Origin of the sequence: Spirulina subsalsa PCC 9445, from assembly GCF_000314005.1 — a bacterium.
Taxonomy (GTDB): Bacteria; Cyanobacteriota; Cyanobacteriia; order Cyanobacteriales; family Spirulinaceae; genus Spirulina_A; species Spirulina_A subsalsa.
Window position 1 is genome coordinate 2556641 of sequence record NZ_JH980292.1, and the last position, 57671, is coordinate 2614311.

Below are 57671 nucleotides of genomic sequence, written 5' to 3' on the forward strand. Positions count from 1 at the left end.
CTGCCCCCGTCCCCACCCTCATCCTCCCCAGCAACTTGCCTCCCCTCCCCGGTCGCAAACTCAAAGTCACCCTACCCAACGATGTCTTATTTAACGACAATAACCAGCTTTCCCCCGAGGGTAGCTTATTATTAGACAGCATTATCAACGACCTTAGCCCCCATTCTCGCTCCACCATCCGCATCGCTGCCCATACCGACTCCCAAACCTCCCTAGCAGACAGTCGGGAACTCTCCTTTCAACTGGCCAACACCGTCCGGCAATATTTAGCCAGTGAATTACGCGGCCGTTACCGTTGGGTTGCCATTGGTTACGGTCAAACTCGCCCCCTCGTGTTGGGTAATACAGAAGTCAATCGTCAGCGCAATCGTCGGATTGAAATTGCCGTTGATTGAGATCCCGAAAAACTCGACCCAAAGTTCATCAAAACCACTCGGGGATATGTTAGGGTCTGCTGTTCACTTCGTGACGCTCCGCGTTCGCGTTCGCGTTCGCGAAGCGTTGCGTAGCAAAGCGTTGCGTAGCAAAGCGTCACGTAGCAATATATCCATCGAATCACTGTTAGTAGGGCTTTTAGCCGTTTATACCAAATTAAATAGACTTGAGGGCAAAAACCTGAATTTCCCCTGCTCCCCTGCCCCCCTGTTCCCCGTTCCCCGTTCCCCGTTCCCTTGACTTCTAACAGCGAGAAACTACAAGGTTTTAGGGATAAATCATCAAAAAGGCTTGCGCTTTTCCCATTCCCCTTCCTGTTCCCTAGCCCCACGAGTAGAGTTATTCAGCAAGCCCTATGTTAGTTCAAGTTTTTGGCGTTCGTGAAACGTTGCGTAGCAATCGCCGCTTCTTGTATCACCTTGAATAATTCTTGGGGATGATGTGCCAAACCATCGGGCATATATTGGGCGAGGATATCCGTTGAATTAAACCCCCAAGTTACCGCAATAACAGGAACTTGACACCGACGGGCGGCTTGAATATCTCGGGTTTCATCCCCCACATAAAGCATCACTGAGGGAGCTAATCCATGACAGCGCAAAAACTGCTGAATTAATTTATGTTTCCCGAAAATCGTTGTTCCAGACGAGATAAAACTAAACAAATCTCTCCAGTGATGGGCGGCTAAAAACTTGATCACATTCTCCTCCGAATTAGAAGTGACAATGCCCAACTCATAGCCCTCCTGCTTTAACTGCTTCAGCGCTTCATCCATGCCCGAGAAGGGAGCAATCTGACTAATTTCCTTATTTAACTCTCGTTTCGCTTTGCGCAAAAGAAAGGGAATTTTAAATGGGGAAATCCTAGATTGACGGACAATTTCCTCAGAACTAAGGTGTCTCAGTTGTTGCGCCTCCTCCTCATTCACGGGGTCATAGCCAAATTCCTCAGCTAAACGGTTGAGAATCTTAATAAAAGTGGGGCGAGTATCAGCAAGGGTTCCATCAAAATCAAACACAATAAAACTTGACATCTTCATGACGGGGCTTGTACCCAAATTTTTGGTCATGATGTTTCCCCTGGGGGCGGGTGGTTGATAATTAGCATGAGCATTGCGTCTCCACATGGCGGGTTTAATCCGTCGTAAGGCAGAAGCACGAAACCGTTGATCCCATTCTCCCTCAGATAGGGTCGCAAGATCTGCCAGTTTAGGGGCAAGGTTGGGGGGATAGGGTTGAAAGTCCTCTAAGTCGGTTTCTTGGGCAAAGCGTTCATTCCACGGACAAACATCTTGGCAAATGTCACACCCAGCCACCCAACCGGAAAGATGAGCCGATATCTCTTCAGGTAAGGTTTCAGCGCGGTTCTCAATGGTATGGTAGGCAATACAGGCATTCGCATCCACCACAAAAGGCTGTTTAATCGCTTGGGTAGGACAAGCTTCTAGGCAACGGGTACAGGTGCCACAATGTTGGCTATGGGGTTGATCCGGTTCAAGTTCTACGTTGGTTAAGACTTCCCCCAAAAAAACCCAACTGCCAAATTCCCGCGTAATCACATTACTATTTTTTGCAATCCACCCCAATCCGGCCTGTTGCGCCCAAACTTTATCTTGGATGGGGCCGGTATCGGCATAAAATCTCGCTTCTATGCCCTCTCCTTGGGCTTCTAACCATTGACTGAGGGCTTTTAACCGTTTGTGTACCACTTTATGGTAGTCCCGCCCCCAACCGTAGCGGGAGATTTTTCCTACTTGGGGATCTGTTGAGTGTGCATGGGGGGTGTAGTAATTCAGGGCGACACAAATCACGGAACGAACACTGGGTAGGAGGGCGCGCACATCGAGGCGTTTGGGATTGGCCATCCAGGCCATATCCCCTTGATACCCTAACGCTAACCACGCTTTGAGGGGATCGGTCGCGTTCTCTGGCAACACGGGACAAGCAATGCCGACTTTGTGGAATCCGAGCGCGATCGCCTTGGCTTTGACTGTCTTCGCTTTGAGGTGAATATTATCGAGGGTCACGAGTTTTGCCTGTGATAGTGATCACAAACCTCCTAATATACACATCAAGGTAGATTTATGCAAACTTTAGTGACTTTTATTTGCATAACTTTACAAAACTTTGCATAATAGGAAACAAGGGAGCCAAAAGCGACCTTCATTCACACAAAGACAAACATTTGAGAGACTTTATGACTTACACCACAACTTCTCCCATCAACACTATTAATGCAGAGCAGTTGGTTAATCCAGTCTCCGCAACCACGGCTCAACTGAAACGCCTTAGCGTTGATGATCAACTGGCTTTACTCTGGCTGGCTTATACCGAGTTAGGTCGTTCTATCACCCCGGCGGCTCCTGGTGCGGCTCGTCTCCAGTTTGCAGAAGGGCTTCTGAATCAATTTCGTCGAATGTCCTGGGATGAGCAGTTACAAGCGATGCGGGATTTAGTGAATCAAGTTAATACTCCCATCTCCCGGGCTTATGGGATTTTGAGTGTCAACACCAAGCTGGCTTTCTGGTACACTCTCGCGGAAATGATGGAAGAGGGAACTGTGATTCCCGTTCCGAGTGGCTACACCATGAGCGATAGTGTGTTAAAGGTGTTTGATGCCCTGCAACGTCTAGAGTTTGGTCAACAAATTACTGTATTGCGGAATGCGGTAGTGGAGATGGGAGTTGATCCTCTCGCCTAGACTCTAAGAATAAAGGGGGCGCAAACTGCGCCCCCTTACAATGTCGTTCGTAGTCAAAAATTTAAACACTTAAAATAAATGGTTTTTTCCCGGCCTTCTTTTGATACTCTGACCATTCAAGGCATTGATAACGCTGTTATTGGTCGCTATTTCACAGCCCTGAATGCTGGAGATTTTGCGGCAACGGCTCAACTCTTTGCACCAGAAGGGGAGTTATATCCACCCTTTGAAGAGGCGATCGCAAGTCCGAGTTCCATCCAGCGTTACTTAGAACAGGAAGCCCAAGGGTTGCGCTGTGAACCCCAAGAGGGGGAAACCCTCACACGAGAAAACGGCATGACCTTAGTACAAGTGAAGGGTCGGGTTCATACCCCTATCTTTAGCGTCAATGTAGCTTGGCAATTCCTGGTGAACCCCAACTCCGAAATTCTCCAAGTCCAGATCAAACTCTTGGCTTCTTTAGAAGAACTGCTAACTTTGCGCCGTTAGTTGAATGACTCCACCTCCTCGGAGGGTGGGGTTTCTCCAACCTCGCCCTTCTTGAGTTTGGAGCTTTACACTTGGGCGGGTTGAGCAAACGCCTGAGCTAACCAACTGCGACCTAATTCTATATCCTTGGGCGCACATTGCCAGTCGGGATGACTGGTCATTAACAAACTTTCGAGACTTTCTCGGTCGAATAAGTGCCACACCACAGCACCAGACACTTCCGAGGCGATCGCATAACAATTCGTGCTAACACAATGAACGATCACAGACTGGGCGACCCGCTCAATCTGCATTTGTTCTTGAGGCTGTAACCGCCGAAACCGCCGAATCAAAGCTTTCCAGGTTTCTAAATCGGTCACTAACAAACCCGGAATCATCACCGTGAGATCCGATTCACCATTGACCCAAATCCAGTAATTCCGAGAAGGATCCACACCCATTAACCAGGGGAGTTCATCATCAAGGCGATAGCGGGGGCTAAGAACAAAAGGCTCTGTCATGGTTATGCAGAATGTTTCATTAATGAGCAACCAACGGCAGGGGGCTTACAAGCTGTGAGATGAAAGCCCGCGTCCCGTACTGCTTTCACATGGTAATAATCTGTATTCTGGATGGGCAAAAACTTTACAAAAGTTACCATTGCAGACTAAATTCACTAATTTTCGCAACATGACTTTACAATTTATTGAAAAATTGGGTCTAAAACCCCGTCGCTTTAGCGCGGGGGGGATTCACCCCCCCAGAGGGGCAATCCAGAAGCCACAGGCAATGACCAGACTCACCACTAGCCCCCACCAACTATAAGCATTAATCCCTTGCCATGCCTTATCTTTTTCCGTCGTCGGTTGACCATATCCGCGTAAAATCATGGCTTGATAGACCCGTTGGGACTGTTCATAACTGCGCACCAATAACGTCCCCACTAAGGCCGCCAACCGTTCTAAATTACGTTTGCTGAGGCGATCGCCCCGAAACCCCCGTAACTTCATGGCTCGTTGCATCGTGACCGCCATCTCCGCTAACTCTTCCAAATAACGATAGGTTAACAGTGCCATATCCACCAATAATTTGGGCAATCCGAGGGAGCGCATGGCTTTTAAACTACCAACAAAAGGAGCCGTCCCAAACAGAACTAAACTCACTGTAACAATGCAGATAAAGCGAGTCACAATTAACAGTACCGTTAAGCAGCCTTCCCAACGCACAGCCACCCCGCCCCATTGGAAAATCACCGTTTCCCCCTGCACCAAAGGCAAAAACACCACCACGGCAGCGATAAATAACCCCGGATAGCGTAAATGACCCAACAAAAACGAGAGCGGCAAGCGAGACAAGGCATATAATCCCGCCGTTACGCCAATCATAAAGGGTAACAGTTGCAACCGTTCCACCCCGGCAAAGGTGAAAATTAAGCTCAACAAACCCAATAACTTGGGGGGATGTTGCCAACGGTGAACCGGGGATTTTAGATGAGCATAACGGTCAATGCCTAGAATGGCGACCCCCTCTCGTTGCCTTGGGGCAATAGTTCCGGTTTGACGCGACTCAGGAAGGACACCACCATCACCGCAATGGTTCCCTCAATCACGGATTGAAGGCCATAGCCCATCATGGAGATTAAGATGGCCTGACGTTCTAAATCTGCGTCTAAATCGGCGGGAATATTGGTAATGACCATTGTCACAAACAGAAACGCCGACAAGAGTAAAGCACTGGCTGAGGTGAAAAATGTCCAAACTGAGGCACCGAGGGGATATTTCTTCACCCACCCCTGGCCCCACTGGTAACAATGATGAGCATAGAGGGCGGGAATTCCCATCAATAGGGCATTCACCCCCAAGGTGGAGATTCCCCCATGACCAAATAAAACCGCTTGGAAAAATAGACCGATCAAAATGGCGGGAAAGGCATAATAGCCCAAAATAATCCCCATTAAACCATTGAGGATCAAGTGAATACTACTGGGGGGAACGGGAAAATGAATCAGAGAAGCCACAAAAAAGGCCGCCGTTAATAAAGAGGCCTTGGGTATATTCTGGGTGGGATCTGGGTCTTGTTTAATCTGCCGTAGTGCGTACCAAGTCGCCCCTCCGGTGATGGCATACCCCCCAATGACGATCGCGGGGGGTAACAAACTATCGGGAATGTGCATGATCAGCGTTTCTCCTCGTAAAGAATAGGGCTGTTCCCACAAACCCCCAAATCCCTAAACCTGCCATAACGGCTTTTTGCATCGGAGTATATCCCCCACTGCTTCCTGGGGCTTGACGAACGGCCGGAGTTTCTCCCTCTGGAGTTTGCCCCGCTTCTGAAGTGCTGTCACCCACCGGAATACTGACAATATTACCATGTCCGGCCTGACGAACCATGACCTCCCAATTGCCCGGAATGCTGGGATCTGGGGTAAACACAAATTCTCCTTGCTCATCGGTTGTCCCTCGTAACCAAGGGGTTTGGGGATCATTGGGGGCATAAATGGTGACTTGAGCATTTTTCATCATCTCCCCGTTGTCATAGGAGGCGGTTAGGGTGATGGCCTCTGTGCTGTGATAGTCTAAACGACTCCCATGAGCGAAGACTGGGGAAATCATACTCCCAGTGGTTAACAAGAACAGGGGAATCAGATGCTTAAATGTGAGATGTTTTGGGGTCATGACTGGTCTAGGAGTCTTCCAGAAGTCGTTACTACGCTATCACGCTTTCTCTATTGGCAAAAACCCCCGGGGAGGGATAATCCGGGGAGAGTTGGATCGGTGAGCCTTCTTGCGAGTTAAACGGTAAACTGAGGGGATGGTAGGATTACTCAGAGCATTAGGATTTATGCGTTGGATTATCGGAATTATTACGGTGTTCTCTGTGGTGTTGTGCTGGGGGAATGGGGATCTGGCTTGGGCGCAAGGGATGGGGCTTTCCTTGGAACAGGGGGAGGCGATCGCACAAAAAGCCATTAGTGCGGCGGAAACGGGCAATTTTTCCCAAGCGGAACAGTATTGGAGTGATTTAATCGAGGCTTTCCCGGAGAATCCAGCCCTGTGGAGTAATCGGGGGAATATGCGGGTCAGTCAAAATGAATTACCAGAAGCTATTGCCGACTATAATCAAGCGATTAAACTGGCTCCCGATGCCCCAGATCCTTACTTAAACCGGGGTGTGGCGTATGAACGCCAGAAAAAATGGTCAAAGGCGATCGCAGACTATGAAAAAGTCCTCAATCTCACCCCAGAAGATCCCCTCGCCTACAATAATCTCGGCAACGCTAAAGCGGGTCAAGGAAACTGGCAAGCCGCCCTTGAGGACTACAAAAAAGCCACCGAATTAGCCCCAGACTTCGCCTTTGCCTTCGCGAACTACGCCCTCACCCTCTACCAAGCCGATCAACAGCCCGAAGCCCTCAGAATGATGCGCAACATCGTCCGTAAATACCCCATGTTCCCCGATATGCGCGCCGCCCTCACCGCCGCCCTCTGGGAAGAAGGACAACAGGGAGAAGCCGAAAGTAACTGGGTGGCCACCGTCGGCATGGATCAACGATATCAAGATATTGAATGGGTCAAAACCGTCCGTCGTTGGCCCCCCAAAATGGTCGCCGCCCTCGAAAAATTCCTCAATCTCGATTAATCTCTAGAAGAACCAAAATTCTGTTAGCTTGGGCGCAAGTTCTCCTTGCCCCTTTGTTTTCCCCTAACTTATTGTGAGGCTGTCGGATGAAACTCTCTCGTTCCCTCTTAGCCCTTTGTTCCCTCCTGGTGGGACTACAGGGCGCTGTGTCCCCTGTACAGGCTAATGCCACCCTCGCCCAACGCAGTCGTCTCCTGCCCCCTCCCCCCCCGGAACACTCCACTAGCCTAGACTTTTCCCTCCTAGGCAATGGTCTATTAAACCTGATTCGCGGCCGGGTATATCACACCGAGTCAATCATTGCGCTGCGGGCTTACTGTGGCAACCACAACGTTCAACTGAACTATCGCTTAAACTCCATTACCCAATACCCTGACCGTTTCCGCACCGAAATCACCTTTTTACAACCCAATGGTGATCCCGTTTTTCAAGTTCAACTGATCAACAATGGGGAAACCGTCTGGTTTCATCGCTCGGATCGTAACCGCTACACGGAACGCACAACCAGCAATTTCCTAGAGAATGCCCCCCACCTCTATATCATGTTGGGCTTTCTCAACTTTTTCTATATGAGGACTCCGGCCCCCATCAAAGCCCAAATTGATCAGGGAATGCGCCCCATTGACACTATTCTGGCGGCCTTTTTAAGTGGTTCACCCGAGGATCAAACCATTGCCAACGTTACGTTAGGCAACCAACGGATTCATCGCCTTTATGAGTTCAAAAACCCCCCCAGCTTAATCGCCCGCTTTTTTGTCGATCCCTATCAAAACCGCATCACCCAAACGGATTTCACCGTGCGGGATGGCGGACAGGAACTCAACTTAGTGGAAACAGTCCAGCACCGGGTAGAACATCCCTTGTTCCCGCCCTCCCATTTTAACTTTGTCCCACCCCCGGAAGCGAGGGAGGTGGATCGGCTAAATATTGAACCCTTTAGGGCGTTGGAGAACTGTTTTGAACCCTTTGCCGAATAATTTCCGGGGTGAGTTCCCCGACGTTATTAAACACCGCCTGGGCTCCGGCCGCCCTGAGTTTGGCACTGTAGGCTTCCTCTTGTTCTGGGTTGGTTTGTACATGGGGGGGTAAAATACCAATGCCAATCCAAGGGGTTTGGGGATCTTCTGCTTTGGCCTGGGTAATGGTGTATAAGTCGCCTACGGTATCGCCCACATATAGAACAGGGACATTATTTTCCAAGCCATGACGCTGGGTTAACTGTTGACGGGCTAAAAACAGGCCGGTAGGATCGGGTTTACCGGGTGCATCTTCCATCGCCACTAATACCGGATCGACCAATCTCAGACGGTGTTTTAGCACATATTCCGCCGATCCCCGGGTTGCCCCGCTAAAGAAGCCCCAAGGGATATCATGGGCGGTGAGATCGTCAAAATAGACTTTATCGACTAAGAGGGGTTCTTGGGTAATATAGCCGTTCCAATGGTTGGGATCGGTGCCGCGATACCGACGTTGGAAAAACTCGACAATTTCTTCATAGTTGAGGGCGATGTCCTCGCGGGATTGTCCTTGGGCGATAAAGTAACGGTAAATTAACTCTTGGGAGGCTTCCCAGTCATTGTTCCAAATCCCCTCCCCTTTGAGTTGGTCAATATCGTCTAAGCTAGGGCGATATTGGTTTTGGGTAAAGTGGGCAACAGTATCCATAATCGCCCGACGGTAAGATCCCCCCACATTGCGGATTACCCCGTCAATATCAAATACAATGATCATTGTAGTCTCCTATTCAGACGTTTAATTTCCCCGTCTCCTCCCCTTGGACGAGGATAATAAGCACTCGATTCACTCATTGGATTTTACAGCGCCCTTGATGAACTTTTTTTCGGCATATTTCCCCTACTGGCTCGGATTTACGTTAACGGAATGGATGGAACTCTGGCAAGGGTTCGGTTCGGTTGTTGGGATTGGTGCGATCGCCTATCTCCTGATGTGTTTTGTGGTGTGGAAGTGGCAAAACCGTTTCATCTTCTTCCCCTCCTCCCAAATGACCAACACCCCAGATCAATGGGGGATGGATTATGAGGTGATCTCAATTCCCATTCCCCAACGCCCCCAACAGTTTCTGTATGCTTGGTGGATGCCTGCGGTTGGCACTCCCCGAGGGGTGGTTTTACAGTTACATGGTAATGGTTTTAATGTGGGGGCGAATTTAGATCAATCCCATGTTTTCCATCAACTGGGGTATTCTGTCTTACTGTTTGATTATCGCGGCTATGGACAAAGTGCGGGGCCTTTTCCTACAGAAAAACAGGTTTATGAGGATGCAGAAATTGCCCTAGATTATTTGCTCAAAGAACGAGGCTGTAGGGCTTCTGAGGTGATAGTTTATGGTCATTCTCTCGGAGGTGCGATCGCCATCGAACTCGCCACCCACCACCCCGACTTAGCCGCCCTGATCATCCAGTGTTCCTTTACTTCTATCACCGAGATGATTGATTATGATGGCATCTACAAGATTTTCCCTGTTCAGTTACTCCTCAACCATCATTTCGACTCCCTCGGCAAACTCTCCCAACTCAATCTTCCCATATTCTTCATCCACAGCGCCCAAGACAAGCGCATTCCCCCCCAAATGAGTCAAACCCTCTTTAATGCCGCCAAAAACCCGCAAAAAGCCCTCTATATTGTCCCCGATGCCGGACATAACAACGCCGCCAGTGCTGGGGGCGAATCCTATCGGCGACAAGTCGAGCAGTTCCTTAATCAACTCTGCCCTTGAACTGCCCCACCCTGCCCTTGGCGAGGATGGGGCTTCGGGATTCAACAGAACAGTTAACAACGGACTACCGTTGAGCCACCGTTTCCTGTTCCCTTGCTAAGAACTTCTCTAACTCCGTCAACGCATCCGCATCTACTTTCGTCTGCATCGGACAGAACTTCGGCCCACACATCGAACAAAACTCCGCCGTCTTGTAAATATCCGCCGGAAGCGTCTCATCATGATATTCCCGCGCCCGGTCTGGGTCTAACGATAATTCAAACTGACGATTCCAGTCGAAATTATAACGCGCCGCCGAAAGCTGATCATCCCGCTCCCGCGCACCCGGACGATGGCGAGCAATATCCGCCGCATGAGCCGCGATTTTATAGGCAATCAAACCATTGCGCACATCCTCCGCATCCGGTAGCCCTAAATGCTCCTTCGGCGTGACATAACACAACATCGCCGTCCCATACCAGCCCGCCATTGCGGCCCCAATCGCCGACGTAATATGATCATAACCCGGTGCAATATCCGTCACCAACGGACCCAGAACATAGAAAGGTGCCTCAGAACACTCCTCCATCTGTTTTTTCACATTAAACTCAATCTGATCCATCGGCACATGACCGGGCCCTTCCACCATCACCTGAACATCCTGTTCCCAGGCCCGGCGAGTCAATTGACCCAGCGTCTTCAATTCCGCTAACTGGGCTTCATCTGACGCATCATGAACACAACCCGGACGGAGAGAATCTCCTAAACTAAAAGAAACATCATGTTTTTTAAAAATCTCAATGATGTCATCAAAATGAGTATAGAGAGGATTCTGCTTGTGGTGATGCAGCATCCAACGGGCAATAATCCCACCCCCCCGGGACACAATCCCGGTAATCCGGTTTTTCACCAACGGCAGATATTCAATTAAAATCCCCGCGTGAATTGTCATGTAATCTACGCCCTGTTGAGCGTGTTTGTCGATAATGTGCAGAAAATCATCCGGGGTAAGGTTTTCAATCTTCCCATGCACACTTTCAAGCGCCTGGTAAATCGGCACTGTACCAATCGGCACCGGAGAAGCATTAATAATCGCCCGACGAATGGTATCTAAATCCCCCCCTCCGGTGGATAAATCCATCACTGTATCGGCCCCATACTTCACCGCGAGATTGAGTTTCGCCACTTCTTCCTCTAAATTAGAAGAGTTAGGAGAAGCCCCAATATTGGCGTTCACTTTACACTGAGAAGCAATGCCAATGCACATCGGTTCTAGATTGGTGTGGTTAATATTCGCCGGAATAATCATCCGACCTCTCGCCACTTCTTCCCGAATTAAATCTACAGGCAGGTTTTCTCGTTGGGCGACATAGTGCATTTCTTCGGTCACAACCTCTTGACGGGCATAGTGCATCTGTGTCACGTTACCCTGACCGTGCCGTTTAGCAACCCATTCTTTACGCATATATTTGAATATCCTTTCAGAGAGAGCTTCCCTACGCTGGTGCTAACCAGTCTCAGGTTCTAAGGGTATTTCTCAGCTTGTCGCAGTCCAAGCACCCCTAGCTTTAAGTCCCTATGCTACCATTTTTAGGTTCTGTCTCATCAACCTCGGTTTAAACTTAACACTTCTTCACTTAAACATTCACAATGAATGAGAGGATTATTGTGAACTACCCCACCCTGCCTAGGCGCGAGGATGGAGCTTCCTGATTCAATGGGAAGTGCTTTCTATACCGAAATATAGCGAGTCTTATCTTCCCTCCCCAGGCAGAAGTCCTAGTTCCTAAGACCCAAATTTTCTCTTGCAACACAGCCCTTTTTAGCTTGGTTTTCGCTTTGGGAGTTAGTGGTCAAGATATATTTATCTTAGCATGGATTCGCTGTCGCCCAGTATATTGCTGGGTTGCTATCCATCCGGTCCCTGCAAGCGAGGAAGGAGAATTCCGCAACATTTTTGTTAAAAATATCAAGCCTTTTTAGCTTTTTTTAGGAGGTTCTATGAATAGATTTAAAGCGTTTTGGGGGTTCTGGTTTATTTTAATAGGGATAGGTTTAGGCCTTAACACTCTGTCCCGGAGCGGATGGGCAGAAGAACCAATCAATCAGGAGATCAATGAAGAGGAACTATTAGAAACGCCTCTTGCTATTCCGGAAATTTCTTTGCCGGGTACGAGTTGGCGTTTAATTTTATGGGGAACGTCAAACCAACTTAAACAACCTTTAAGTCGCACAGAAATTACAGCAAACTTTACACAAAATAAAATTACAGGATCAGGGAGTTGTAATCAGTATAATACCAGTTATCGGGAGGACAATAATCGTTTAACGGTGAGTCCTCCGGCTTCCACTCGTAAGGCTTGTTCTCTCGATATTATTCAGCAAGAAGCGGCTTATTTGAGAGCATTAGAACGGGCGGAAAGTTATGCGATTACGTCCCAACAGGAGTTAAGGATTTCCTTTAAGACCGATGAAGGGCTAGGCGTAATGATTTTTGCCCCCCAAGCTATTCCCGCCTTATAGAAAATGGTCACAGCTATGATTCTCAAGCGTCATCCCCGAGTCCAAAAACTGCCGTTACAGGTGGTGTTAGTCGTTCCCTTTGTGTTGCAATTGCTGGCAACGGTGGGGTTGGTGGGGTATTTGTCCTATAGTAGTGGACAGCGTGCGATCGCCGATTTAGCCGATCAACTCATGCAGCAAGCGGGTCATCGTGTTTTAGAGTATTTAGAAACCTATTTAGCCACCCCGCCCCTGATTAATCGTCTCAATGCTGATGCTGTAGTTTTGGGTGAGATAGATCCCCAAAACTCAACCCAACTCCATCCTTTTCTCTTCCGACGCTTACAGCAGTTTCCCCAAGTCGCTAGTGTTCTCTTCGGTCGTCCCAATGGTACCCTAGACGGCTTTCATCGGGATATTACCGCAGGGGGAGCATTACAAAAAGTAGTTGCTGATCTCGAAAACCCTCAAGAAATCCGGGTCTATCCCCTCAATGAGATGGGTCAATCGGTGGGTTTACCCCAAACTGTAACACCTTTTAGGCTTGATGAGCGACCTTGGTATAAAGCGGCGGTAGAAAGTGATCAGATGGGGTGGAGTGATATCTTCCAACTTGGTCAATATCCCTCCTTGGGCATCGGCGCCTATCTTCCCCTGAAGGATTCCGCCACGGGAGAACTGTTGGGGGTGTTTTCCGTTAGTCTCAGTTTGTTGGAGATGAACGGCTTTTTACAACGTTTACCCCTGAGTCCATCGAGTGTAATTGTGATCACTGATGCTCAAGGGTTGTTAGTGGCTAGTTCTACCTCAGAATCTCCCTTTCAATTGGTGAATCCGGGTAAACCTCCCCAACTTAAACGGATTACTCCCCCAGAGAGTCCCCATCCGATTATTGCTCAGTTTTCTGGGACTCTAGATTCCTCTTGTACTCTAGATCGGACTTGTGTGGTGAAGATGGTGGGCGATCGCCATTTTGTCCTACAACGTCGTTATCAAAACCCCCAACATCCCGATTTAAACTGGACGATCAGCATTATTATCCCAGAACGGGATTTTATGGCAGAAATTAGCGAAAATCGTCGTCAAACGGTGGTTTTATGCAGTATTGCTCTATTAATCTCCCTATTATTTGCTGTCATTACTACGCGCTGGATTATTCAACCGTTACAAGAATTAGATGAACAAGTCCAAAAATGGAGCCACGGAGAACTCCCCCCCCTTTCCTCCCCGGAAGGATTTGGGGTGATTCGCACCCTGACCCAATCCTTTGGCAAACTGGGGTTACAATTGGCGGAAACCCTCACGGCACTCCAAACCAGTGAGCAAAAATTCTCCATCTTGTTGGATAGTGTTCCCTTGGGGGTCAGTGTCTTTGATGGTCAAGGCCAACTGATTTTAATTAATCAAACCGGAGAGCAAATTTTAGGCCAAGGTAAAGCCGATGTTCCCTTAGATCAACTGTCCCAACAGTATCGGCTCTATCGCGCCGGAACCGATGAATGGTACCCCGCCCAAAAAATCCCCGTCTACCTCGCCCTGCAAGGGAAAACCGTTCATGTGGAAGATATGGAACTTGAGCGTGATGGGCAACGAGTAGCGTTAGATATTCTCACGGTGCCGGTGCAAGATCCCAAGACGGGAGAGGTGTTATATGTGATTAATGCGTTCCAAGATATTACCGACCGCAAACAAGCGGATCAATTGCTGCATAACTACAACCAAACCTTGAGCCAAGCGGTACAAGAACGCACCCACCAACTCACCACCAGTGAACAACGATATCGCCTGTTAACGGAAAATCTGGCGGATTTGATTTCCTTACATGGCCCGGATCGGCGGTTTCATTATCTGTCTCCTATCTTCTACTGTATGACGGGCTATCATCCTGCTGACTATCTCGGAGGAGATCCTAAAGATTTAATTCACCCTCAAGATTTACCTGCTGCCACTGAGGCCTGGAAACGGGTGCAAAAGACCAATCGCAGTGTCACCTTTACCGGACGAGTCCAACACCGCAACGGTCATTATGTCTGGGTGGAGTCCAAACTGCAACCTCTACGCGATCGCACCACCGGACAACTCGAAGAAATTATCATCATTTCTCGGGATGTGAGCGATCGCATTCTAGCGGATCAAAAACTGCGAGAAAGTGAAGCCCGCTTTCGCAGTGCCTTTGAAGATGCAGGCATTGGTATGGCTATCACCCGCTTAGATGGTCAGGTGTTGCGAGCGAATCCCCCCCTCTGTCAAATCCTCGGCTACAGTGAAAGGGAACTCTTACAAATGAACTTTGCTGACTATTCTCACCCCGAGGATTTAGCCCAAGAGTACCCCCTACTAGAGCAACTTGAACGAGGCAAAATCCAAACCTATCAACTCGAAAAACGCTATTTTTGCCGTCAAGGTCGTGTGATTTGGGTCTTGGTTTCTGTTTCCTTAGTCCGCAACGATCAACAAGTTCCCCTCTACCATTTAGTCCAAATTCAAAACATTAACGCTCTCAAAACCGCCCAACTGGAACTGACCCGGGCAAAAGAGGCCGCCGAAGCCGCTAACCAAGCGAAAAGTACCTTCCTCGCCAGTATGAGCCATGAACTGCGCACCCCCTTAAACGCCATTTTGGGGTATCCCCAATTGCTCATCAATAGCCCTCATTTATCCCCCCAAGAACGGGAATTTATTCAAATTATTGAGCGCAGTGGGAACTATCTGCTGAGTTTAATTAATCAAGTTTTAGAACTGTCCAAAATTGAAGCCGGAAGTAGCACCCTCAACCTCCAAGCTTGTGATGTCAAAGCTCTCTTAGACGATATTAAGCAAATGCTCAAAATTCAGGCGGAGGCTAAAGGTCTGTTATTACAATTTCACCTAGCCCCGAATCTTCCCGCCTGTGTTAAAACCGATGAAGTCAAATTACGTCAAGTCTTAATTAATCTTTTAGGCAATGCCCTAAAATTTACCCAACAAGGTCAAGTTACCCTCTCGGTGACTGTTACCCATACCACACCCCCCCGCCTCAATTTTGCCGTTACGGATACTGGGCTTGGTATTGCTCCCGACACTCAACAGAAGCTCTTTCAAGCCTTTGTTCAAGGTGATCAAACCCCCGGATTCCAAGAAGGCACTGGCTTAGGGTTAGCGATTAGTCAAAAATTTGTCAAACTCCTTGGGGGTACAATTACCGTCGAAAGTGAACCGGGAAAAGGGAGTTGTTTCCAGTTTGAGATTAACGCCGAATCCTTGACTTGTCCAACTCTGCCCCCGGAATCCTTGTCTCCCCTCACCTCTTTAGCCCCCACAGAAACCACCTATCGGATTCTAGTGGTGGATGATAACCGGGTGAATCGTCAATTATTAGTCGCCATGCTCAAACCCTTGGGATTAGAGGTACAAGAGGCCGAAGATGGTTATGAGGCGATCGCCCTCTGGCAAAGTTGGCAGCCCCATCTGGTGTTTATGGACTTACAAATGCCTAAACTCGATGGCTATGGTGCGATCGCCCAAATGCAAACCCTCCCCCATTCCCCCACCGCCAAAATTATCGCCGTCACAGCCAGTGCCTTTGAAGAAGACAAAACTATGGCACTCCAAGCGGGTTTTCACGCCTTCATCCGCAAACCCTTCCAAAAACAGCAAATCATCAATATGTTGCAACATCAACTCAATCTAGAGTTTCTCCCCCCCACACCCCCCACACCCCCCCCTCCTCCTTTACTCACCCCGATCCTCCTCGCCCAAGTCCCCCGAGATTGGGTTTTAGACCTCAAAGAAGCCCTTTACTCGGGTGATATCAACCTCATGAAGCATCTCACCAACACCCTCCAAGAAGACTATCCCGACACCGCCCAAGCTATCCATCACCTCATCGACGACTTTCAGTTTCAACAACTCCTCGACACCATAGACATCACCCTAGATCCCCCTTAAGACCCTCCTTTTTGTTCCCCAATTTCCCAAAAGTTCATAAAAATTCATAAATTGCTCAATGAAACAAAATAACATTACGTTCTTTAAAACTCTAGAAAAAAACTAATACTTAAGATAAAATATAGAAAGACTAAAATAATGATGAATCCACAGATCACTTGAAAACTTTGGATTTAACTCATTCCTACTCATGGATAGGAGTATCGGGAACATGGATGCTAATGAATTGCTGCATCGTTACATCAAAGGGGAACGCGATTTTCGCGGCACGGAATTAATTGCTGCTAACTTAATCGGAGCGAACTTAACTCACTCGAATTTTTCTAACTCTTTACTTAAAGAAGCTTCTCTTGCTCGCGCCCATTTAGAACGTTGTTTTTTGTTAGAAGCTAATCTCAACGGAGCATTTTTATTCGGCGCAAATTTGAGTTTTGCCAAACTCAAAGCCGGACAACTCATCGAAGCAGACTTAACCAAAGCAGACCTACGCGGGGCTAACCTTGCCAACACCGATTTACAAGGCGCAAAACTCAGTGGCGCTATTCTCAGTTGGGTGACACTCTATCGCGCTAATATGCCCGGTGTTAACCTCTGTGGATCTAACTTAAATGGCATTAATTTAAGGGCGGCTAACCTCGCCGGGGCAAACTTAAACTGGACAAACTTAAGCGGAGCAAGATTAAGCGGAGCGAACCTGAAAGGAGCGCAATTAAACGGCGTAAAATTAAAAGGCGCTTGGATGAATGGGTTAACGTTAGATAACGCTAACTTTAGCGGATTAGATTTAAGTGAAGTTAAACTCAGTGGTTGTCAATTAACCGATGCCAACTTAAGCGGAAGTGATATCAGTGAAGCTCAATTACGGTACATTAAACTCGAACGAGCTAACCTCAAACAAGCCGACTTAAGCGCCAGTAATTTACGAGGCGGTCAACTCTTTGAAGCTAACTTGATGCGCGCTCAATTAGAAGAAGCTGACTTACGCAATGCGGATTTAAGAGAGACTAACTTAAATTTGGCCAATCTCGTTGGCGCTGATTTAAGCGGAGCTAACCTCCAAGGCGCTTATCTCTGGGGTGCCATGTTAGATGGAGCTATCCTACGGGGTGCGGACTTGCGCGGGGCAAGTTTACGAGATGCTAACCTACTCGGAGCAGACTTATCTGAGGCCCTATTAACCGGAGCCATGATGCCTGATGGCAGTGTTCACGCCTAGATCACTAGGTTCTCGAAGGGGGAATTCGTGAATTCCCCTTTTGAATGTTTCCGCCCCATTTTGTTTTCCCTCACGATGGGAAAACAAAATCAGGGAAAACAAAATGAATGTTAATTTTTATGAAATTACTTGACTTTTTACATCAAGCTTCCTTTTTTTGAGACTCGTTTTTTTTCTGCACCACATTCAACATTTGAGAACGCACAGCTTGCGCCCATAATTCAAAATCAAAGGATGTACTATTGGTATTATAAGGGTTGAAAGAATTGGCTACAGGTGCTTGTTGTAATTGTTCGGATTTCATGATGCTAATGAATAGGTAAGTTTTTTATGGTGTTCTCAAGGGAAATAGTCAAAGGTTCAGGCAAGATTGGGGATCTCAGGTCGCTACCTTACGGGGTGTCCCATTCTATATGATCTCAGATTACGGGGGCAACCCTATGATTAGGTTAACGGAAAGTAATAAAAACATGAAATTCTTTAACGGTTAAAGGGAATAATTCAGAGGAGAGCTAAGAACATTACTCAATCCTCAAGTTTGGAGGAGACTTGATGCTTCCCTAAGATTAATTTTTCCCACAATTAGAGGCTCATCGATCAGTGAAATGAGGGGTTTCTCGAAGATCGTATTTCGGGGTGCAGGGAGTCAACTTCCCCACCCACAAGGGGATGGGGTTTTCCCGGCTATCTTTATAAAGAATGGACAAAATACGGTTGTGTCTAACACTCACTACCCCATCAATAGTGCTGTGCAATTTGTTAAGCCCCAATGGGACATCTCACAATTAACCTCATGTTTTGCCCCGTGTTTTGAACGGAGAGGGAGGGATTCGAACCCTCGGTACAGTATAAACTGTACAACGGATTAGCAATCCGCCGCTTTCGACCACTCAGCCACCTCTCCAAGAATACCCATTGCGGGTGCTATTTTTCAGTCACATCCAATCATTCTTACACAACCTCCCACAAAAGGCAAGGGGATAGGGGAGAAATTTTGGCTTTTCTTTTCCTTGTTTTCTGAGGGAGTGGGGGGTCAATGTGCAAAAATAGTCCGATGGTCACATTATGGAAACCCCCTATGGTTGAAACTGCGCCCTCTTCTGCTGAGATTGCGGCCGCCTTGCAAACGCCGACGGACTTTAACTTTCAACTCCCGGATCCTGAGGATGAGGAGATTTTAGAGTATGAGTTTGAACAACAGTTAGATGAAGTCTGGAAAGTGTGCGAGCGCTTTGACTTACAGACTGATATCTGGCGGGGGCGAGTGTTGCGGGCGGTGCGCGATCGCGAAAAAAAAGGCGGTGAAGGACGAGGCCAGGGTTTTCTCAATTGGCTAAAAAATCGGGAAATCACCAAAAGTCAAGCCTACGCCTTAATTCAGTTAGCCAACAGTGCCGACACCCTCTTAGCGGAAGGGCAACTAGATCCCCTCAGCATTAATAATTTTAGTAAGCGTGCCTTTGTCGAAACCGCCAAATCTGCCCCAGAAGTCCAGCGTTTAGTCAGTGAAGCGGCACAACAAGGGGATCGGATTACCCGTCGGGAAGTCAAACAATTGTCCGATGAATGGACGGCCATGAGTTCTGATTTATTGCCCGATGAAGTGAAAGAAAAATCCGCCGAAGGGGGCCTTCCTCCCCGTCATCTCGCCCCCCTCGTGCGGGAAATGGAAAAACTGCCGGATTTACACCTCAAAGGCATTCAACGGGAAATCGCTGCCAATCCCGATATTGACACCGTAAAAACCTTGACCAGCGAAGCCCGCAATTTGTCCAAATATTTAGACGCGGCCGCTCAAGTCCAAACCATCCGCGACGCCTCTTTAGACCTTGAAATGGCCTTAGAAGAAGCCTTACGTTTAGACTGTTTAAATACGGCCGCCGATTTAGTGAAACAGGCCTCAACTTTAGAACAAACCGTTGCCAAGCTTTACACGACTTGGAAACGCTTAGGCAATTTAGCGGATCGGCTTTATGTGGATACCGGGGCAAGTAATCCCCATCTACGCTCTCTTTTATCCTGTTTAGACTCCCTGACCAATGAAGTCATTGAGGTTAAATTAGACGATGCCGGAGAGAATTTAGTCCGTTTACGAGTCATTACAGAAGGGAATCATTGAGTTAAGTGGAGGGGGTTGCATTTACGGGAAAATAGCGGGAGCATGAAAGCCTCCATCTTTTAAGTGGGGGATGAAAACGCCGCTATCAACATTCTTAAGAAGGGGTTAAGTACCGTAGGGCATACGGGAACTTTTGGGATAGACCCAATAAACGCTTGGGGAGAGAATACCTCTACTTTTTCAGAAGTGATTTTGTCTAAGCAAGTAATCTCAATGAACCAAGAATCCCCGTCTATGCAAGAGCGGGGAGTGTCAATCTTCCTCGACTTGTTCAAATTCCTCTAATCCTTCCATCATGCCCCCCAACTCCTCCATCATTACACCCTGTAAAACCTCAAACACATCCGGTAAAATGAGTTCATTGAATAGCCTCATAGAATCCTGAGTCATTTGGGGCATGACTTGCACCGTTTTTTGTCCCGTGGGGGTTTGATAAAAGGCGATTAGATCCCTCAATTCGCCTTCGGTATAATACTTATTGTATAAGTAGGTTTCGACTTTAGCTAATGCCCCTTCTACATCTACTTTTTCGCGAATTTCTTCTACAATTCGCTCGGTAATACGGCTCATCATGGCTTGAATTTCTGCTCGGTCTTCTTCCGAGATCAATTCATTATCTGGATTAGCCCCCATCAACTGCCCAAAAGCCTGTTCTGTTTGACCCACTAAAGAATCTAAAGTGGATTGAAATAGACGAGAAGTTTGGGTCATTTGCCGTAATTGTTGAATCAGAGCCAGTTTTTCCGGGCTGATTGATTCTTGAACAGTTTCTAGGGTTTCCATCGTCGGTAAACCGGACTCTGGGGGGGGAGAGACGGTTTCCGCAACAGTGACAACGGGATTGGCAAAGAGTAAGATTCCGGCTAAACCTGTACCTAAACCTAAACGCCATTGAAATTTACCCATAATTCTCCGAGTTGTTTATTTTTCCCCTTTATTCTAGGCGATCTAACTTTATTTGATTTCTGGTGAACTACCCCACCCTGCCGAGGCGCGAGGATGGAGCTTCCTGATTCAATGGGAAGTGCTTTCTATACCGAAATATAGCGAGTCTTATCTTCCCTCCCCAAGCAGAAGTCCTAGTTCCTAAGACCCAAATTTTCTCTTGCAACACAGCCCTTTTTAGCTTGGTTTTCGCTTTGGGAGTTAGTGGTCAAGTCCATCCGGTCCCTGCAAGCGAGGAAGGGGAATTCCGCAACATTTTTGTTAAATTTCAGGGGACGGGGGAAATTCTTGTGTAGGATGCTAGGGTGGGGGTTGTTTGTTTTGGGGTGCAACAACAGCAAGCTGTTCTCAAGCTGGATGGTGAAGGGTTAAGTTTTGTCTAGCGGTTGTGGTAACTCCGAGAACCAATCACCAGACTATGAAGACTAAGCTATGAATACCAAGCATCGAGAGAGAAACAATGGTTCATTTAACCCCGAATCCCAGTTTTAGTTTAACGATTTCTATTGAACTGCCCAACACACCGGGAATGTTAGCCAGTGTCACCCATGCGATCGCCTTACGAGGGGGCAGTATTGGTCAGATTAATCTCCTCCAGCATACGCGCAAATTGTCGAAACGGGAATTTGTGGTGGATGCGTCGAGTACGGAACACGCGGAGGAAATTGTGGCGGCAATTAAGGAAGTTCCTCATGTTAAGGTGTTGCGGGTGTCGGATCGGACCTTTGACCTGCACCGGGGGGGTAAGATTGGGATGCAGTGCCGAATGCCTTTAAATGATCAGTCGGATTTGGCGATGGCCTATACTCCGGGGGTGGGACGGATTTGTAAGGCGATCGCAGAAGATCCCCAACAGGTTTTTTCCTTGACCATTAAAAGTAATACCGTCGCCATTATCACCGATGGCAGCGCGGTATTAGGTTTAGGCAATCTCGGCCCCGAGGCCGCTTTACCCGTCATGGAAGGGAAGGCCATGTTATTTAAGGAGTTTGCCGGGATTGATGCCTTCCCCGTCTGTTTGGATACCCAAGATCCTGAAGAAATCATCGCTACGGTGAAACATATCGCCCCTGTCTTTGGCGGGGTGAATCTAGAAGATATCAGCGCCCCCCGGTGTTTTGAGATTGAAAAACGCTTGCGGGAAGAATTAGACATCCCCGTATTCCACGATGATCAACACGGCACCGCCATTGTTACCCTCGCGGCCTTATTTAATGCTCTCAGACTGGTCAAACGAGAGCTAGAAGCGGTGAAAATCGTCATTAATGGGGCCGGGGCGGCGGGGGTGGCCATTGCTAATCTGCTGCTCCATTCGGGCGCTCGTTCTATTATCATGTGTGACTCTAAAGGGATTCTCTCCCGTCAGCGCACGGATTTAAACCCCCAAAAACAATTCTTTGCGGTGGATCAAGAGGGGACTTTAGCGGATGCCGTGCAGGGGGCAGATGTGTTTATTGGGGTGAGTGTGCCGGGGGTTTTAACTCCGGAAATGGTAAAAACGATGAATGAGGGGGCGATTATCTTTGCTATGGCGAATCCGGTGCCAGAAATCCAGCCGGAATTAGTGCGGGATGAGGTGGCTGTGATGGCAACGGGGCGCAGTGACTACGCGAATCAGATTAACAATGTGTTGGCTTTTCCGGGGATTTTCCGGGGGGCGTTGGACTGTCGGGCGCGGAAAATCACAACGAATATGTATGTTCAAGCGGCCAGTGCGATCGCCTCTTTAGTCTCCGCCCAAGAGTTGGATCGAGAGTTTATCATCCCTTCCGTGTTTGATAAGCGAGTCTCCTCCGTGGTTTCGGCAGCCGTCCAACGGGCAGCCCGCGAGGATGGGGTAGCCCGTCGGTGAACCTTTGAACTTATTCAGCCAGACCTAACTACAAAGTTGGTTATTCCACTCCTGAGAACCTCGACCCGGCCAGCAGGTAAACTGACGACCCACCCAGCCTAACGTCCATTGGGGGGAATCGGGGGTGGAAGTGGGGACGGGGAGAAACTCTAGACGGTAGCGGATGCCGGAGACGGAATCATCAGGCAGGCTGGTTTTTTCGACAATGACCACTGGGGGATTCTCTCCGGGTAAGGGGATGATACTTTGCTGACCGGACTCGGAGGTAATTTCTTCTGGAGGCAGGGCGAACAGGGCTGTGGCAATGGCTTCCGGGTCTTCTCCGGCTAACGGCACGCCATCCCGCAGCAGGGCGAAGTCCATCGACTCATAAAGGCCTTCTGTTACGGTTTCGCCGTCCTCTTCAATGTGCAGTTTACCCTCAGCAAGGCGATATTGAATTTGATCCTCTCCTTGGGCAGTAATTTCCTCTTCTGGGGTGTCCATCACCCTTGCTTGTACGACTTCACCGGGTCGGGTACTGGCTAGACCCACTAACCATAATTCCTGATCCTGTGAACAGAGGTGCAGTCTATAATGGTCGGTAATAAAGGACTCGCGGATTTCCCCTTCGGCACAAAGGGGCGTGGGGGCTGTTGTTAAATCCGCCATACTGACCTCGGAGGATGGATTCTCAGCACAGGCTGTTAGGGGGGCCATCAGAAACCCCAAGCTGAGGAGTAGCAAGGGCGAGGAGGTAGGAAAATAACGCATAGCATTCAGTTGTACTTTTCTCTTAATCCCCACTTTAACGAGAATTATGGGTTATTTTCAAATTCTCAAGGTGTTCGCGCAGCGTCTCAGAATGAGAATCGTCTTCACCGTCTTGGTGAGTCTCACCATTCCCCTTGTCCTGCATTGGGTGTTACTGGGTCTTCGTCCCCCTCGTCGTCCTGATCGGCGGGAACTGTTTGTGGGTGTCACCTATGAACGGTTATGGCGCAAAGATCCTCGACCTATGATGATTCATTGGGTGAGGCTGGATTTAAAGCAACCCGGGATTCAACCGTTTGTAACCTTGGGTCAAGTGAAACCCCAGAAAATGCAGTTTCCCGCCCAAACGACCCGGGATTTTGTTCGCCAGTATCCTGTACAAGTGGCGATTAATGGTAGTTTTTTTACCCCAGCTTATACCCGGCATCCTTGGGATTATTTTCCCCAACGAGGCGATCGCGTTTATGCTATCGGTCAGGTCATTGCCAACGGGGTTTTATATTCTCCCCCCCATGATCACTGGGCGGTATTTTGTTTTATTCCCCCCCATACCTTCGAGATTGTGCCGGCTGACTGTCCCGAAGGCACGACCCAAGCGATCGCCGGACGGGATATTCTACTCCATCAGGGGAAGGCTTCCCCCCTAACGCAGAATACGGATCACAACCAAAATTATCCTCGGAGTGCGATCGCCTTCAATCCCCAACAACACATTCTCTGGTTAGTCGTCGTCGATGGTCGCCAACCCTTTTATAGTGAGGGAATAACCCTCCCCGAATTGACCCAATTTCTCGCCCAACTCGGCGCAACAGAAGCCCTCAATTTAGACGGAGGCGGCTCCAGTACCCTCGTGATTAAAGAGCAAGAGCAAATCATCACCCTCAACTCCCCCATCCACACCCGCATTCCCCTACGTCAGCGCCCCGTTGCCACTCATTTAGGCTTTTCTGCTCTACCCTTAGATAGAGAAACCCCCTAAAACTGAAATCAAGTGAGAATTAATCACAATTAATCAGGATCCTATGCGAGAGTATTAACAACAGCATCGATATGAGCAGCACCTTTATGCAAGCAGTACCTTTTGGGTCTTGGAAATCACCCATTACTTCCGAGTTAATTGTTTCCGGCACGATTGGATTAGGGGGAGTAACCGTTGATGGAGAAGATATCTATTGGCTAGAAGGACGGCCTTCTGAGGGAGGGCGGAATGTTCTCGTCAAACGGAATCCTGACGGGACTTGCTCCGATGTCACCCCCCCACCCTTTAACCTGCGGACTCGCGTTCATGAATATGGGGGAGGCTCTTATTTAATGACTCAGGGGATTCTGTACTTTTCCAACTTTGCCGACCAACGGATTTACCGCCAACGAGTGGGGGAAGATCCCCAACCCCTCACCCCGGAAAACAACCACTGCCGCTATGCTGATGCTGTTTTGGATCAAAAACGCGATCGCCTCATTTGCGTTTGTGAAAACCACAGTCCGGGTCACGGGGAACCTCAAAACACCCTCGCCACCATCGACCTCAACACCGGAACAGTAGAAACCCTCATCTCCGGTAGTGACTTCTATTCCTCCCCCCGTCTCAGTCCCGACGGAACCCAACTCACATGGTTAGAATGGAATCATCCCAATATGCCCTGGGATGGAACCACCCTCTGGCTTGCCCCCGTCCTCCCCAACGGTCAAATTGGCGAAAAAACCTGCATTACAGGCAGTGATCATGAATCCGTCTGCGCCCCCGCCTTTGCCCCCGATGGGACCCTCTTCTTTGTCTCAGACCGTAGCAACTGGTGGAATTTATACTGTTATACCGATCAAACCATTGAACCCCTCTTTCCCCTTGATGCCGAATTTGGTTATCCCCACTGGGTTTTTGGCGTTCAGCCCTACGTTTTTGACTCCACCCATAGCTTAATCTGTATCTACTCCCAAAACGGTCAAGACACCATGGCGCGTTTTGAATTTAAAGCCAAATCTCTGCAAATCTTTAATATTCCCTTTACCAGCGTGGGATCTTTACAAGTTAAAGACAATACCCTCTATTTTATTGGCGGTTCCCCCACCGAACCCACCCAACTGGTACAAATGGACATCGACAGCTTACAAACCCAGTGCCTTAAACGCACCAGTGATCTGGTTTTAGATGTCGGTTATCTCTCCACCCCCCAAGAAATCGAATTTCCCACCGAAGACGGGAAAACCGCCTATGCTTGGTTTTATCCCCCTCAAAACCGCGATTACAAAGCCCCTCAAGGGGAATTACCCCCCCTCCTCGTCCGCAGTCATGGCGGCCCCACCGCCGCCGCCAACCCCACCTTTAACTTACGCTATCAATACTGGACAAGTCGGGGGTTTGCCCTAGTTGATGTCAACTATGGCGGCAGCACCGGGTATGGGCGAGAATACCGCCAACGCTTGAATGGCAAATGGGGCATTGTAGACGTTGCCGATTGTGTCAATGCCGCTCGTTATCTTGTACAGGAAGGCAAAGTAGACGGACAACGATTAGCCATTGCTGGGGGCAGTGCCGGGGGGTACACCACCCTAGCCGCCCTTACTTTTCACGATGTTTTCAAAGCCGGAGCCAGTTACTACGGCATCAGTGACTTAGAGGCGCTCGCCCAAGATACCCATAAATTTGAGTCCCGTTATCTTGATGGTTTAATTGGCAAATATCCTGAAGAAAAAGAGATTTATTATCAACGTTCTCCCATTCATTTTACCGAGGGTTTATCTTGTCCCGTAATTTTCTTTCAGGGGTTAGAGGATAAAGTTGTCCCCCCCAATCAAGCGGAAATGATGGTAGAAGCCCTGAAGAAAAAAGGTTTACCTGTGGCCTATGTTCCCTTTGCCGAAGAACAACACGGTTTTCGGAAAGCGGAGAATATTAAACGGGCTTTAGATGGGGAATTTTATTTTTATTCTCGCGTGTTTGGTTATGTTCCCGCAGACAATCTTGAACCGATTTCTATTTTTAATTTGTGAGCAGTAATCTATCCCCAATTCCCTTGACAAATCGCCCTTAATAACCTAACAATTCCGCCAGATCATCTACCAACTCATCCACCGGGTAATTTTCATCATTGGCTAAGACAATAATTGTCACTGGCACTTTAGTATAGTGGCGATAAAACGTGCTGGTGCCGTACCAACTGCCGCGATGCTGCACATAATCGGGGCCGACTTCCCACCCCAAACCATAGGGGAAAGACTGCCCATTCTCCAAAGTCCCCGGCGTAAACGCAAGTTTTAAGGTTGCTGGCGTTACCACATCGCCCCGGCGTAATCCCTGATCATAACGGGCTAAATCGGCAATGGAGCTAAAAATATTACCATCCCCTGTAATCACAGAGGGAAAAGAAGAGGGCTTAAAATTCCCTTGGCGAGACACCGCATAGCCCTCGGCCCGATTGGGAATCTGTTGGGCTAAATCCGCAAATACCACCGTATGATTCATTCCCAAGGGTGTGAAAATTTGCTCGGCCATAAATGCCCCAAAAGATTGTCCCGAAACCCGCTCAATAATCAAGGCCAAAAGCGCGTAGCCACTATTGTTATACTCAAATTCAACGCCGCGATCGCTCTCAATCTCCTGCTGATTCAGCCATTGCAAATGATCCTCAAGAGTCAAACGAGCGAAAGCCTCATCTGTCTCTTGCCAAGCCTCACCCGTATAGTCCGCTAAACCCGACCTATGATACAGCAAATCGCGGATTAAAATGGGATCATCGGGATCTGGATCCTCAAAGTCGGGCAGATGCTCCGTTACCCCATCTTCTAGCCCCAGTTTCCCCCCCTCCATCAGAATTAAAATCCCCAGCGCGGTCATTTGCTTGGACACTGAAGCCAAATCAAACACTGTATTTGGTGTAATGGGGTCTTGCTGCTCTACATTCCTGAAACCGTAGCCTTTTTGAAACACTGCCCCCTGATTCAGAATGAGAACTGCAACACCGGGGCCATCCTGCTTGAGACTGGCTTCTACAATCGGATCAATTTTATCGATGAGTTTCATTTCAAGGGTCAATGCTGATGGATTGGTCATTTCATCCGAGGATGTCCCCAAGGGCATCAAGGAACAACTTGGCAACAGTAAACTGCCGCCTAAAATCGGGGCAATTAAGAGGCGTGCGATCGCCTGATGTCTATATCTCATTTCAAGAATAGTTAATTAGCCCATTGGCAGAAGATTCCAATAAATCATAACGCTTCACCGTAGCCAGATACAACTTAACCGTTGTTCCTTGGTCTTTTCCCGCACTGTACAACGTAATTTTTCCGCCCATTAACTCGATTAAATTCCGAGAAATAGCCAACCCTAAACCCATCCCCCCAGAGGCGCGAGTCGTTGAACCATCAACCATCACAAAGGGACGGAATAAACGGTTTTGTGCAGTTGGATCAATGCCAATCCCTGTATCCCGAATCAGGATTACCACCTGTTGACCACTAGGACTTGAAATATACTCACTCGAATCCTCTTCCCCACTACCCCCCAAGATAGTTGGCAACATTTCTAACCAAACTTCGACAGTGATTGAACCCTCTTTTGTAAATTTAATGGCATTATTCAAAACATTAATTAAAACCTGTCGTAATTTTGCCGGATCACCATGAACTAAAAGAGGATATTCTGGCATATTTAAATTCAGTTTTAATCCCTTATCTTCTAACGCTAAGACCTGAAAAGAAATCACCTCATCAATAATTTCTCCTAAATTAACTTGCTGCATATCAACAGAAAGCTGACCCGCTTCCACCTTGGATAAATCCAAAATTTCATCAATAATTTTAAGCAAATGAACCGCCGCATGATCCGCTTGCGCTAAAAACTCCAACTCTTCATCAGGATCATCACACATCCCGTCTTCTACTAAGCGCAACGAGCCAATAATAGCATTGAGTGGCGTTCGCAATTCATGGGAAATTGTGGTTAAAAATTCACTTTTTAACTGATTAGCCGTCTGAGCTTCACGCCAAGCCACCTCTAATTCCTCAGCCCAATGCTTTAAATTAGTAATCATACTATTAAGCGCACTCGCTAACTGTCGAAACTCCCAAATTTTAAAGTTTTGGGGAATTTCGTGATCACTTTGTAAAGCTTCTTGTTGTAGAGCAAACTTGGTTAACTTTTCTAGGGGGTGGGCTAAATCTCGGGCAACATATAAAATGGTAAAGAAACTAGCCCCTAAAATCGTAACACTTAAGCCAATTAATAACTGTAATAACGTGCGGCGAATGGGTTCTAAAGCATAGAGTGCATCATCTAAGCGAGTGACTGCCAAAACCACCCAAAACTGATCAGGATTATTGGCAACCGGATTTTGAATGGCCGTATAACCCGCTAAGAGGGAAACTCCATGTTCCTCGAAGTGTAGAAATTCATTCCTGCCGGACGTTGCAGAGTTAATGGCCGTTTGTAAGCGATCGCCTGACATCAACTCATCCACACTCCGACCCACATATTCCCCCAAAGGATGCGCCAACACAACCCCCTGCTGATTAATCACCATCGCATATCCCGTAAAAGAACCCCGCGATAAACTCGTTTCATTAATGATTCTCGATTGCACATGAAGGGTAGAACGTAATTCTCCCCCATCATCATAAATTGGCACACTATAAAATAGTCTCAATGTACTATTTAAAGTGTGAGGCATCGTCAAAGAAACCCCCTCAGCCCTTAACGGCAAAACCACTTGCACCTGTACTTGTAGAGGATTCAGCATCACCTCTAGACTTTGACTCAACCAAACCTCTGGATTCGGAGCATTTAACCGTTCGGAACCGCAAGTGCTAGCCATGACACCCTGATCCACTACACTATGGAGTTGCACACAATCAATCTCCGTCGGGAGATACTCAGCCAGCCCTTCTAAATACGCTTGTTGCTCCTCCACAGAACCTGTTTTGAGCGTTGTACTCTGACTGACAGCGACTAAATTCACCTTGAGTCCTTCAATCAACTGACTAATATTCTCCCCTTTGCGAATAGCGCTTTCCGTCAGATTTTGGCGCGCTGTTTCCAACAAAGCAGAACGCCCCTTACGGTACGTGACACCATAGGTTAACCCTACCCCTAACAAAAACACAGGCACACTCACTAAAAAGAGTCGTGTCAGTAGAATACGGCGAAAAGAAGAAACAGACTTACTCATAAACAGGATTAGTAGCAACTCCCTGATATAGCATCAGGCGATTATTCTCATAGAGAACCCTCAGCTTAAATGCTCAATAGTTTATTTTTATGTTCAAATTCAAACCGGATAGCCCTTGCACTCTCTGTTTCACCCACTCAATGACATCTCGGAAACATCGAACTTCAATTCATACATTTTTAGTTCAAACGCACTAAGAAATTCAAGCGGGAAACACTGAGCGTTAAATAGTAGATTCCATTGAGCATCTATACTTCATGATAAAGGTTGCCGTGCTATGTCAGTGTGAAAAAAAAGCCCGATAATTTAAGGATTTGGTAAACTTTCTCGATTTTCCCATCAATCCTATCTCAGAACCTCAGATCAGGCTTTCTTCAAACTTGACAATTCAAAAAAAAAGGTTAGCCTTGAACAGGAAACCAAATCAGTGCTTACTCATAAGTCTCTATAACAAAATATTGGATTCGATTTTTGGGGGGGAACAAAAAACACATCTTTGAGCCGAACACTCTCCCCAGTCATCCTGTTGAAATAAAATCCAGACGATTAAAAAGACAGTCCTCAGCTAATCGAAGCATCTGAGCGTAACTGACCTCTCACTTGACCTTAACTCCTCAGATTATCAACCATGAAAACGTTTAATCCCCCAACCCAGTGGGTGAAAGATTCTGCTGGCTTAGTTCTGCTATTAATCCTTGCCCTAGGTACATTTTTGCGAGTCTACGGTATTAATTTTGGCTTGCCTCACCTCTACAACTTTGATGAAATTATTTTTGTAGACCGGGCTTATTATATGTTAGGGAATCAAGATCCTAACCCCCAATGGTTTGGCGCTCCAGCTAGCACAACAATCTATCTTTTAGCGTTGGTTTACCTCGTTATCTTTGTGATAGGCTTAATTTTCGGTCAATTTAGCAATCCATCACAATTTAAAGCATTATATTTGACAGATCCGACTGTTTTTTATCTCAGTGGTCGGTTATTAACGGCTGTGTTTGGTATTGCAATCATTGTTTTAGTTTATTGGATTGGTCATAAACTATTTAACCCCAGTGTCGGTCTAATTGGGGCGGCTTTTATTGCATTTTCTCCCCTTTATGTCTATCTTTCTAAGCTCATTCGGATGGACATTCAGATGACATTTTTTATTTTACTCTCTCTCTGGTTTTGCCTAAAAACATTAGAAGATACTGGATGGCTTAACTATATCTTAGCTGGGGCTTTTCTTGGGTTAGCTATTACGACTAAATATCCAGCTATTTTATTTACTGTAAGTATTCTTTTAGCTCACTTTATTAGCCATCCCAAGTCAAGGAAATCTAGTTTTAAAATTGTCATTAGTGCATTTTCTTGTGTAGCTGGAGTATTTGTTTCTTCGCCCTTCCTGTTTCTAGATATTGAGCGCGCTTGGCATGATGTAATTTATGAAAGCAGATCAGAACACTTAGGAGCAACAGGACAAGGTTTTTGGGCAGACTTAATCTGGTATTGGCGAGAACCTATTTTAGCTAATTTTACTATACTAGGGATAATTTTAAGCCTTTTTGGTTTTGGTCTTGCCTTGACATCAAAACGGAAAGACTTGCTCGTATTTATTAGTTTTCCCCTAGTGTTTTTTGTCTTTATCTCTACCCTCAGTTTACGCTGGGATCGTTGGATTATTCCTGTCTTTCCCTTTCTAGGGCTGCTCATTGGCTATGCTATTTATACCCTTTATCAATGGGTTAAACAACGTTTTAATCATCGGGTCAGTCTCTTTATAAGTTTAGCCCTTTTAGGGATAATGCTCCTACCATTGGCGAGCCTCAGTTTTCTAGAGAGTCGGGAAATGGCAGGGGTGGATACTCGGACTTTAGCGGGAGAGTGGATGTTAAAAAATATTCCCCCTCAAAGTTCAGTATTAGTGGAACTTTATACTCCCCAATTGCCTAAAGATTCTTTTCAGTTTTTTGAGGTTAACGAGCAGGGAAATTTAACCCAAACTGACTTAAGTCAGTTTGAACATTATCGCTTTATTCCCTCTTGGAGCCAGATCGGGAATTTGAAAAATATTGAGCAAATCACAAATCAGAATATTGATTATATTGTCATGAGCAATATGTATGATCGATTTGCCCGAGAGAAAGAACAGTACCGCGAAATTGTTAGAACTTATCAAGCTATTATGAAACAAAAAACTTTGGTTTATGAGACGCAACAAGTGCGGGGAGTTAATTATGGTCCGACTATCCGCATTTATCAAGTAAACTAAGTCTACAGATCCCGCAATAGCACCTCTTTTTTAGGAAGAGAGAGCAAAATTTTAAACAAAAGATTTCACCAACTTAAGGATTGATATAGGTTAACTGAAAATATTGCTTTTATCCAAATTGATCATTCCTAAAAATCAATCGTCAATCCTTAAGCAAATTGTCATCAAATTACTGCCAACTCTTAGAAAATCATGGTTGTCTTCCCTCGACACAAGCTTTTATTGTCACTCCTGCCTTTTCTCTTCATCGTCTCAGTTGCCATTATCATGAATTGGAGATGGCTAAGTGGAGAAATATTATTAGCGCAAGATATTAAATATCATATAATTTGGCTTCAGCATTTTTCCCAACAATTTCACCAAGAAGGTATTTTATATCCTCGTTGGTTAGCTGGAACAAATTATGGTTATGGAAGTCCGACATTTGTTTTTTATCCTCCTTTAGTCTCCTATGTAGGGACTTTGTTTAAATTTATGCCGTTGACTCTGAGTCAAATCATGGCAATTCTCTATATTTTACCTGTGGCGATTGTGGGAAGTAGTTTTTATTTTTTTGCACAGGAAAAATGGGGGAAGTTGTCGGCATTATTTGGGTCATTATATTTAATGCTCTGTCCCTATTTGTCACTCAATTTATATAGTCGAGGCTCGTTGCCAGAAACTTGGGGAATTGCTTGGATTCCTTTAGGGGTTTGGCTAACCTCTCGCTCTCTAGTTTATCCTAAATATAGAATCATTTTGACCCTTTTTTCCGGAATTTTCGCCTTAACTCATTTACCAACGCTCTTATTATCAGTTCTGTTCTGGATTCCTTTTATTCTGCTTTTTTCAAGGTGGTATTCTTGGAAGCCAGTATTAATGACTTTAGGGGCGGTTTTTTTGGGCTGGGGTTTAGTTTCTTTTTATCTCGCTCCAGCTGTTTTAGAACAACCCTTGGTTAATATTAGTTGGATGAAAGGGGTGTCCGGTGGGTTTTCAGCCAATTTATTGTTTGCTCAGACTTCTCCTGGGACGATTATGCACATGATTCGACCCATTTGGAAAAATTATGTAGTTACTCTCTGTGTACTGACAGCAATAGCTGTTTTTGTGCAACGAAAACATAAGCAAGAATGGGGAAGGCTAGGATATACCTTGGGATTTTGTTTAGTTGTTATGTTTTTGATGACTGAAGGATCTCGAATCATTTGGGTACTATTTAAACCTCTCCAAATGGTTCAGTTTCCTTGGCGAGCGTTAGGTTTATTATCTTTTGGTATTGCTGTTTTATTAACAATTTCTGTTTCTGGGCTTGTTAATAAATCTTGGAAAAGTCAGCTTTTATTGTTGGTGATTGGGTTCATTTTAATGTATAATGTGCGTGGAGTTTGGCGCATTGTCCGAGATGCGCCAACCCTCAATAACCCTCGATGGTTTGAAGGGGAACAACTAGAAGAATTGCAAATTGCTATAGATGAACCTTTCGCTAAAGAATTAAGAGATGCACCGGAATATCGCCCTTTACTATCAAGTGGGGAAGTGGCTTCTGTACCGCAAATTGGACAGCCTCGGGTTTCTGTGCTGGAAGGAAGGGCTGAGGTGGTTGTTGAAAAATGGGGCAGTTATGAGCGAATTTTACAAGTAGATGCGGCTGAGAGTTCTGTGATTAGAATTCGCACTTATTATTATCCGGCATGGCAGCTTGAGGTGAATGGTGTTGCTCATCCGATGGCTATGGGAGAGGATGGAACAATTCATTTTCAATTAGAAGCGGGAACTTATGCGGTGAAGTTGAGCTATCAATGGACGGATGCGTTTAAATTGGGGGTTGTGATTAGTCTTTTGACGGTGATCGGTTTAACGATAGCAATCTTAAATAGGTGGTGGTAGGGGCAATTTATGAATTCCCCCTATTCTATGGGTTAGGTTTCCCAAAATCTTACAACTCAAATCGGATGACTATAGACTTGGGGAACATGGACAATGGTAAGTTTTCGTGTTAGATAAGGGTTAGGGTGAATCCTAGAGTTTTTTAGGGTTTGGAGTCAGTATAAGTTAAGGGTCAGTGGTGGTTAAACGACTGACTGATATGAGGGGATGAAGTATAGAGTTGCACTAAGTTGTTTCTTGGTGTCTGTATTCTCTTTCGGAGTCTATGCCGCTCACACGGACAAAAGTGCTGAGGTGGTACGGGTGGGAATTTATCAAAACCCCCCCAAGGTGTTTCGGGATAATACAGGCAATCCGGCGGGGTTTTGGGTAGACATACTAGAAGATATTGCAGAGCGTGAACATTGGGCTGTGCAGTATGTTCCCTGTGAGTGGGAGCGGTGTTTGGAGGGGGTGAAGGAGGGGGAGCTTGACTTAATGTTCGATGTGGCGCATTCTGAGGAGCGCGATCGCCTTTTTGAGTTTAATCAAGAGGTGGTGCTGTTGAGTTGGTCGGTGGTCTATAGTAGAGCAGGACTTACCCTAGACTCGATTTTGGATTTAGATCACAAGCGGGTGGCGGTTCTACGCAATAGTATTCAAGTCCAGGCGCTGGAGAATTATACAACTTCCTTTGATGTTAGCCCCGAGTTGGTGAAGGTGGCAGATTTTGAGGAGATGTTCCAGTTGTTGGCTCAGGGGGAGGTGGATGCTGGGGTGGTGAATCACTTTTTTGGTCAATGGATTGCCCCCCAGTATAAGGTTGAGAGAACGACTATTTTGCTCAATCCCTCTCGGCTGCATTTTGTGACCGCTAAGGGGCAAAATAGGCATCTTTTAAGGGCGATTGACTCTCATTTGGTGAATTTAATAGAGGATGGGAGTTCAGCGTATTATCAAGCTCGTGAGCGCTGGTTAGAGCCACGCAAACGTTGGGGGTGGGAGGAGGTGCGCTATCTGTTATTGAAGGTGGTTGTTTATGCTCCCTTATTGGGGGTGGGGGGGTTAGTTCTGTGGAATTATGCCCTAAAACGGGAGATTCAACAACGTCGCCAAGCGGAGTTAGCTCTACAGAAAAGTGAACAGCGTTTTCAGAATATGGCGGCCAATGTGCCGGGGGCGATTTTCCAGTATGTTTTACACCCGGATGGTTCTGATGGTGTGACTTATATGAGTCCGGGGTGTTATCGACTTTGGGAGGTGGAGGCGGAACAAGTGGTGGAGGATGGCCGGATTTTATGGGAGATGGTTTACCCAGAGGATCGAGAGGCTATGTATGAGTCGGTGATGCAGTCCGCGCAAAGGTTGCAAGCTTGGTCTTGGCAATGGCGTATTATTACCCCGTCGGGACGTTTGAAGTGGTTGGAGGCCTCGGCACAACCGGAACGTCGGGAGAATGGGGATGTGGTGTGGGATACCTTGATCACGGATGTGAGCGATCGCAAAGCAACAGAACTCGAATTGCGCAATAACGAAGAACGCTTACGTTTGGTGACGGAAAATATACGGGATTTGGTCTGTTTACACGATTTAGAGGGTCGCTATCTCTACGTTACCCCCTCTTGTCAAAGCTTATTAGGGTATAGTCCCGAAGAGTTACTGAGTCATAGTCCCTATGAGTTCATTCACCCGGATGATGGGGAGTTAGTACGTCAGTCTGCCCATCATCCAGCCCGGCAGGGATTAGTTCGTTCTCAAGTGACCTATCGAGCGCGGAGTAAAAGGGGGGAGTGGTTATGGTTAGAGACGCTCACCCAACCGATTTTTAATGAGAGGGGGGAGGTGAAGCATCTGCAAAGTACGTCTCGGGATGTGAGCGATCGCGTGCGCATGGAAGAAGCGTTAAAACACAAGGCCCTCCATGATGAATTAACGGGACTCCCCAACCGCAGTTTACTCCTCGAACGGCTGGATCTCGCCATCAAACAAATTAAACACCATCCTGAGCGCCAGTTTGCTGTATTGTTTTTAGACCTCGATCAGTTCAAAGTGGTTAATGATAGTTTAGGTCACTGTATTGGGGATAACCTGCTGGTGGCCGTGGGAAAATTGCTGGGGGAGTTGATCCGAGATACGGATCTCGCAGCACGGTTGGGGGGGGATGAGTTTGTTATTTTACTCGAAGAGTTAACGGAAGTTGAAGAAGCGGTTAGAGTTGGCGAACAAATTTTACTCGCGCTGCGATCGCCTTTAAAATTGGCCCAACGAGATGTTTTTCTGACTACTAGCATCGGAATTGTCATTGGCACCCCCGACTATCACCGACCCGAAGAACTACTTAGAGATGCCGATCTGGCTATGTATCGAGCGAAACAAGACGGCCGGGGGAATTATGCCATTTTTGATCCCACTCTCCACCAACAAGTTCTACAACGGCTTCAGATGGAAAATGATCTGCGTCAAGCCCTAGAACATGAAGAGTTTATCCTCTACTATCAACCCATTATTCATCTGGCTAGCCAAACAGTGCGCGGTTTTGAGGCCTTGATTCGCTGGCAACATCCCCAACGGGGCTTTATCCCTCCCGATCAATTTATTGGCATTGCCGAAGAAACGGGACTCATTACTCCCATTGGTATATGGGTTTTACAAACAGCCTGTCACCAACTGGCGATTTGGCAACAGCAATGTCCCCAACAGGGGTTAAAAATGAGTATTAATCTTTCGGTTTCTCAACTGGACTCCCAACTTTTGACACAGTTGGATGAGGTACTCAGGCGCTATGCTCTGCCTCAGAATAGCCTCGTGTTAGAAATTACCGAGAGTATGCTAGTTCAAAATATTGACGCAAACTATGATTTGCTCAATCAAATTAAAGCGCGAGGGGTGGGTTTAAGTATTGATGATTTCGGGACTGGGTACTCTTCCCTAAGTTATTTACACCGTCTTCCCGTCGATGCGTTGAAAATCGATCGTGCTTTTGTCAGTCCTCATGCGAGTGATGCCCGAAATCAGATCATTGCCGAGTCTATCGTAGCTTTGAGCAACTTACTGGAGTTAAATGCGATCGCCGAAGGCATCGAAACCCCCGCACAACTCGAATGGTTAAAGATACTAGGTTGTGAATTTGGCCAAGGTTTTTTCTTCTCTCCCCCCCTCCCTCCTCAACAAGCGACTCTTTTTTTAAGCCAATTTTGTGAAATGCCCTTTTCTCAATTGCAGGGAGGCGATGGATACAAAAATTCTCAATAGATTGTGGCAGGAAGAATTCATGAATTCCCTCTACAATGTGTTTAAATAGGGCTAATTTACCAATAACATTCTCATCCCCTTTTTAGCAATATGTCTAATCCCGTTCTTGCTCATTCTCCCAGTCCTCAACAAATTAAAAAAGTCATAACAACCTTAGAGCAGGATTTACCGGATTTGTTTAAAACAGATATTTGCTATGATATTTATAGTCATGATATTGCGTTCAAAGATCCAGTTAATCGGTTTAACGGAAAATTTAACTACCGGATTATTTTTTGGACATTACGCTTTCATGCGGCCTTATTTTTCACTGAAATTTATTTTGATGTTCACCAAATCGCTCACCCTGAACCCGATGTCGTGCGCGTAGATTGGACAGTGCGGGGGACTTTACGAGTACCTTGGTCCGCTAAAATTGTCTTTAATGGTTACTCCAATTATCGGTTAAATTCACAAGGATTAATTTACGATCATGTTGATACTTGGGATCGTTCTCCTAAGCAAATTTTAAAACAGTTTTGGGGAAAGTAAACAGTAAGAATTTATTCATCACTGCCCCAAGCAACAACCTTAACTTTTTAAGGTTGAAAGCAAAAAATCCCCCACCGAGAAGTAGGGGATTTTTCGCTTTAGTTCGTCGATACTTTAGCCGAACTTACCAGCCGTCGAAGCAATCAAGAACGCTGCGTAAGTAAAGATGTAACCCACCGTGAAGTGAGCCAGACCCACTAAACGAGCTTGAACGATAGAGAGAGCAACGGGCTTGTCTTTCCAGCGAACTAAGTTAGCCAGAGGAGTGCGCTCGTGCGCCCAAACAATCGTCTCGATTAACTCTTGCCAGTAACCACGCCAAGAGATCAGGAACATGAAACCCGTCGCCCAAACCAGGTGTCCGAAGAGGAACATCCAAGCCCAAACCGAGAGGTTATTCACACCGTAGGGGTTATAACCGTTGATTAATTGAGCAGAGTTCGCCCAGAGGTAATCGCGGAACCAACCCATTAAGTAGGTGGAGTTTTCGTTGAACTGAGCAACGTTACCGGTCCAAACACCGAGGTGTTTCCAGTGCCAGTAGAAGGTTAACCAGCCCAAGGTGTTCAGCATCCAGAACATGGCGAGGTAGAAGGCATCCCAAGCGGAGATGTCGCAAGTACCGCCACGACCGGGGCCGTCACAGGGGAAGGAGTAACCGAAATCTTTTTTGTCGGGCATTAATTTGGAGCCACGAGCATCCAAAGCGCCTTTCACCAAGATTAAGGTGGTGGTGTGCAGACCCAGGGCGATCGCATGGTGAACCAAGAAGTCCCCAGGTCCAATGGTTAAGAACAGAGAGTTCGCGCCACTGTTGATGGCATCTAACCAACCGGGCAGCCACACCGCGCCATGATTGGGCCAAGCGGTGGTAGCAATGCTGTTGGGGTCAGAGAGCAGTAGATCCATGCCATACAGCACTTTACCGTGAGAGGCTTGGATGAACTGAGCAAAGACGGGTTCGATTAAGATTTGCTTTTCAGGAGTCCCGAAGGCAACCACTACGTCGTTGTGAACATAAAGTCCCAAGGTGTGGAAACCGAGGAAGAGGGAAACCCAGCTTAAGTGAGAAATGATCGCTTCTTTGTGTTGCAGCACCCGATCCAGAACATTTCCTTTGTTTTGTTCAGGATCATAATCCCGCACTAAGAAGATCGCGCCGTGAGCAAATGCCCCAACCATCAGGAAGCCTGCGATGTACTCGTGGTGAGTGAACAGAGCAGCCTGGGTGGTGTAGTCTTTGGCAATGAAGACGTAGGAAGGCAGGGAGTACATATGCTGGGCAACCAGAGAGGTGATCACCCCTAAGCAAGCCAAGTGCCATCCTAATTGGAAGTGCAGGGAGTTGTTGTAGGTTTCATAAATGCCTTGGTGGGGCATATTGAAGGGCCCTTGCACTTTTTTGCCAAAGAACTCTTTAGCATCACACATTTCTTTAATGCTGTGACCAATACCGAAGTTCGTCCGGTACATATGACCCGCAACAATAAAGAGAACCGCGATCGCCAAGTGGTGGTGAGCAATGTCCGTTAACCACAGGGACTCGGTTTGAGGGTGGAAGCCACCTAAGAAGGTTAAGATGGCAGTCCCTGCCCCTTGAGAAGTCCCAAAGACATGGCTAGCCGTATCAGGGTTCTGAGCGTAAACGCCCCAGTTCCCAGTGAAGAACGGCATTAACCCAGCCGGGTGAGGCTTCACAGAGAGGAAGTTATCCCAACCCACATGAACCCCACGGGACTCCGGGATAGCAACGTGAACCAAGTGACCCGTCCAAGCCAAGGAACTCACCCCAAATAACCCAGCCAAGTGGTGGTTAAGGCGGTGTTCCGCTAACTTAAACCATTGCAAACTAGGACGGAATTTGGGCTGGAGGTGCAGCCAACCTGCGAACAGCATTAACGATGCCAGAATGAGCAGGAAGATAGACCCTTGGTAGAGGTCTTGGTTGTTGGTCATCCCAATGGTGTAGAACCAGTGGTACACGCCGGAGTAGCAGATATCAACCGGGTTAGCGGCTCCTGCTTGAGTAAAGGCATCAACGGCGCCTTGTCCGAATTGAGGGTCCCAAATGGCGTGAGCGATGGGACGGACGTTTAGCGGATCTTTAATCCACTGTTCAAAGTTACCTTGCCAGGCGACGTGGAATAGGGTGCCAGATGTCCACAGAAAGATGATGGCGATGTGACCAAAGTGAGAGGCAAAAATCTTTTGATATAGATTTTCCTCGGTCATTCCATCATGACTTTCAAAGTCGTGAGCGGTGGCAATCCCATACCAGATCCGACGGGTTGTCGGGTCTTGCGCGAGATCCTGGCTAAATTTGGGAAATTTAGTTGCCATAAACCTTTTGAGGTAATTCTCCTACCTGACCAATGAGACTGATGCAATATGCTGCTCATCTTTTACTTCTTTATATACCCCCACCGAAGGGAATTGTCTTCTTTCGGTGGTGGTAAGGTTGGAAAAACGGGTCATCAAAGCCGAATTTGCGTTTGATTTTACCGTTTTCACCGGGGCTTCTAACCGACGGAGATAATTCTCGCTAGGAAGAATGCCCAAGTTGTGACGATACCACCGAGAAGGTAGTGAGCGACACCCACTGCACGTCCTTGGATGATGCTTAAGGCACGAGGCTGAATCGCGGGAGCGACTTTCAGTTTGTTGTGCGCCCAAACAATGGACTCAATCAGTTCTTGCCAGTACCCACGACCGCTAAACAGGAACATCAAGCTGAAAGCAAAGATGAAGTGACCTGCTAGGAACATGATGCCGTAGGCAGAGAGTGCAGAACCATAGGAGGTGATGACTTGAGAGGCTTGCGCCCACAGGAAGTCACGTAACCATCCGTTAATGGTAATGGAACTTTGGGCAAAGTTTCCGGCGGTGATGTGAGACACCGTACCATCGGGTGCAACGGTTCCCCAAACATCGGATTGCATTTTCCAACTGAAGTGGAAGATCACGATGGAGAGGGAGTTGTACATCCAGAACAGTCCGAGGAAGACGTGATCCCATCCAGAAACCTGACAGGTACCACCACGACCGGGACCGTCACAGGGGAAGCGGAAACCTAGTTCGGCTTTGTCAGGAATCAAGCGGGAGCTACGAGCGTAGAGGACTCCTTTGAGGAGAATCAACGCGGTAACGTGAATGGTGAAGGCGTGGATATGGTGAACCAAGAAGTCGGCTGTTCCCAAGGTAATGGGCATCATGGCGACTTTCCCGCCAACGGCAATCACACTGCCACCAAAGGCATAGCTCACAGGCTCAAGGGCGTTGGGAGCGGTGCCACCGGGGGCGATGGTGTGAATGTTTTGTACCCATTGGGCAAAGATGGGTTGTAGTTGAATGCCCGTGTCCGAGAACATATCTTGAGGACGACCAAAAGCGCGCATGGTGTCGTTGTGAACGTACAGACCAAAGCTATGGAAGCCTAAGAAGATACAAACCCAGTTGAGATGGGAGATGATGGCATCACGATGACGTAACACGCGATCCAACAGGTTGTCTACGTTTTTCGCCGGGTCGTAGTCCCGAACCATGAAGATGGCACCATGAGCGCCGGCCCCTACGATTAGGAAACCGCCAATCCACATATGATGCGTGAACAGAGAAATCTGTGTCGCGTAGTCGGTGGCTTGGTAGGGGTAGGGAGGCATGGCGTACATATGTTGAGCCACGATGATGGTTAAGGAACCTAACATCGCTAAGTTGATGGCTAACTGAGCGTGCCAAGAGGTGGTCAGAATTTCATAGAGGCCTTTGTGACCTTGACCTGTGAAGGGGCCTTTGTGGGCTTCTAGAAGTTCTTTCATGCTGTGACCGATACCCCAGTTGGTGCGGTACATATGACCAGCGATGATGAACAGAACGGCGATCGCTAAGTGATGGTGGGCTTGGTCAGATAACCACAAGCCGCCAGTCACCGGGTTTAACCCACCTTTGAAGGTTAGGAAGTCAGAATACACGCCCCAGTTCAGGGTGAAGAAGGGCTTCAACCCTTCAGCGAAACTGGGATACAATTCCGCCATTAACTTGGAGTTGAGGATGAATTCATGAGGTAAGGGAATGTCTTCCGGTGCTACCCCAGCATCCAGCAACTTGTTAATCGGCATGGAAACGTGAATCTGGTGTCCTGCCCAACCGAGAGAGCCGCAACCCAGCAATACAGCCAAGTGGTGGTTCATCATGGATTCCACATTCTGGAACCATTCCAACTTGGGAGCGCGTTTGTGATAGTGGAACCAACCTGCGAATAAACACAGACCAGCCATCACTAAACCACCGATTGCGGTGCAGTAAAGCTCAAACTCGTTGGTGATTCCAGAGGCTCTCCACAGATAGAAGAACCCAGAAGTAATCTGAATCCCGTGGAAACCGCCACCAACATCAGCATTTAAGATGTCTTGACCCACAATTGGCCAAACCACCTGCGCACTAGGTTTAATGTTCAGGGGATCTTTCAGCCAAGCAACGTAGTTCGAGAAGCGAGCACCGTGGAAGTACATCCCGCTCAACCAAACAAATACTACGGCTAGGTGTCCAAAGTGGGCGCTAAAAATTTTGCGCGAAATGTCTTCTAAATCGCTCGTTTGACTATCGAAGTCGTGAGCGTCGGCGTGTAGGTTCCAAATCCAAGTGGTGGTTTTGGGTCCTTTGGCCAGCGTCCGGTCAAAATGACCGGGTTTTCCCCACTTCTCAAAGGAAGTGGGTACAGGGTCTTTATCGACTGCTACTTTGACTTTCGCCTCTTTTGGAGGGCTGCTTGTCATGAGGGTTCTCCTCCCTAGACAACAATTGCAATTAAGGGTTTTCCCGTAAGGGATCTCTAAATTTATATCAGGTTTAGAAAAGATGTGTGAAAAATAGATTCACGGCTTTTCTGCTTTGTCCTCGGTTCAGAGGAGTCCTCCGGGGAGGTCTGAACTTTGGTCAGTCGGTGTGCGAACACTTAGTAGTAGATGATAAGTCTTAGGTTTCTTCTTGTTGAGAGGTGTTAACAATATTTAAATTTATCTCAGTTCTCTGGGAAATGAATGGCAAAATTCTAAGTTTTTGGGTAAAAAGTCAAGAATTAATGACCCTCTCTTAACAAAATGCAACAATAGCTTTCAGGTTGAGAAGCCGCCGATTATGAGGGATAATCAGAACGTCAGGATTCAGCCATAGTGGGTGATCAAGGTTTTCTCGGCACAGTCTCAAGGGTTAAACGAAGCCTAGGAAAGGGTTTTTTCCTGTTGTTCAAGAAATAAAATTAATCTATCTATAGATAGATGTGTCATGGTGACAAGCCGAATTTTGTGTTGAGTGGCAACTACTGGAGGAGTATGTTAAGAATTATTAAATCTAGCCTGTTAATCGTTACATTGTTTTTGGCCTTAGCCAGTTTAGGGGGATGTGGCGATCGCATTGAGGCCAAAAATGGCAAAACTAATCCCCAAGAAATTGGCTCCCTCGCCGAAGCGGCCCCTCCGGTATTACTGCGCCAACTCAACCAAACCTTGCAGCAATATCAACCCCAAGTGACTATCCTGAGTCCTCAACCCAACGAAACGGTAAACAGCACTACCCTAAAGGTCAAACTCCAAGTTGAAGACCTGCCTCTATTTAAGGATGAAACCCTTGGCTTAGGCCCTCATGTGAGCCTCACTCTCGACAATCACAGCAGCCAAGATATATATGATCTGAGTCAACCCATCACGTTTGAGGACTTGGAACCGGGTACCCATACGTTGCGGGTGTTTGCCAATCGTCCTTGGCAAGAAAGCTTTAAAAACGAAGGGGCCTATGCTCAAACCACTTTTAATATTTTCACCCCCAGTCAAGACAACACCCCCCAAGCGAATCAACCCCTCCTGACCTATAACAGTCCCCAAGGAGTCTACAACGCAGAACCCATTCTGCTTGACTTTTACTTAACGAATGCTCCCCTACGCTTCCTCGCTCGGAAAAACCCCCAAGACAACATCAACGACTGGCGGGTTAAAGTCACGGCCAACGGACAAAGCTTTATTCTTGAAGACTGGCAACCCATTTATCTCAAGGGGTTTAAACCCGGTGTGAACTGGGTCAAACTGGAATTAATTGATGACCAAGGCATCCCGATTGAAAATGCCTTTAACCAGACTGTACGGTTAGTGGACTATCAACCCAAAGGCAGCAACACTCTAGCGCAGTTAGTGAAAGGGGAATTAAGTCTTGATGCGGCTAAGGCTATTGTGGATCCGAATTATCGTCCTATTATTGAAGAACCGACGCTGGAAGAACCTCTAGTAGAGGAAGTACCCCCCGAAGCTGTGGAGGAAACCCCGGAAATTGAAGTGGAAACTGTTCCTGTAGAACCTGTTATTGAAGAGGAAATCACGGCTGAAGAGGAAATAGAACCGACTCCTGAAGTCGTGGAAGACGTGGCAGAGGAAATTAGTCCCCCGGCACCTGTTGAGACTCCCACGGAGAAAAAGGGACTCTTTGAGCGCTTCCGTCGTCAACCTGTAACCCCTCCTGTGGTAGAAACCCCGGCAATTGAAGCGGAATCTGTTCCTGTAGAACCTGTGGTAGAAGAGGAAACCGCGTCTGAGGAGGAAATAGAACCGACTCCTGAAGTCGTGGAAGACGTGCCAGAGGAAATTATTCCCCCGGCACCTGTTGAGACTCAAGCGGAGAAAAAGGGACTCTTTGAGCGCTTCCGTCGTCAACCTGTAACCCCTCCTGTGGTAGAAACCCCGGCAATTGAAGCGGAATCTGTTCCTGTAGAACCTGTGGTAGAAGAGGAAACCACGTCTGAGGAGGAAATAGAACCGACTCCTGAAGTCGTGGAGGAAGTCCCAGAGGAAATTATTCCCCCGGCACCTGTTGAGACTCCCACGGAGAAAAAGGGACTCTTTGAGCGCTTCCGTCGTCAACCTGTAACCCCTCCTGTGGTAGAAACCCCGGCAATTGAAGCGGAATCTGTTCCTGTAGAACCTGTGGTAGAAGAGGAAACCCCATCTGAAGAGGAAGTAGAACCTACTCCTGAAGTCGTGGAGGAAGTCCCAGAGGAAATTATTCCCCCGGCACCTGTTGAGACTCCCATTGAGAAAAAGGGACTCTTTGAGCGCTTCCGTCGTCAACCTGTAACTCCTCCTGTGATAGAAACCCCGGCAATTGAAGCGGAATCTCTGCCTGTAGAACCTGTTATTGAAGAAGAAACCCCATCTGAAGAGGAAGTAGAACCTACTCCTGAAGGAGTGGAGGAAGTCCCAGAGGAAATTATTCCTGAATAAGAATAACGGTAGATTACTGTTTGCCGATTAAGGAATAGGCATCTGCTCCCCGACCAAAAGCAAAACGCATGGAATGTTCAAGATCCTTGCTCGATAGGGTAATAAAAATCCAGAGGGCAAGGGTTAGGAATCCTGCGGAGAGGGTGAATAGACCCCGATAGTTAACCACGGTCATTAAGAGTCCGGCAAGGGGCGCACCGAGGGCAATTCCTACATCAAATCCTCCCACACAGAAGGCGTAGGATTGACCCCGTTCATTGACTTTAGACCGATCGGCAACTAAGGCTGTCATCATGGGGAGGAGTGTCCCTCCTCCAGCGCCTTGGGCTAGACCTGCCAGTAAGAATTGCCAGTTGTATTGGGCAAGGGCTAGGATCATCATGGCTAAGACGTAACAACAAAGACTACAGGTGATGAAAAAGCCGCGACCCAAGCGGTCGGATGCCCGTCCGGCGACTAAACGAATGACAAAACTGGCGATCGCAACGGCCGTGTAAAATAACCCTGCATTTAAGCCCACATTACTATCCCGAATATAAGCCGGGATGAACGCCGTTAGCCCCCCAAAGACTAGCCCCACGAAGAGTAAAATAATCGCTGGAATGCGTAGAGGAGGGCTTTTCACTAAAGACCAGCGCACCCCTAGGAGTGCTTTCGCGAGACGACGGGAGGGAGAGACGGCAGGGGTAGGGGTTTGAGGGAATAAGGGGACTTTGTAGCGCGATGCTTCCCGCACTTGACCCGCACAAAGGAAGGCTAAAATCCCCAACAGTCCGCAGAGTAGGAACAAAAATCCATAGCCAAAAATTTCGGCTAAATAGCCCCCCAAGGCCGGGCCAAGTGCCATCCCGAGGGGAACACCTAAACTCATATAACCGATGATTTCGCCCCGTTTTTCGGGGGGGGATAAATCAACGACTAAGGCACTATATCCGGTGGTAAGTCCGGCTACACTGATACCGTGAAATGCCCGAATTGCAACAAATAGGGGGAGACTGGTAAACATGGCATAGCCAAAGGGGGCGATCGCAACGGCTAAGGTTCCCACCTGTACCACCAGTTTACGACTCCGTTGGTCCGCCCACTGTCCCAACAGACCCCGAGAGAATAACAACCCAATGGCAAAACTCCCCATCACTAAGCCCACCTGTTGCTGAGTCGCCCCAGCAAATTCAATATACAGGGGTAGGGTGGGCAAGAGGGCGGTTAAACTGGTCCAGAAGCATAATCCGGTCAAAAAAAGAAAGAAGAGATTCCGTTGAGTTTCTGGGGCTAATGTTCTAAAAACCTTCACAGTAATTCGGACAAGGTAGGGATTCACGCTCTACCTTAGCACTTTAAACGGGTAAGAGAATCCGTAGGGTCGTGATCTGTTCCGGGATACTCTCCACACTAAAACTTCCCCCGTACAACTCCACGAGGCGCTGTGCGATCGCCAAACCTAAACCCGACCCCGATTGTTCATATAATTTCCGCTCAAACTGCATATACCCCCCAATACTTTGGATCTGTTCCACCGTTAAACCCCGCCCATAATTACTCACCGTAATCGTTAAAAATTGTTCCTCCCTCTGACTCTTTACCTGCACAGAGGTTTGAGCCTCGGAAAATTTAAAAGCATTGTTGATGATTTCTGTCAATATTATTTTAAAATGATTTACAGAAACTTGAGCAGAACTTGCTATAATTTCTAGTTGTAAATCTCCTTCTCGTCCCGCTTTTTTCGCTTCCTGTGTGGCAATTTCTTCTAGATAAATTTCCGTCTGTTCTGTGCGACTATTTTGTAAAGAGGCAATCTGTTCAGGCTGGATGGAGATGAGTTCTAATTCGGCATAAAGTAAGAAATTTTGGATTAATCGATATAATAATAAGCCGGATCGGTGAATCTGCTCCACAATCTCCTGAATTTCCGATACTGGTAACTCTTCCAAATCTGCCATTAATAATTCAGCAAAGCCCAAAATAGTATTCAAAGGCGTGCGCAGTTCATGGGGTAAAGAGTGGTTAATATTGGTGCGTAATTCATTGAGTTTCGCTGCCGTTTGTTGTTCAAACAGTGCCTTTCTGGTCAAACGAGAGGCAATGGCTCTGAGTAAAGCATCAGGAGTGCAAGGTTTCGTTAAATAATCATCAGCCCCCAATTCCATCCCCCGACGAGTATCTCTTTGATCGGATAAGGCGGTTAAAAAAATTAGAGGAATGGTAGCCGTGGCGGAATTTTGACGCAATTGTTGCAAGACTTCATAACCGTCTAACTCCGGGATCATAATATCACAGAGAATTAAGTCGGGTAAATAAGTTTGTGCTAAGGCTAATCCTTGCACTCCGCTATCTGCCCCCAGAACTTGAAAATCTTCTGCTTCTAACAATTCGATAATATTCGCACGGATCGGTTCTTCATCTTCAATCACTAAAATAGTGGTCATTTTATCCCATAGAATAAACGGTTAAATCGTGGCTTGTTCTGGTCTAAACTGATTGCAGTGACAGGTCATTGGAGACAACTCATTTTTAGCAAAACAGAGTGTAACAGTGGTGCCGACATTTAGTTCACTTTGTAAAAATATACTGCCTTGATGCAGTTCTAACAATTGTTGAGCAATGGATAAGCCTAAGCCCGTTCCTGGAATACTTCCTACATTACTCCCTCGATAGAAAAGGTCAAAAATTTGGTTTTTATCTTCAGATGGAATCCCAATTCCGTGATCAGTAACGTTAAAAATGATCTGATTTTGGGTTTGTTTTGCCGCGAGATAAATCGGGGTTTCAGGGTGGGAGTATTGAATCGAGTTTGCTAAAATATAAAGCAAAATTTGCTTAATTATTTTCGGATCAAGATAAACATTTTTTGTCGGGGGAGCTAGGGTTAAGTTAAGATTGATTAGCGGATAAAGTATTTTTATTTCTTCTTGTAAGTCTAAGCAAAACTGATTAATATTAATGGATTTAATCTGCAAAGGGATTTCCCGAGATTCTGCTTTACTGAAAACTAAAATTTTATCTAACAAATCTGTTAACGATTTTGCCCCAGATTGAATTCTGTTGAGATGAACTTTTAGTTTATCCTCAGACCATTGATTTCCATAGCTATTAAGTAATCCAGCAGAAAAAACAATGGTAGATAAAGGGGTACGAAAATGATGAGAAATCATGGAAATCAAGCGAGATTTTAGCTCATTAAGTTCTTGTTCCTTGGCTAAAGATTTGCGAACTTCTAGTTGAGCTTGTGAGCGCGCTAAAGCAATTTCAATAATGGGATAGATTTGATTTTTTGCAAACGGAGGACTTAAATAACCGACTGGGTTAATTCCGGTGGTATGATGTAAGGTGGTTTGGTCAACAGAATCAGTGATAAAAAGAATGGGAACGTGGTAGTCTTGGGCTAAGGTCAAGATCAAGATTTGATTGTGACCAGACAAGATGAAGGATTTTCCAACTAATAGCAAATCAGGACTATACTGAAGAATTTGTTCTAGAGTATCTTCTTCAATATTGACGAGGTATACAGCTTGATAGCCTATTTGGATTAAAAGGGCTTGAAGTTTATGCAGATTGTGCTGATCTGCATCAATAATCATGAGTTTGACGGGATTCATGGTTGGAATTTCCTTGACATCTGACAGTTGATAAAAAAAACCGTTGATTAACAGTGCTTTTTTTCAAGTCTGACAAGAGGATGTATATTTTGAAGTATATTTTGGCGCGTTGACTATTGAGATCAATTTAACTTGAGTTGTGTGCAGTAGGAGAAGGTTTGGGGAACGGGGAACAGGGAACAGGGGAAATTCCGGCTTTTGCCCTCAAGTCTATTTAATTTGGTATGAGATCAAAAAAACTCCGTCAAATCCTAAGTTTGACGGAGCAAGGACTGGTCATTTTCAGATAGACTTAGCCCACGGGAGACAAGGCCTGAACTTTTCGGCACAGGGCCTCATACCATTGTTCCATTCCTTCCCCAGTGCGGGCGGAGAGGGCGAAGATTTGGGCTTGGGGGGCGATGCGACGGATGTTATTGAGGGCTTTTTCTTGGTCAAAACCCACGACTTCGGCGATGTCGATTTTGTTAATAATCACCACATCGGCGGATTTAAAGAGGGTGGGATATTTTAGGGGTTTATCTTCGCCTTCGGTGGTGGAAAGGAGGGCTACGCGCCAATTTTCCCCTAGGTCGTAAGCGGCGGGACAAACGAGATTACCGACGTTTTCAATGACGAGGACATCTAGATGATCAAGGTCTAGGTGTTGGGCGGCATGGAGTACCATGTCAGCTTCGAGGTGGCAAAGGGTCCCGGTGGTGATTTGGACCGAGGGAATGCCGCGATCGCGCAATCGTTGAGCGTCGTTATCGGTTTCTAAGTCCCCCACGACTACCCCCGTGGCTATTTTCCCCTGTAAGTCGGTGATGGTGCGTTCTAACAGGGTGGTTTTCCCGGATCCCGGAGCCGATAAAAGGTTCAACACCCAGAGGTTTTTCGCCAGAAAATACCCTCGATTCCGTTCCGCAAGGCGATCATTTTTACTCAAAACGGCCTGGGCTACATCGACGGTTTTGGTGGGGGTGTTTTGGGGGTGTTCGTGATCATGATGATGATGGGGGTGGTCATGATCATGATGGTGGTGGGGGTGTTCGTGAACGTGAATGCCGATTTCGGGGTGGTCGTGACAACCGCAAGTTCCACACATAGTTAGGATACCTCCAAGGATGTAAGTTCTATTTCTTGTCCCGCTAGGGGTTTTTGGATATAGCTGCCACAGTGGGGGCATTCATAAATTAAGTCGGGGGGATTGAAGAACAGGTCACAGTCGGGACAAAAACAGGTGACGGGGACGTTTTCAATTTCTAGGGTGGCACCCTCGGCAATGGTACCGGAGGCCACGACATCAAAGGCAAAACTTAAGGCCTCGGGGACGACTCCAGACACCGCCCCGATGCGCATTTTTAGGCGATGAATACGTTGGGCGTTTTGCTGTTGGGCATGATCGAAGGCGATCGCTAAGGTTTGTTCCATTAAACTAACTTCGTGCATAATCTTCAACGCGACTCAACAGCATTTGAATCTCTTCTAAGGCCCGAGGAATATTCTGGGTCGTCAGGGGGGAAAAACTCTCCCCAAACTCGAAGTTTTCCGCCGGAATCAACACCCAATAACTGGCCGGAGTGACTCGATACAGCACTTGACACAAGGCCAGTAAGGACTGGGGATTACTGGCATGGCCGAGGGGAGAGTGACTATTTTTGGGGTTAATAGGGGTCACTTGTACCCCGTTAGAGTCCCCGGTGTTGGGGTACACATCGACAAAAATCACCTGTCGGGATTGGGCCATCTCGGCCGCTAATTCCGGGGTGAGTTGGTGGACGGCTAAACTGGAAACGCCCTCCAGTCCCCAACTTTCCACGGTTTCGGCGATTTTCTGCCCGGCCCCGTCGTCACTGCGCAGGGTGTTTCCGTAGCCGATAATCAGGGTAGAACAGGGAGGGGGTGATTGCATTCTGGGTGAATGGGGGTTAACAATACTCAATGTCAACTTCTTTTTGGCGATCGCGTAAAAATTTAACTAAATCTTCAATTAAGCTGCGTCGGATAGAAATATTTTTCGGCAGCAGGGGGTTTTGATAGAATTCGTTAATTTTCTGACCCACTAAAAACAAGATCGAATCGGCCTGTAAAATCTCCCGCGCTAACAAATAGGCCCCATTGGTATCCGAAGGCAGACGAGTTAAGTCACAATTACAGGCTTTAATATACTCCGTCGCCTTAGAAATGGTAAGAATCCCCTCCGTCACCAAATCCACCCCCTTTAACAGCCCAATGGGGGGCAGTTCCTTGCGCATAGTGCTAATATCCATTTCAATGCGATCGCCCAAATAAGTCGCGACAATATTCCCCGTCGTCCCCCCACAAATCACCTTACGCCCCTCAAAATCCAACAAACGGCGCACATATTCCCCATCCCGTTTATTATCCAACGGCGGCCCCGTAAAAATCATGACCGGATTCCGTTGGCGAACATAAACCCCCACAAAGGTTGCATCATCCCCAATCTTGTCATGATACAACTTATGGGTTTCCTTAATTACATTCTGAACAATCCGTTGAGAAGTATTCCCATCCTTCAAAAAAACCGACTCAATATGTTTAGAAATATTGTCCCAGCCCCAACCAAAATTTAACTCAACCCCCATCCCTGCATACAACACCCCATCACTAATTGCCCCTAAAAAATCCCCCCGTTCTAAATACCCCTCCCCTACCTTAATTTTCCGATCTAAAATTAACTCTGTCTTTAAATCCAACCGATGAACTTTCCCCTTGCGGAAGTAAAAGCAGGGCGGATTATCAAAATTAATCACCTTAAAATGATTCGTTTCGTTATCAATTTGAATAATCGTAAACGTCGAATAGGCAATTTTCCGCACCTGACAAATCGGCAATGTGGCGATAATCGTTTTTAAGACCTCCTCCAACGGCACATCTGCATTTAACATCGTAGACAGAATTTCCGTCGTCAGCGTCGCCAAAATATTCGCCTTTACCCCACTCCCCAACCCATCAGAAATAACAACCGTTGTTTTCGTCTCCGCCTTAATAAACTTAACCTTATCCCCACACAACTCCTCACCTTGTTTATTTAAACTGAGGGTATAAATATCTAGGAAATTATCAACAGTCATAAAAGTTTATTTAAACAATCCGCAATTTTTATCCAAAAAGCATCCCCAACACCGCACAGCGCCAACCGATTAATCTTGCTCCAACATCTGAATAATTTTTAATAAACTCACCTTAGTTTCCGCCGTCGTTTCGCCCAACAAACCCGCGATTTCTTGCACTACTTTCATCTGATTGTCAACCACTTCGTTAACTTTTTTAATGGTTTCATTCTTGATTTTGCGTAACTCCCGCTTTTGGTCTAACTCGTGGGTCATATTCACCATAATACAGGCCACAATACTCTGATCTTCAATGGGAAAAATGACCTGATTCACATATAAATGATACTGGGAATATTCCTTTTCCTTCCCGCGAATCACCTCATTTGTCTCCCACACCTGCTTAAAGTCTTGGATATCGTCTTCATCTAAAAATAAAGACACAGGCTGATCAATAATATCCGCCGTTTGGACATTAAACATGGTACAAAATGCCGGATTCACTAACTTAACGTGCATATCCGCATCCACAACAATCAAAGCATTGGGGTCATATTTCCAGATTAATCGCCACAGATGATCCTGATTAGTTTCTGACATTTTCCTTCGTTTCTTGAATAGCAGGTAAAATCTCTTGAATGAACTTCGCCTCGACATTTTGTGGATTAATACTCACAAAATGCTGTTCTTCAAACTTCATCACAATGCCATAACTACAAGTTTCGAGACAAAAAGAACCCTTAAGTTCAATTTTATCATTGAGGTCATATTCTGCCAGTAATTCTTGTAACTTCGGGAGGACTTCATAAACTCCCATCTGATGACAAGCAGACCCCATACAGAGGTAAAGATTGCGTTTTTCCATAATTTTAGATTGAGGGAACGGGGAACGGGGAACAGGGGGGAGAGGGGGAGTTAATAATTATTACCTATTACCTATTACCCATTACCCATTACCTATTCCCCAAAAATCACGACCTTAAGATAGAACCATCTCCGGTAATACATTTAACTCTGGTTTGTGACCATTGCCACTAATTTCTACCTTGATATCTTCACTTACTAACGGTTTCCCTTCGTAAGCATCAATGATTAACTGCTTCAAGTCTTTAATCAAGGGATAACGAGGATTTGCCCCCGTGCATTGGTCATCAAAAGCTTGATCAGCCACCTGATCTAACTGCGCATAAAAGACACTGGGATCATCCTTCAGCCATTCCTTCATACTCTTAGGAATTCCTACTTTTGCCTTCAAATCTTCCACAGCCGCAATGAGCAGATCCACCTTTTCATCTTCCGTCTCACCGCCCAATTTTAAATGATCCGCAATGCGAGAATACCGCCATTTTGCATTAGGATATTTATACTGGGAGAACGTCGCCTGCTTAAAGGGAACATCCGTCGCATTGTAACGGATAATATGGGAGATCATAAAAGCATTGGCTAATCCGTGAGGAATGTGGAATGTCCCCCCCAATTGGTGGGCGATGGAGTGACAAATCCCCAAGAAACCGTTAGCAAAAGCCATCCCTGCCATAGTCGCGGCATAGTGGACTTTTTCCCGTGCTTTTAGGTCTTTTGCCCCATTTTCATAGGAACTGGGCAAGTATTTAAACAACAAGCGAATCGCTTCCAATGCTAACCCATTGGTATATTCTGAAGCCAACACAGAAACATAAGCTTCTATGGCGTGGGTTAAGGCATCAATCCCCCCAAAAGCGGTTAAACTCTTGGGCATATTTAACACCAATTGCGGGTCAACAATTGCGATATTCGGCGTTAACGCATAATCCGCCAGAGGGTATTTAATATTATTGCGGCGATCCGTGACAACGGCAAAAGGTGTTACTTCTGAACCCGTCCCTGATGTGGTAGGAATAGCCACCATAATGGCTTTTTCTCCCAAGGGGGGCAACTCATAAACCCGTTTGCGAATGTCCATAAAACGCATGGCCAACCCTTCAAATTCAATGTCGGGATGTTCATACATTAACCACATGATTTTTGCCGCATCCATCGGCGAACCCCCACCCAAAGCAATAATCACATCTGGGTTAAAGGTTTTCATCAAGCTTAAACCCCGTTCAACGGTGTCTAACGAGGGGTCAGGTTCTACATCATAAAATGTGTCGTATTTTAGACCAATTTCGTCTAAAACATCTTCTACGGGGCCCGTCATCCCTAAATCATAGAGGGGTTTGTCGGTGACAATAAATGCCCGACGTTTTCCGACTAATTCTTTCAAAGCAACGGGAAGAGAACCATATTTAAAATACACTTTGGGAGGAACACGGAACCATAACATATTCTCCCGACGTTCGGCTACCGTTTTAATATTCAGCAGGTGATGAGGTTCTACATTTTCGCTGATGGAATTGCCCCCCCATGTCCCACAACCAAGGGTTAAAGAGGGGTCTAAGCGGAAGTTATATAAATCCCCAATTGCCCCCTGAGAGGAGGGGGTATTAATTAACACCCGGGCGGTTTCTACGCGGTCTTCAAAGGCTTTAATGTGGTCAATATTGCCGGGGTTGGTATAAAGGGCGGCTGTGTGTCCTCGTCCTCCAAATTGGACTAATTGAGAGGCTTTACTAACAGCATCTTCGTAATCTTTCGCCCGATACATGGCTAAGACGGGGGAGAGTTTTTCGTAGGCAAAGGGTTCATCTGAACCGATGGTTTCTGCTTCGCCAATAATAACCCGTGTTCCGGGGGGTAGGGTAATCCCAGCAAGGGCGGCAATTTGTTCTACAGGTTGCCCTACAATATCACCATTTAAACGGCCGTTGATGATGATTTTTTCGCCCAGTCGTTGCTTTTCGTCTGGTGTGAGGAAGTAAGCGCCGCGATCGCAAAATTCCTGACGCACTTCATCATAAACATCCTCCACCACAATCACCGATTGTTCACTGGCACAAATCATCCCATTATCAAAGGTCTTACTTAAGATAATGGATGACACCGCCATTTTAATATGAGCCGTCGAGTCAATGAGCGCCGGAGTATTTCCTGCACCTACCCCCAAGGAAGGATTCCCCGAAGAATAGGCCGCTTTCACCATCCCCGGCCCCCCAGTGGCCAGAATTAATTTCACATCAGGATGCTGCATCAAGGCCTGAGATAAGGGCACCGTTGGTTCATCAATCCAGCCAATAATCCCATCCGGTGCGCCTGCTTCTACGGCCGCTTTTAAGACAATTTTAGCCGCTTCTGAGGTGCAACCTTTTGCCCGAGGGTGAGGGGAGAAAATAATCCCATTGCGGGTTTTTAGGGCAATTAAGGCTTTAAAAATTGCCGTAGATGTAGGGTTAGTTGTGGGGACAATTCCGGCTAAAATTCCCACAGGTTCGGCAATTCTTTGAATCCCAAAGGATTTGTCTTCTTCAATGACCCCGCAGGTCTTTTCTCCTTTGTACTTATTATAAATAATCTCCGAAGCAAAGTGATTTTTAATTACTTTATCTTCGACTATCCCCATACCTGTTTCAGCTACGGCCATTTTCGCCAAAGGAATCCGAGCCGCATTGGCGGCTAGAGCCGCTTTTTTAAAGATATAATCAACTTGTTCTTGACTATAACTGGCGTAGGCTTGTTGTGCTGTTTTAACTCGTTCTACGAGGGCTTCTAAGCTTTCTGTACTGTTAACAGTCAATACCATAGGATTTGTCTGCTCCTAAGTTTTGGATGAAACGTGCTTTCGTGTAGGCAGATGATCTACCTCCATCTCTCATGTTATCGTTCTACTCTCAATTAGTGGGGTGATTTTCCATAGGGTGGGCTTTTCTTAATCTCTGGTTAAGGATTGCCTAGTGCAAATTTTCTGGGTTGGGGCCTGTCTTCTGGTTTAAATAGCTAACAGATGAGCTTAGTTTTTTAACCTATTTTTTATTGACCTGATTTGTTTTTTTTGCTATAATACAATACTAGGATTTATAGTATGCCTATCTTAATCTCCCACTACATGATGCTGGATTGAATGATGAAAAATTCAGATTTTGTAAGAGCAAGTATTGAATTATTTCCTTTGAATTTGGCTGTAAGCTGGTTTTCTTTCGTTATAACTGATTCATAAGGGTTGCAGACTTTTCTGATAGTTCTTGAGTTTGTCTGTTACTCCTTCCATCGACAATCTGATCAACGAGGTGCAATTCAAACTCATTGTAGTCACTACAGAGCGCTCGCAAGCCGTGCAGAATAGTGCTAGAGTAAAGCGGAGCATGGCAAGGTTTGAGCATAACCAATGAGTGAAGAACTGATGCAATGGTTGGCGGAAATTCGGGCATTACGCCAACAATTGACCCAAGCTGAACGCGATCGCGATACTGCCCTAGAAAGTGCCGCCCACTGGCGCAAACTGTACAATATCGAAGCGCGACAAAGACGCACCGAAGCCAGACTAGCCCAAGAGGAACAGAATCGTCTGCAACGGGAATTAGGCAAACTCCAAGACGGTCCGATGCTGATTCGGGGGAATACCATTGAGGCTGAAGTGGGGGGATTTCCTGAATTAGAGGGGATTCAGGATGTCACCCATCTTCGACAAATGCTGATGACGGTGATGCAGGAACGCGATCGCGCCCTTGAAGCCCTGAAACTAGAACAGGAAAACCATGTTCACACCCGCAAAAGTCTAACCGCCGTTATTGGGGATACGATTGAGCAATTAGCCCGTCAACGGGGAGAGAATCGTGAGGGTCAAGGTAGCCCATCGGATTCCTTAGATAAACTCGAACAAACTGCCAATAAACCAGAGATAAAAAATAAAAAATAACCACCCTTCCCACCGAGTAATCTGTTTATCTTGGGTGACAAAGAAAAACATTAAGGTTCCGGCTAACATAGTGGCCATGCCATGAAATAGCAGTTCTGGAGGGATGATGAGCTTACCCACTAAACGGGGAATTCCCATCACCACTAAGGTATTAAAAATATTCGATCCTAAAACATTACCGACGGCAATTTCTATATTGCCCTTGCGGGCGGCACTAAAACTGACAAAAAACTCAGGTAAGGAGGTGCCGATAGCCACCACACTCACGGCAATAACGGCTGTTCCAATTTGGAGGATTTCCGCGAGTTCAATGACGGATTCAACGGTGTATTTTGCCCCCAAAAAGATGGCCGTGGCACTGAGGACAATCCAGCCGATTTGCTTCCAAATAAAGCCCGTCTGAGGTTCTAAGTCACAAGCTTCTGCGCTTTCTTGTTCCCGACTGCTGACGGTATAAATGGAATAGGTAATATACCCGGCAATACAGAGGAGCGCCTCAAAAAAGGAAAAATGGCGATCGCTGACCATCAACGCCCATAAAAAGGCAGACCCCACAAATAGGGGCAAATCAACATGAATCAGTTCAAATTGAATCTTTAACTTACGATGGAGAACGGAAGCCGCTCCAATAATTAGAAAAATATTAGCAATATTTGAGCCAACAACATTCCCAAAAACGATTTCTGAGGAATTTTGGAGGACGGCTAAAACCGAGGAAACTAATTCCGGTAACGATGTCCCAATAGCAACAATAGTTACGCCTACAATGAAAGCCGGAAGACGCAAATAAAGACCGATTTTTTCGGCCGCTTCAATGAAGATGTCAGAGGCTTTGGCTAAAACAGCTAAACTGATAATAAGAACCAGTAACCACAAAATTAAAGGAGACATTATTCCCTGAATGAGAGGACAAATGGCTTAACTTTTCAGTCTTGGGCGTAGGTGAATTGAGCATTTATCCTAGGGTCTGCTGAATAACACCAGACGCTAGGCTCAACAAGGGAACAGGGAGAGAGGGGGAGCAGGGGAGCAGGGGGGCAGGGGAGCAGGGGAGAATTGATAATTATTCCCTATCACCTATCACCTATTCTCTATTCCCGACTCCCGACTCCTGACTCCCCAACTCTCGGACTTATTCAGCAAGCCCTATCCTAGATTAGGGGCTTGACAAAATGCACAAAGACCAGTAAAGCCCCCACTTAAATTTGACTTAAGCTTCTACTGCTACAGGTTCCGACTCCTCGGATTCCGCTTTATCCTCATCTAACTTTAAGGTGATATAGCGGATCACTTCTTCACTTAAACGCATCGCCCGTTCAACGGGAGCCGTTTGGGAACCATCGCCTTGGTAATGTACTAAAACATAAATCCCATCTTGGAAGCGTTGGATTTCGTAAGCTAAACGGCGGCGGCCCCAGATTTTACTTTGAATAGAACTTGCGCCTAAATTGGCTAACATCTCTTGATATTTACGGGTGGCTTCGTTAACCTGATCCTCAGATAAATCAGGACGCAGGACATACATCATTTCGTAGCTACGAATTGTCATGGTAATTTTACTCCTTCTGGACAAAATGTTATGAACACAATGTTATGAACACAATGGCCTCCGTCCTCTGGGTGTTTCTCTCGGTTTAATCCTGCAAAGAGGCAACCCACAGGCAGAAGCAA

45 protein-coding genes, 1 tRNA gene, 1 pseudogene and 1 riboswitch (1 of these 48 cut by a window edge) are annotated in these 57671 nt (G+C 46.7%); of the genes and pseudogenes, 20 read left to right on the forward strand and 27 right to left on the reverse strand.

The genetic code is table 11. The annotated features are described in order from the left end of the window. Positions 1-395 carry the final stretch of an OmpA family protein gene (locus SPI9445_RS0111805; RefSeq protein WP_017304957.1) on the forward strand. 442 nt of this gene lie to the left of the window's left edge, so only the last 395 of its 837 coding nucleotides appear in the window; its start codon lies off the left edge, out of view; its stop codon occupies positions 393-395. Positions 396-793: 398 nt separating this feature from the next. Here SPI9445_RS0111805 and queG read toward each other — a convergent pair whose 3' ends face one another. Next, on the reverse strand, positions 794-2461 hold the full coding sequence (gene queG, locus SPI9445_RS0111810) for a tRNA epoxyqueuosine(34) reductase QueG (RefSeq protein ID WP_017304958.1): 1668 nt from the start codon (positions 2459-2461) through the stop codon (positions 794-796). Between the two features lie 170 nt (positions 2462-2631). Between queG and SPI9445_RS0111815 the strand changes: the two genes are divergently transcribed. Both SPI9445_RS0111815 and SPI9445_RS0111820 read left to right on the forward strand, forming a co-directional pair. After that, complete coding sequence (locus tag SPI9445_RS0111815; protein WP_017304959.1) at positions 2632-3135, forward strand: orange carotenoid protein N-terminal domain-containing protein; 504 nt, start codon at positions 2632-2634, stop codon at positions 3133-3135. A 78-nt stretch (positions 3136-3213) separates the two neighbouring features. Beyond that, complete coding sequence (locus tag SPI9445_RS0111820; RefSeq protein ID WP_017304960.1) at positions 3214-3624, forward strand: Cif family virulence factor; 411 nt, start codon at positions 3214-3216, stop codon at positions 3622-3624. Between the two features lie 65 nt (positions 3625-3689). Here the strand turns inward: SPI9445_RS0111820 and SPI9445_RS0111825 are convergent, their stop codons facing one another. The 4 genes from SPI9445_RS0111825 to SPI9445_RS0111840 all read right to left on the reverse strand — a co-directional run bounded on the left by SPI9445_RS0111825 (position 3690) and on the right by SPI9445_RS0111840 (position 6278). After that, positions 3690-4124, reverse strand: a complete 435-nt coding sequence (locus SPI9445_RS0111825) for a hypothetical protein (protein WP_017304961.1) — start codon at positions 4122-4124, stop codon at positions 3690-3692. A gap of 231 nt (positions 4125-4355) precedes the next feature. Beyond that, positions 4356-5150, reverse strand: a complete 795-nt coding sequence (gene cbiQ / locus SPI9445_RS0111830) for a cobalt ECF transporter T component CbiQ (protein ID WP_337587391.1) — start codon at positions 5148-5150, stop codon at positions 4356-4358. After that, positions 5114-5776, reverse strand: coding sequence for a cobalt transporter CbiM (gene cbiM / locus SPI9445_RS0111835; protein ID WP_017304963.1), 663 nt, complete (start codon positions 5774-5776; stop codon positions 5114-5116). Before cbiM ends, cbiQ begins: the two co-directional genes overlap by 37 nt. Next, entirely contained in the window at positions 5760-6278 is a 519-nt protein-coding gene (locus SPI9445_RS0111840; RefSeq protein ID WP_017304964.1) for a carboxypeptidase-like regulatory domain-containing protein, read from the reverse strand. Before SPI9445_RS0111840 ends, cbiM begins: the two co-directional genes overlap by 17 nt. Positions 6279-6444: 166 nt before the next feature. Between SPI9445_RS0111840 and SPI9445_RS0111845 the strand changes: the two genes are divergently transcribed. Together SPI9445_RS0111845 and SPI9445_RS0111850 are read left to right on the forward strand one after the other, a co-directional pair. Continuing rightward, the gene (locus SPI9445_RS0111845) at positions 6445-7242 is read left to right on the forward strand and encodes a tetratricopeptide repeat protein (RefSeq protein WP_017304965.1); all 798 of its coding nucleotides are present in this window, start codon (positions 6445-6447) and stop codon (positions 7240-7242) included. A gap of 86 nt (positions 7243-7328) precedes the next feature. After that, positions 7329-8219, forward strand: a complete 891-nt coding sequence (locus SPI9445_RS0111850) for a hypothetical protein (RefSeq protein WP_017304966.1) — start codon at positions 7329-7331, stop codon at positions 8217-8219. On the opposite strand, the gene SPI9445_RS0111855 is transcribed toward SPI9445_RS0111850, so the two are convergent. After that, the gene (locus tag SPI9445_RS0111855) at positions 8179-8973 is read right to left on the reverse strand and encodes a TIGR01548 family HAD-type hydrolase (protein ID WP_017304967.1); all 795 of its coding nucleotides are present in this window, start codon (positions 8971-8973) and stop codon (positions 8179-8181) included. The genes SPI9445_RS0111850 and SPI9445_RS0111855 overlap by 41 nt on opposite strands. Before the next feature lie 97 nt (positions 8974-9070). On the opposite strand from SPI9445_RS0111855, the gene SPI9445_RS0111860 reads away from it, so the two are divergent. Continuing rightward, entirely contained in the window at positions 9071-9979 is a 909-nt protein-coding gene (locus SPI9445_RS0111860) for an alpha/beta hydrolase (protein WP_017304968.1), read from the forward strand. 64 nt (positions 9980-10043) lie between these two features. Here SPI9445_RS0111860 and thiC read toward each other — a convergent pair whose 3' ends face one another. Further along, entirely contained in the window at positions 10044-11423 is a 1380-nt protein-coding gene (gene thiC / locus SPI9445_RS0111865; protein WP_026079731.1) for a phosphomethylpyrimidine synthase, read from the reverse strand. 11 nt (positions 11424-11434) lie between these two features. Then, a riboswitch (TPP riboswitch) is annotated at positions 11435-11532 on the reverse strand. A 427-nt stretch (positions 11533-11959) separates the two neighbouring features. Here thiC and SPI9445_RS25280 point away from each other — a divergent pair. The 3 genes from SPI9445_RS25280 to SPI9445_RS0111880 all read left to right on the forward strand — a co-directional run bounded on the left by SPI9445_RS25280 (position 11960) and on the right by SPI9445_RS0111880 (position 17603). Then, complete coding sequence (locus tag SPI9445_RS25280; RefSeq protein ID WP_017304970.1) at positions 11960-12481, forward strand: META domain-containing protein; 522 nt, start codon at positions 11960-11962, stop codon at positions 12479-12481. 3 nt (positions 12482-12484) lie between these two features. Continuing rightward, a complete protein-coding gene (locus SPI9445_RS27580; RefSeq protein WP_083883528.1) occupies positions 12485-16387 on the forward strand; it encodes a PAS domain S-box protein in 3903 nt (1300 codons plus the stop codon). Between the two features lie 211 nt (positions 16388-16598). Continuing rightward, positions 16599-17603 carry a pentapeptide repeat-containing protein gene (locus tag SPI9445_RS0111880; protein WP_017304972.1) on the forward strand — a complete coding sequence of 335 codons (1005 nt, stop codon included), beginning with the start codon at positions 16599-16601 and terminating at the stop codon, positions 17601-17603. A gap of 142 nt (positions 17604-17745) precedes the next feature. Here SPI9445_RS0111880 and SPI9445_RS30545 read toward each other — a convergent pair whose 3' ends face one another. Both SPI9445_RS30545 and SPI9445_RS0111895 read right to left on the reverse strand, forming a co-directional pair. Beyond that, entirely contained in the window at positions 17746-17907 is a 162-nt protein-coding gene (locus SPI9445_RS30545; RefSeq protein WP_017304973.1) for a hypothetical protein, read from the reverse strand. A gap of 511 nt (positions 17908-18418) precedes the next feature. Next, positions 18419-18507: transfer RNA gene (locus SPI9445_RS0111895), tRNA-Ser, on the reverse strand. Positions 18508-18681: 174 nt separating this feature from the next. Between SPI9445_RS0111895 and SPI9445_RS0111900 the strand changes: the two genes are divergently transcribed. Both SPI9445_RS0111900 and SPI9445_RS32100 read left to right on the forward strand, forming a co-directional pair. After that, positions 18682-19722, forward strand: a complete 1041-nt coding sequence (locus tag SPI9445_RS0111900; RefSeq protein ID WP_026079732.1) for a hypothetical protein — start codon at positions 18682-18684, stop codon at positions 19720-19722. Positions 19723-19791: 69 nt separating this feature from the next. Beyond that, positions 19792-20007: pseudogene (locus tag SPI9445_RS32100) on the forward strand (hypothetical protein); the annotation flags it as partial. Here the strand turns inward: SPI9445_RS32100 and SPI9445_RS27585 are convergent. After that, on the reverse strand, positions 19975-20628 hold the full coding sequence (locus SPI9445_RS27585) for a DUF2059 domain-containing protein (RefSeq protein WP_017304975.1): 654 nt from the start codon (positions 20626-20628) through the stop codon (positions 19975-19977). The pseudogene SPI9445_RS32100 and the gene SPI9445_RS27585 overlap by 33 nt on opposite strands. A 499-nt stretch (positions 20629-21127) precedes the next feature. Here SPI9445_RS27585 and SPI9445_RS0111910 point away from each other — a divergent pair, with 499 nt between their 5' ends. Beyond that, entirely contained in the window at positions 21128-22519 is a 1392-nt protein-coding gene (locus SPI9445_RS0111910; RefSeq protein ID WP_017304976.1) for an NAD-dependent malic enzyme, read from the forward strand. A gap of 24 nt (positions 22520-22543) precedes the next feature. Here the strand turns inward: SPI9445_RS0111910 and SPI9445_RS27590 are convergent, their stop codons facing one another. Next, entirely contained in the window at positions 22544-23272 is a 729-nt protein-coding gene (locus tag SPI9445_RS27590; RefSeq protein ID WP_017304977.1) for a hypothetical protein, read from the reverse strand. A gap of 46 nt (positions 23273-23318) precedes the next feature. Here SPI9445_RS27590 and SPI9445_RS0111920 point away from each other — a divergent pair, with 46 nt between their 5' ends. Together SPI9445_RS0111920 and SPI9445_RS0111925 are read left to right on the forward strand one after the other, a co-directional pair. Continuing rightward, a complete protein-coding gene (locus SPI9445_RS0111920; protein ID WP_017304978.1) occupies positions 23319-24251 on the forward strand; it encodes a phosphodiester glycosidase family protein in 933 nt (310 codons plus the stop codon). Positions 24252-24337: 86 nt separating this feature from the next. Beyond that, entirely contained in the window at positions 24338-26260 is a 1923-nt protein-coding gene (locus tag SPI9445_RS0111925) for a S9 family peptidase (RefSeq protein WP_202803686.1), read from the forward strand. 37 nt (positions 26261-26297) lie between these two features. On the opposite strand, the gene SPI9445_RS0111930 is transcribed toward SPI9445_RS0111925, so the two are convergent. Next, a complete protein-coding gene (locus SPI9445_RS0111930; protein WP_017304980.1) occupies positions 26298-27431 on the reverse strand; it encodes a serine hydrolase domain-containing protein in 1134 nt (377 codons plus the stop codon). A 1-nt stretch (position 27432) separates the two neighbouring features. Further along, complete coding sequence (locus SPI9445_RS25300) at positions 27433-29433, reverse strand: sensor histidine kinase (RefSeq protein ID WP_017304981.1); 2001 nt, start codon at positions 29431-29433, stop codon at positions 27433-27435. Positions 29434-30061: 628 nt separating this feature from the next. On the opposite strand from SPI9445_RS25300, the gene SPI9445_RS0111940 reads away from it, so the two are divergent. The 4 genes from SPI9445_RS0111940 (at position 30062) to SPI9445_RS0111955 (ending at position 37315) form a co-directional block, all read left to right on the forward strand. After that, the gene (locus tag SPI9445_RS0111940; RefSeq protein WP_017304982.1) at positions 30062-31684 is read left to right on the forward strand and encodes an ArnT family glycosyltransferase; all 1623 of its coding nucleotides are present in this window, start codon (positions 30062-30064) and stop codon (positions 31682-31684) included. A gap of 192 nt (positions 31685-31876) precedes the next feature. Next, entirely contained in the window at positions 31877-33553 is a 1677-nt protein-coding gene (locus SPI9445_RS25305) for a glycosyltransferase family protein (protein ID WP_071525286.1), read from the forward strand. A gap of 207 nt (positions 33554-33760) precedes the next feature. Then, positions 33761-36784 (forward strand): EAL domain-containing protein, encoded by a 3024-nt coding sequence (locus SPI9445_RS0111950; RefSeq protein WP_052646635.1) that lies wholly within the window; start codon positions 33761-33763, stop codon positions 36782-36784. Positions 36785-36874: 90 nt separating this feature from the next. Continuing rightward, positions 36875-37315 (forward strand): C6orf136 family protein, encoded by a 441-nt coding sequence (locus tag SPI9445_RS0111955; protein WP_017304985.1) that lies wholly within the window; start codon positions 36875-36877, stop codon positions 37313-37315. A 114-nt stretch (positions 37316-37429) separates the two neighbouring features. Here SPI9445_RS0111955 and psaB read toward each other — a convergent pair whose 3' ends face one another. Then, the gene (psaB, locus tag SPI9445_RS0111960; protein ID WP_017304986.1) at positions 37430-39655 is read right to left on the reverse strand and encodes a photosystem I core protein PsaB; all 2226 of its coding nucleotides are present in this window, start codon (positions 39653-39655) and stop codon (positions 37430-37432) included. A 179-nt stretch (positions 39656-39834) separates the two neighbouring features. Continuing rightward, positions 39835-42087 (reverse strand): photosystem I core protein PsaA, encoded by a 2253-nt coding sequence (gene psaA, locus SPI9445_RS0111965; RefSeq protein WP_017304987.1) that lies wholly within the window; start codon positions 42085-42087, stop codon positions 39835-39837. Between the two features lie 555 nt (positions 42088-42642). Here psaA and SPI9445_RS25310 point away from each other — a divergent pair. Then, complete coding sequence (locus SPI9445_RS25310) at positions 42643-44577, forward strand: hypothetical protein (RefSeq protein ID WP_017304988.1); 1935 nt, start codon at positions 42643-42645, stop codon at positions 44575-44577. A gap of 13 nt (positions 44578-44590) precedes the next feature. On the opposite strand, the gene SPI9445_RS0111975 is transcribed toward SPI9445_RS25310, so the two are convergent. The 10 genes from SPI9445_RS0111975 to adhE form a co-directional block, all read right to left on the reverse strand. Further along, positions 44591-45871 carry an MFS transporter gene (locus SPI9445_RS0111975; RefSeq protein WP_026079735.1) on the reverse strand — a complete coding sequence of 427 codons (1281 nt, stop codon included), beginning with the start codon at positions 45869-45871 and terminating at the stop codon, positions 44591-44593. 43 nt (positions 45872-45914) lie between these two features. After that, positions 45915-47003 carry a hybrid sensor histidine kinase/response regulator gene (locus SPI9445_RS0111980; protein ID WP_017304990.1) on the reverse strand — a complete coding sequence of 363 codons (1089 nt, stop codon included), beginning with the start codon at positions 47001-47003 and terminating at the stop codon, positions 45915-45917. 21 nt (positions 47004-47024) lie between these two features. After that, complete coding sequence (locus SPI9445_RS0111985) at positions 47025-48173, reverse strand: hybrid sensor histidine kinase/response regulator (RefSeq protein WP_017304991.1); 1149 nt, start codon at positions 48171-48173, stop codon at positions 47025-47027. A gap of 292 nt (positions 48174-48465) precedes the next feature. Continuing rightward, positions 48466-49260, reverse strand: a complete 795-nt coding sequence (gene hypB / locus SPI9445_RS0111990) for a hydrogenase nickel incorporation protein HypB (RefSeq protein ID WP_017304992.1) — start codon at positions 49258-49260, stop codon at positions 48466-48468. 2 nt (positions 49261-49262) lie between these two features. Then, positions 49263-49604: a hydrogenase maturation nickel metallochaperone HypA gene (gene hypA / locus SPI9445_RS0111995; RefSeq protein ID WP_017304993.1), complete on the reverse strand. Its 342-nt coding sequence runs from the start codon at positions 49602-49604 to the stop codon at positions 49263-49265. Further along, a complete protein-coding gene (locus SPI9445_RS0112000) occupies positions 49591-50067 on the reverse strand; it encodes a hydrogenase maturation protease (protein WP_017304994.1) in 477 nt (158 codons plus the stop codon). The genes hypA and SPI9445_RS0112000 overlap by 14 nt, the downstream gene beginning before the upstream one ends. A 16-nt stretch (positions 50068-50083) precedes the next feature. Beyond that, positions 50084-51250, reverse strand: coding sequence for a SpoIIE family protein phosphatase (locus SPI9445_RS0112005; RefSeq protein WP_017304995.1), 1167 nt, complete (start codon positions 51248-51250; stop codon positions 50084-50086). A 69-nt stretch (positions 51251-51319) separates the two neighbouring features. Then, the gene (locus SPI9445_RS0112010; protein ID WP_017304996.1) at positions 51320-51829 is read right to left on the reverse strand and encodes a PAS domain S-box protein; all 510 of its coding nucleotides are present in this window, start codon (positions 51827-51829) and stop codon (positions 51320-51322) included. Then, entirely contained in the window at positions 51816-52094 is a 279-nt protein-coding gene (locus SPI9445_RS0112015) for a (2Fe-2S) ferredoxin domain-containing protein (RefSeq protein ID WP_026079736.1), read from the reverse strand. Before SPI9445_RS0112015 ends, SPI9445_RS0112010 begins: the two co-directional genes overlap by 14 nt. Positions 52095-52208: 114 nt before the next feature. Beyond that, positions 52209-54887: a bifunctional acetaldehyde-CoA/alcohol dehydrogenase gene (adhE, locus tag SPI9445_RS0112020; protein ID WP_017304998.1), complete on the reverse strand. Its 2679-nt coding sequence runs from the start codon at positions 54885-54887 to the stop codon at positions 52209-52211. Between the two features lie 582 nt (positions 54888-55469). On the opposite strand from adhE, the gene SPI9445_RS25315 reads away from it, so the two are divergent. Then, positions 55470-56000, forward strand: a complete 531-nt coding sequence (locus SPI9445_RS25315; protein WP_017304999.1) for a hypothetical protein — start codon at positions 55470-55472, stop codon at positions 55998-56000. Here SPI9445_RS25315 and SPI9445_RS0112030 read toward each other — a convergent pair. Continuing rightward, positions 55947-56891, reverse strand: coding sequence for a calcium/sodium antiporter (locus SPI9445_RS0112030; RefSeq protein ID WP_017305000.1), 945 nt, complete (start codon positions 56889-56891; stop codon positions 55947-55949). The two genes, SPI9445_RS25315 and SPI9445_RS0112030, sit on opposite strands and share 54 nt — an antisense overlap. Before the next feature lie 319 nt (positions 56892-57210). Continuing rightward, on the reverse strand, positions 57211-57549 hold the full coding sequence (gene rpsF, locus SPI9445_RS0112035) for a 30S ribosomal protein S6 (protein WP_026079737.1): 339 nt from the start codon (positions 57547-57549) through the stop codon (positions 57211-57213). Positions 57550-57671: the final 122 nt, after the last annotated feature.

What these genes read in the sequence shown, in the direction of transcription:
- SPI9445_RS0111900 (WP_026079732.1), top strand. Translation starts at nt 18,682, where the DNA reads ATGGTTGAAACTGCGCCCTCTTCTGCTGAGATTGCGGCCGCCTTGCAA.
- SPI9445_RS25280 (WP_017304970.1), top strand. Translation starts at nt 11,960, where the DNA reads ATGAATAGATTTAAAGCGTTTTGGGGGTTCTGGTTTATTTTAATAGGG.
- SPI9445_RS0111910 (WP_017304976.1), top strand. Translation starts at nt 21,128, where the DNA reads ATGGTTCATTTAACCCCGAATCCCAGTTTTAGTTTAACGATTTCTATT.
- SPI9445_RS0111850 (WP_017304966.1), top strand. Translation starts at nt 7,329, where the DNA reads ATGAAACTCTCTCGTTCCCTCTTAGCCCTTTGTTCCCTCCTGGTGGGA.
- thiC (WP_026079731.1), bottom strand. Translation starts at nt 11,423, where the DNA reads ATGCGTAAAGAATGGGTTGCTAAACGGCACGGTCAGGGTAACGTGACA.
- SPI9445_RS0111880 (WP_017304972.1), top strand. Translation starts at nt 16,599, where the DNA reads ATGGATGCTAATGAATTGCTGCATCGTTACATCAAAGGGGAACGCGAT.
- SPI9445_RS0111840 (WP_017304964.1), bottom strand. Translation starts at nt 6,278, where the DNA reads ATGACCCCAAAACATCTCACATTTAAGCATCTGATTCCCCTGTTCTTG.
- SPI9445_RS30545 (WP_017304973.1), bottom strand. Translation starts at nt 17,907, where the DNA reads ATGAAATCCGAACAATTACAACAAGCACCTGTAGCCAATTCTTTCAAC.
- SPI9445_RS0111940 (WP_017304982.1), top strand. Translation starts at nt 30,062, where the DNA reads ATGAAAACGTTTAATCCCCCAACCCAGTGGGTGAAAGATTCTGCTGGC.
- SPI9445_RS0111825 (WP_017304961.1), bottom strand. Translation starts at nt 4,124, where the DNA reads ATGACAGAGCCTTTTGTTCTTAGCCCCCGCTATCGCCTTGATGATGAA.
- SPI9445_RS0111920 (WP_017304978.1), top strand. Translation starts at nt 23,319, where the DNA reads ATGGGTTATTTTCAAATTCTCAAGGTGTTCGCGCAGCGTCTCAGAATG.
- SPI9445_RS25300 (WP_017304981.1), bottom strand. Translation starts at nt 29,433, where the DNA reads ATGAGTAAGTCTGTTTCTTCTTTTCGCCGTATTCTACTGACACGACTC.
- SPI9445_RS25305 (WP_071525286.1), top strand. Translation starts at nt 31,877, where the DNA reads ATGGTTGTCTTCCCTCGACACAAGCTTTTATTGTCACTCCTGCCTTTT.
- SPI9445_RS0112030 (WP_017305000.1), bottom strand. Translation starts at nt 56,891, where the DNA reads ATGTCTCCTTTAATTTTGTGGTTACTGGTTCTTATTATCAGTTTAGCT.
- SPI9445_RS27580 (WP_083883528.1), top strand. Translation starts at nt 12,485, where the DNA reads ATGGTCACAGCTATGATTCTCAAGCGTCATCCCCGAGTCCAAAAACTG.
- adhE (WP_017304998.1), bottom strand. Translation starts at nt 54,887, where the DNA reads ATGGTATTGACTGTTAACAGTACAGAAAGCTTAGAAGCCCTCGTAGAA.
- SPI9445_RS0112010 (WP_017304996.1), bottom strand. Translation starts at nt 51,829, where the DNA reads ATGTCAGAAACTAATCAGGATCATCTGTGGCGATTAATCTGGAAATAT.
- SPI9445_RS0112005 (WP_017304995.1), bottom strand. Translation starts at nt 51,250, where the DNA reads ATGACTGTTGATAATTTCCTAGATATTTATACCCTCAGTTTAAATAAA.
- SPI9445_RS0111980 (WP_017304990.1), bottom strand. Translation starts at nt 47,003, where the DNA reads ATGACCACTATTTTAGTGATTGAAGATGAAGAACCGATCCGTGCGAAT.
- SPI9445_RS0111820 (WP_017304960.1), top strand. Translation starts at nt 3,214, where the DNA reads ATGGTTTTTTCCCGGCCTTCTTTTGATACTCTGACCATTCAAGGCATT.
- hypA (WP_017304993.1), bottom strand. Translation starts at nt 49,604, where the DNA reads ATGCACGAAGTTAGTTTAATGGAACAAACCTTAGCGATCGCCTTCGAT.
- SPI9445_RS0111815 (WP_017304959.1), top strand. Translation starts at nt 2,632, where the DNA reads ATGACTTACACCACAACTTCTCCCATCAACACTATTAATGCAGAGCAG.
- SPI9445_RS25315 (WP_017304999.1), top strand. Translation starts at nt 55,470, where the DNA reads ATGAGTGAAGAACTGATGCAATGGTTGGCGGAAATTCGGGCATTACGC.
- SPI9445_RS0111950 (WP_052646635.1), top strand. Translation starts at nt 33,761, where the DNA reads ATGAAGTATAGAGTTGCACTAAGTTGTTTCTTGGTGTCTGTATTCTCT.
- cbiM (WP_017304963.1), bottom strand. Translation starts at nt 5,776, where the DNA reads ATGCACATTCCCGATAGTTTGTTACCCCCCGCGATCGTCATTGGGGGG.
- SPI9445_RS27590 (WP_017304977.1), bottom strand. Translation starts at nt 23,272, where the DNA reads ATGCGTTATTTTCCTACCTCCTCGCCCTTGCTACTCCTCAGCTTGGGG.
- SPI9445_RS0112015 (WP_026079736.1), bottom strand. Translation starts at nt 52,094, where the DNA reads ATGGAAAAACGCAATCTTTACCTCTGTATGGGGTCTGCTTGTCATCAG.
- SPI9445_RS0111845 (WP_017304965.1), top strand. Translation starts at nt 6,445, where the DNA reads ATGCGTTGGATTATCGGAATTATTACGGTGTTCTCTGTGGTGTTGTGC.
- SPI9445_RS0111930 (WP_017304980.1), bottom strand. Translation starts at nt 27,431, where the DNA reads ATGAGATATAGACATCAGGCGATCGCACGCCTCTTAATTGCCCCGATT.
- psaB (WP_017304986.1), bottom strand. Translation starts at nt 39,655, where the DNA reads ATGGCAACTAAATTTCCCAAATTTAGCCAGGATCTCGCGCAAGACCCG.
- SPI9445_RS0111925 (WP_202803686.1), top strand. Translation starts at nt 24,338, where the DNA reads ATGCAAGCAGTACCTTTTGGGTCTTGGAAATCACCCATTACTTCCGAG.
- hypB (WP_017304992.1), bottom strand. Translation starts at nt 49,260, where the DNA reads ATGTGTGGAACTTGCGGTTGTCACGACCACCCCGAAATCGGCATTCAC.
- SPI9445_RS0111855 (WP_017304967.1), bottom strand. Translation starts at nt 8,973, where the DNA reads ATGATCATTGTATTTGATATTGACGGGGTAATCCGCAATGTGGGGGGA.
- psaA (WP_017304987.1), bottom strand. Translation starts at nt 42,087, where the DNA reads ATGACAAGCAGCCCTCCAAAAGAGGCGAAAGTCAAAGTAGCAGTCGAT.
- SPI9445_RS27585 (WP_017304975.1), bottom strand. Translation starts at nt 20,628, where the DNA reads ATGGGTAAATTTCAATGGCGTTTAGGTTTAGGTACAGGTTTAGCCGGA.
- rpsF (WP_026079737.1), bottom strand. Translation starts at nt 57,549, where the DNA reads ATGACAATTCGTAGCTACGAAATGATGTATGTCCTGCGTCCTGATTTA.
- SPI9445_RS0111860 (WP_017304968.1), top strand. Translation starts at nt 9,071, where the DNA reads ATGAACTTTTTTTCGGCATATTTCCCCTACTGGCTCGGATTTACGTTA.
- SPI9445_RS0112000 (WP_017304994.1), bottom strand. Translation starts at nt 50,067, where the DNA reads ATGCAATCACCCCCTCCCTGTTCTACCCTGATTATCGGCTACGGAAAC.
- SPI9445_RS0111955 (WP_017304985.1), top strand. Translation starts at nt 36,875, where the DNA reads ATGTCTAATCCCGTTCTTGCTCATTCTCCCAGTCCTCAACAAATTAAA.
- SPI9445_RS25310 (WP_017304988.1), top strand. Translation starts at nt 42,643, where the DNA reads ATGTTAAGAATTATTAAATCTAGCCTGTTAATCGTTACATTGTTTTTG.
- SPI9445_RS0111985 (WP_017304991.1), bottom strand. Translation starts at nt 48,173, where the DNA reads ATGAATCCCGTCAAACTCATGATTATTGATGCAGATCAGCACAATCTG.